Raw genomic sequence first — 57,671 nt, forward strand, 5'->3', positions numbered from 1 at the left:
CTGGGTGCCGCGGAGATTTTGCGCGGTTTGTCCAATGCCGACAGGCTGCTGCTGATGTGCCAGTTAAGCCAGGGGGAAGCGAGCGTTGCGCAACTTGAAGAGGCGGTGGGGATCCACCAGCCTACGTTGTCCCAGCAGCTGGGGGTACTGCGGCGCTTAAAGCTGGTGGAGACCCGGCGCACAGGCAAACAGATTTTTTACCGGATTGAGGATCCGCGGATCTTCACGCTGCTCAACACCTTATATGACCTCTATTGCCCACAGGCAGGAGTCGACCATGACGATTGATTTCTCTCACTTTACGCCCCTGAGCAGCCTCGGCGGCGGGGTATTAATCGGGCTCGCTGCCATACTGCTGATTCACTTTTGCGGGCGCATTGCCGGGATCAGCGGCATTGTGGTGGGAATGCTGACGAAACAGACCCGAACAGAAGGGTGGCGGATGGCTTTTTTGGCTGGTCTGATTGGCTCGCCGCTGCTGTTCTCCCTGTTTTTCCCCTTACCGGACATTAACGTTCCAACCTCATGGCCGATGATTATTGTTGCCGGCTTGCTGGTCGGCATCGGCTCGCGTCTGGGCTCCGGGTGTACCAGTGGGCATGGCGTCTGCGGCCTGTCGCGTTTTTCTAAGCGCTCTCTGGCCGCCACGCTGACCTTTATGGCTGTCGGCATTGCTACCGCAACGCTGACCGGATTCTGGCTGGGTTAGGGGGACTGATAATGATAATTAGCGCATTTCTGTGTGGCCTGATTTTTGGCGTGGGTCTGCTGATAAGCGGCATGGCAAACCCGGAAAAGGTGCTGGGGTTTCTTGACCTTTCTCAGGCCTGGGATCCCTCTCTTGCCTTCGTGATGCTAGGGGCGATTGCGGTGGGGATAGTTGGTTTTGCGCTGGTCAAAGGCAGAGAAAGGGCGTTTTGCGGAGTGCCCATCCTGCTGCCGAAGAATAACGCCGTAGACCGCGCGCTGCTGGTGGGGGCGATCCTGTTTGGTCTGGGCTGGGGGCTGGCGGGCATTTGTCCCGGGCCGTCCCTGATATTGTTGGGGGCGGGCGTCGGGAAGGGGCTGCTGTTTGTTTTGGCTATGCTGGCGGGGATGTGGATAGTTAACCGCGTTCGCCCCTCATAAACGTTCCTTCAGCGATATCGGACGATCAGATCGGCTTCAGTGTGTTGTTTATTTAACCACTGGACGTACGCTTCACCCCGATTGCCTGGCAAAGCAAATTCAGCATTTGAAGGAGAGTGTGACGCGAGAGTAATACGTTGCTTATGCGGGGATTTCCCGCATAACATTTGCACGCTTTTACCCTGTTGATCGATTAAACACCCCACCATAAAAACACGTCCGGAAAAAGTAATTTTAGCGGATGATGAGGCATGACTGATTGCGGGCAGAATGAGTAATGCGAGTAGTTCAACAATAATGGCGATATGACGCATGGACATTTTCCTCTCTCCTTGAGCGATCGACATGCAGGTATAACCCTTAACCATCAGACGTCCTGTCTGAATGACAGATTACTGCAAAATAGTTTCCTGGTAAACTATTTCCCATGGATTAGTTAATACCTGGTTGATTTTCCATCTTCTTCAGAAAATATATCTTTGATCTGCGTAGAGGAAATTATTGTAATTTTGCTGTTGCGTTAGTGTTGCAATACACGGAATATCTATAAAGTTTACAAATCAGAACATCTTGTTGATTTTGCCAATCAGTTTTATTTTTTATACTCCTCAGCCACTTGCGCATGCCTAAGAATCTTCTTAGCTGTCACGCATTAATTGAATGCAATTTGCATTGTTTATTTGGCAGTAATTTAATCTGTCTTTTTACAGGCTACAAAAATGAATTCTAAGACTAAAATTTTATTTTCGGGCGCTATCCTGACCTTATGTTTTACCGGTATCCCGGCTCACGCTCATACCGTTAATTTTTCCGGTAAAATCATTAGTGAAACTTGTCAGATCGCCGATAATTCCGGCAATGTTGATGTGAATTTCGGTAGCGTTAACATGGATACACTGAAATCACATGAGCAAACCACGGCACAAACGCCGTTTCAAATCCATCTGACGGGGTGCCCGACGGCACAAAACGTCAGCATCGGTCTGGAGGGGACGCCTGATACCCACGCCCACGGCAAAGCTGATGGAGTACTTGCTATGAACGCAGGTGAGGGTGTGGCGCAAGGCGTTGGAATAGAAGTGTATTCCAGCAATGATGGCTCGACACAGGGTACACAGCTCACCTTTGATCATCAGGTAAAAACCACCGCCAAACAGGCTGATGGGAATGGGGATATTACTTTTGGTTTCCTGGCCGATCTGAAGAGTGATTCCGACGTTGATGTCACCGCCGGTAATATTAACGCAACAGCTAGTATTGATATTAATTACGAATAGTTATTATTAAATGAGTTGTGTTTTATAAAGGGCAGAGAAATTCTGCTCTTTTGTTTTTGTAAGCATCTTAAAGAAGCATTCAATGAAAGTGAAAAATCTGATCTTATTATCCGTTCTGGTACTATTATCCTCCCCGGTACTGGCGGACGGGGTTTCAATCGGAGGAACCCGTTTAATTTATCTTTCAAGCGAAAATGAAGCTGATATCTCTGTTGAGAACACGAATTCAGACGCTCCCGTTCTGATCCAAAGTTGGGTAAGCGACATTGGGGATCGGAATAAATCCCCCTTCATTGTTACACCGCCATTGTTTCGCCTTGACCCGGGAAATACTAACGCCTTACGGGTGATCCAGACCTCCGGTCATCTTGCCGAAAATAAAGAGTCGCTATTTATGCTCAATATCAAGGTGATTCCGGAAAATACAAGCAAGTCGAACGAAAATATCTTGCAGTTTGCGATTAAGAATCAACTGAAGCTGATTTATCGTCCTGTTGGCTTATCGGGCTCGTCGCTGGAAGCAGCCAAAAATCTGCACTGGAGCAAAAGTGGCAATCAGCTCCAGGCTGTTAACCCATCGCCTTATTATGTCACCGTAACGTCATTTACGATTGGCAGCCAGGATGTCAAAACCTCCGTTGACCATAGCATACTGGCACCGGGAGGACATGAGGATTATACGGTTCCTGCAGGAAGTCCTGCGCATAATATTTCCTGGAACACGCTGGATGATTTTGGCGCGCCTCAGCATTTCAGCGCCTCCCTCGCTGCACGTTAATCGCTTGCCATGAACCGCTGGAATATCGCCCTGTATCCTTATGGCTATCTGTTAATAGCGGTTTGGGGATATTGCCAGCCAACTCTGGCGCAGCCAGCGTTTAATATGGATCTGTTGGAAAAAAACGAGAATTTACCTCCGGTTGATTTAAGCAGTTTCAACGCTCCCCATGCCCAACCGGAAGGCCACTATCTGGTCAACTGGATGGTGAATGATGTCAGCATCGAATCACCCAAAGATGTCGCGTTTCATCATGATAGCCATGGAACGCTGGTTCCCTGTCTGACCTCAGCGGATCTGCGCAAGGCGGGTGTTAACCCTGCTGTTCTGGCGCAGAACATGGATACCGATAAGCCTGCTGCCTGTCTCGACCTGACGAAGATGTTGCCAGACAGTCGAACCACATTTGACTTTCAGCAGCAAAAGCTGGAGCTCTCAATCCCTCAGGCGCTGATGAGCCAACGTGCTCGCGGTGATGTCCTCGTTACCCAATGGGACGAGGGGATTAATGCGGTTGAGCTTAACTATCGTTATTCCGGAGCCAGCCAGCGGGATCGGCAGGGCGGAAAGGAAAATGACAACTATTTGCTGATGAAGAATGGCGCTAACCTGGGAGCATGGCGCCTGCGTTCGGATGGGAGTCTGACCAGTAATAGCGATGAAAAAACGCACTGGAGCAGTTCGGCGACCTGGCTGGAGCGCGATATTGTGCGCTGGAAAAGCGAGTTAACGCTGGGCGATGCCTTTACCTCTGGTGACGTTTTCGAACCGATACAGGTGCAGGGGGTGGGCCTCGCCTCTGATGATGAGATGTTGCCTGACTCCCAAAAAGGCTTTGCGCCCACCATTCACGGCATTGCTAAAAGTAATGCCCGGGTCACCGTTCGGCAAAATGGCTACGTTCTGTATCAAACGTATGTTACTCCGGGCGCCTTTGTGATCAACGATCTCTATCCCATGGCTAACAGCGGCGATCTTGAGGTATCGGTTAAAGAATCCAGCGGTGAGGTACGCCGCTTTTACCAGCCTTATTCTTCGGTAAACCAGATGCAGCGCGAAGGATATCTGAAATATACGCTGATCGCCGGGCGCTATGCCGCCAGCGGCAATACCCGTCAGCCGCTGATGACGCAGTTTTCGCTGATGCGCGGCTTTGGCCACGCGGTCACCGGGTTTGGCGGCTTTCAGGCGGCAGAACAGTATCGCAATCTTTCGCTAGGGATGGGGAAAGGACTGGGGGAATGGGGGGCGTTATCGCTGCAATTATCCACATCGGATGCCAGTACTCGCGAGGCGCAGGGCGCAGGGCGCCGGGCGGGCGTGGCAGGTGCAATACACTAAGGGGCTTGAACAGCTCGGTACGCTGGTCAGGGTCAATGCCTGGCGCTACTCCCACGCTCGCTATGCTTCACTGGCAGATGTCTCTGGGGATGACAGCGATGATTCGGATGAGGAGAACAAAAAATCGACGCTTCAGGTGACGTTAAACCAGACAATCGCCTCAAGCTTGTCGTTATATCTCAGCCTGAATCAGGACAGCTACTGGTCAACACAGGGAGCGCAACGCACGGCGAACATGGGGATCAGCAGTGAATTTTACGGCGTCTCATGGTCCCTCGGTTACAGTGATACTCACTCTTCAGAGCAGGAAGATAACGACAAAGTGTTGTCACTGTCACTTTCGATTCCGTTGGCGAAATTCCTCCCGGACAGCTATGTCAGCTACAACACCTCCTCATCGCAAAAGAAAGGAGCCACCCAGACGCTGGGTATTAATGGCGCGTTATTGGACGACCGTTCTCTGAGCTATTCCGTGGAGCAAAGTACGGATAGCCAGCAAGGGCAAAGCGGTGATGTATCGCTGGGATACACCGGCAGTCAGGGCGCGCTTAATGCCAGCTTTAGCGAAGATAGCCAGATGAAACGGGTCAGTTACGGTGCCAGCGGCGGCGTGCTGCTGCATCGGCATGGGCTGGTGCTCTCTCAGGAAATGGATGGCCCGGTGATATTAGTGAATGCGAATGGTGCGGGTGATGTGCCGCTGGAAAATCAGAAGACTATCAGGACAAACGCCTCCGGATATGCCGTACTGCCTTTTGCCACGGCCTACCATCGCAATACGGTTTCACTGGATAGCCATGCGTTGCCTGCCAACGTTGATTTATCCAACAGTTCGGTGACGGCGGTTCCCACAAAAGATGCCATTGTGATGGCGTATTTCAGCGCCCGTGTGGGTTATAAAGCGTTATTTATTTTACAAAAAAATAGCCAGCCGCTGCCGTTTGGCACTCAGGTAACAGCCCTTGATAATGATATGTCTAAGGGGATTGTCGCGAACGACGGGCAGGTTTATTTAGCGGGTCTTCGAAAAGCAGGGCGTCTCAAAGCAAAGTGGGGAGCCGCCGCTAATCAGCAATGTATTGCCCGGTACGATTTATCACCCGTACTGACGTCTTCTTCACCTCTTATTTTACAGCAGAGTCTTTCATGTGCGTCTTAACCCTCGCCAGCCGGTTAAAAGGGTGGTTATTCCTTGTTTTGCTTCATACCGCACCGGCCATGGCATGCACCCCTTTTTTAGCGCAGGGAAAAGCCTCTACCCTGCGAGTGGACGTTGGCAACATGGTGGTTCACGCTAATGCCCTGCCCGGGACGCCGGTCTACAGCAAGACGTTTTCATGGAATGAGATCAGTGATGGCGGTGAGCAGTGGATAGCCTGTAATAACGGACATTCTGATGATCGTGATTTTGATTTTAACGCTTTTATGTCGGGCCTGGCGCAATCCCCTGAAATTTACCATACAAACCTGAATGGGGTGGGCGTCAGAATATCGTTACGAGCCATCAGCGGCTTTGGCGGTTTTCCGGCACGGATGACGACCGTGCCTTTTACCGCAAGGGTTCGCACCCGTGCGGGACAATCTGATGATTCCTTTCGGACGGGAACGTTGCGGGTAAAAGTCGAACTCGTGAAAACGGCGGCCGCAGTGGCTTCTGGTAATCTGGATTATCTTGATAACCATTTTCTGTTCGCTGGCGATACTTCTGTGGCAGCCATCGACATTAAAGGAAAAATCAAAGTGGGGGCCTGTACCCTGAGCGCATCCACGCCTACCACGGTCCAACTCCCCCCGACCAACCTGAATAAATTTGAGCGAGTAGGCGATACCGCAGGTGATATGCCGTTTGCTTTACAGCTCGACTGCAATAGCGCTGTGGGAGTGAAGCTGCGCCTGGAGGGTAATGAATCCGCATCCATCAAAGACAAGGGCGTGCTAAAAAACGATGCCCGTCATAATCAGGCGCGCGGTATTGGGGTTCAGCTGCTTTACCAGAATGCGCCGGTAATGTTCCACAAAGAAATGGATATGGGAACCGCAGCAGAGGGACAATATGCGATCCCTCTGCTGGCACGTTATTACCAGACGCAACGCCGCGTAGAGGCCGGGGAGGTTAACGCGGTGGCGACTTATACGCTGACGTATTATTAGTGATACGTGTTTCAGTGACAGAGGCCACTCACTCTACTTCTGGCAGAATAAGTGAATTGAGCACATGGTCCTGCCAGACCCCGTTTATTTTGAGATAGGAGTGCGCATATCCCTCCTTCACAAACCCGAGCCTGGCCAGAGTCTTACTGCTGCGGGCGTTATCAGGAAGATGGTTTGCCATAATCCGATGAAAACCATAATTCGCCTGCACATAGTTCAGCGATGCCTTCAGCGCCTCGTGCATTAGTCCTTTTCCCTGATAAGCAGGATCGAGCGAGAATCCGAGATAGCACGCCTGGAAAACGCCAAAGATGAAGTTAGTGAAATTGATACTGCCGATGATCTTATGTTCGTCTTTTAAAGTGAAAACCAATTGCAGACATTTTCTCGCGTCGTAATCGCTCTGCGCACTTTCAATTCTTTGAGTAATACTGTTTAGCGTGAAATAGTCCTCATTACGCAATGGCTCAAAGGGCGCGAAATACGCCCGGTTCTCCAGCAGGAAAAGCTGGAGGTTGTCAGCCAGATCCGTAGTCAGCAGCAACACATCCGTACGCGCGGTGGAAAATAACTTCATATCTAAATCTCATTAACAATATTGTCACAAGGATTGTACTGATTATGAAGTTGATTTCCAGCAGGCTTCTGACATTAACCTACTAAAGTTAGGCTGGAAAACGTGACTCTGTTTGCCAGATGCTATGGTATGAGTCATCCCGTTATTGAACTGTTCTGAAAAGAGAGTGCCATGAAACTATATGTGTATGAGCATTGCCCGTTCTGTATCCGTGCGCGAATGATCTTTGGTCTTAAAAAGGTGCCTGTCGAGCTGGGTGTGATTATGGAAGGCGACGCCGAAACGCCAACCCGCATGGTGGGTAGAAAGGTGGTGCCGATCCTGCAGAAAGAAGAGGGCGTCTACATGCCGGAAAGCATGGATATCGTTCATTACGTTGACCAGCTTGACGGCGCTCCGGTTATTGAAGGGGAATGCGACCCGGCGATTGAAGCCTGGTGCAAAGAGAATACCCGCGCCGTATTTAACCTTGCGATCCCGCGTTTCACCCGCGCCGATTTTAAAGAACTCGCCACGCCAGCCGCGCGAGAAGCCTATACCCAGCGCGAGATTAAGGCGTTTGGCGATTTGGATGCGTTAATGGCCAATAGCCAGACGTACATCGATACGCTGTCCGGGGCGCTCAGTAACATCGAGGCGTATATGAGCGCCCGAAATCCTGTCAGCATCACGGATTTTTATCTCTTCCCGGTTCTCAATTCGCTGACGATTGTGAAAGGTTTTCCGTATACAGAGGCGCTGCGCGGCTATTTGGATCATATTTCCACATCCTGCAACGTACCGCTGTTTACCGATAAGGCATTGTAACGATCAGGGGGCCTGGGCCCCTTAATAGTGCACGGGGGAGGGATTGCACGTAAAGAATGGCTTATTGAACATGAACGAAAACAGCGTTCACTTTTTTGTCCTGCGGAATGAAAAATACGGTAATGTATTTGTTAAATAATCAAATTCAGAACGCAATCCATGACTTCTTTGTTATTCCATAAATATCACGGACTCGGTAATGATTACCTGGTGTGCCATCGTTCTGTCGCAGAGCAGTTGAGCATCGAGCAGGTTCGTCTCATATGCCATCGCCACTATGGGTTAGGATCTGACGGTCTGCTTGTTGACAGTGGCGATCGGCACGATCCCACATTGCGAATTATCAATCCCGATGGTTCAGAAGCCGAAAAAAGCGGTAACGGTCTCCGCATCTATGCCCGTTATCTTTTTGATATCAGCCGCGTCGGACACGCGCCATTTTTAGTGCACACCGCGGGCGGGGACGTACATTGCAGGGTCCATGAAGATCCCCATCAAATCACGGTGGAGATGGGACGGGCTAACTTCAGTCCGGCGGCATTGCCGGCCCTGATTGAACAACCCGAAGCGCTGAATTATCCCCTGAAGCTGGCGGACGAAACCCTTCTGGTCTCGCTGGTCTCCATGGGCAATCCTCACTGTGTTGTGCTGGTGGATAAGCTCGATCTGGCGCTGGTTCACCGTTTAGGGCCGCAGATTGAAAATCATCCCTTGTTTCCCAAACGCACCAATGTTCAGCTGGTGGAGGTTGTTGATCGCAATACGCTGCGTATTGGCATCCGGTAGCAGCAGCTGCGCGGCGGCCAGCGTCATGCGCAAATTAGGTCGGGTTGATAACGCTGTCAGCGTGAATATGCCGGGTGGGCAACTGCAAATCACCTTCGGTGATGAGTTTCAGGTCAGCATGTGTGGCCCGGTGCATAAAATAGGTAGCCTGATGCTGGACGAAGACTGTTTTGCTGGTGGGGACGACGCCAACAGATTTTAAAGCTTCTCAGACCGGCAGCCTGCAACGAGCTGCCGGTGATTTTAGTATTAACTTTCGCATTATGTCTCCTCAATCCTTCTTTCCCTTATATTTCTCTGCGACAAATAGCCCTCACGTCATAAGCTGGTAAATTAAACATTTATTTAACATTTGCGTTGCGGTTGTCGTCAAAAAATCATATTAATATTTAGTCACTTATAGTGCATAGCGATTTTATATGTTAATAAATATAATCATTAGGATGACTTATGACGATAAAACCCGCCGCTGAAGTTAGTGCGGCACCGGGTCTATTTCAGACGCTTAAAACCTTCCCGGCGACTGTTCATGCGCTGCTCTTTTTTACCTTCGTTATCCGCTTCAGCTATTTTATGGCATGGCCCTTTATCGCCGTAATCATGACGCAGAATTATCATATGTCGCCGATTGCTATTGGCGTGGCGATGACCAGCAGCGCGCTGTTGTCGGTGGTACTCGGTATGTATGGCGGGCAGATTTCGGACCGGCTGGGACGCCGGATAATTCTTTTGCTGGGCTGTGGTTTTTCCGCCGTGGGTTATATCACGCTGGCGCAGGCTACCGGGATGGGGCTGTTTATTACCGGCCTGATGATCATCGGCGTTTGCTTTGCATGGGTTGATCCTCCTGTGCGTGCACTCATGAGTGATTTGCTGGGCGATCGCCGCCGCCGCGCGCTTGCGCTCCAGATGCGCTACTACCTGATCAACGTTGCGGCAGTGTTTGGCCCGCTGGTGGGGTTAGTCTTTGGTCTGACATCTCAGAAGGGCACGTTTCTGATCACCGGACTGACCTATCTGCCGTTTTTTGTCTACGTGCTGCTGTTTATCCCGGCGGGAAAACTGCTGGGCGAACAGCAGGGCGGTGACGTGCCGGCGGTTAAACTGCACCAGGTGATGGGAATTATCGCCAGGGACAGAATCTACATTGCGGTACTGCTGTGCAGCATATTGTGCAGCATTGTTTTCATCCATTACGAAGCCGTATCACCCCAGTACCTGATGTTACTGGATAGCAATGCGGCGGTTAAGCTGATTACCCTGATACTGGTTACCAATGCCTGTACCGTGCTGGTGTTCCAGAGCTTTATTATGCGGTTTCTGGCGCAGATCGGCCTGCCGGGACGCATTCTTATAGGGGGATTAATTTTCGCTTTGTCGCAGCTCTGCATGTTTGCCACCCGTTCGACGGAAGTTTGGGCCTGGCTGACGGTGACCGCCGTGTTCAGCATGGGGGAGGCGATTCTGATGCCGAACCTGAACATTCTGCTCGATCAGTTGGCACCGGCAGAGCATCGCGGTGCCTATCTGGGGGCCTCGACCTTGACGACGCTAGGGATCGCTGCCGGGCCGTTGATCGGTGGCGTGATGCTGGCCATGACCGGAGCGGGGGTATTTATCTGCACCGCATTACTGAGTCTGCTGTTGTGCGCGATTATTTATGCCTGCCGGATCAGGATGTTGGCACGCTTGCAGGATTCATAATAACCGTGCGGCCGGGAGTCGCGCCATGCTGTCATACGTGAGCACATTTTGGCTGCAACACTCATCCGAAACTGCTATACTGTATATAATTACAGTATAGGGGGCATATGATGGCTGTTGAAACAAAATTTGTTGTCGTAAGAAAAGGTGAAGAGAAAATGACATTTGCCAGTAAGAAAGAGGCTGACGCTCACGACAAACTGCTCGACATGGCAGAAGCGTTCACCGACTGGCTGTTGCAAAGCGAAATGCAGATGGATGAAACGCAGGCTGAGAATCTTGGGCTGTTTCTTGCCGAGCAGAAAGAGGCCGTGCAGCATATTCTGCGTACCAGCAAGGTCCCTGATCTTAATGCCGCAACTGCAACAGATAAAGCAGAGTCAGATGCAGATGGCAGTAAAAAAATCAGAGCAGTTAAGGCTGCCTGATTGCCATAACAGGTTATCACCGATCCTGTCGCCGTAAGCGGGAAGCTGCTTACGGCTTTTTATTGTTCAGTGTCGCTGGCAATTCCTGTCTAACGTGAGGCGTGTCCACGTCGGCTGTATAGCCATACGAAGATCAACGTCAGTAATGGGATGCCATGAAAAATAATAATGACCAACGAGGGGGCTAACCAGATATAAAAGGGGGCGACTATCAGCATTCCAACACCGAAACCTGTCATCTGTAACAGAGTCATCAAACTAAAAACAGGTAGCCGTAAAGATTCAACTTCACTTTGAATTCGTGAAATCAGACTCACATCCGCAAGTCCATCTCCAATACCCGCAAAGAAAATAAAAAATAATGCCAGGGAAACGGTATTTTGTTGGAAAGTTAAAATAAATCCCAGGGACATTAAGGCCACACCATAAAAAAATAGACGCTCAGCTGGTATCCCTCGCTTAAGCAGAAAATAATTCGACGATCTTGCACCTGCAAATTTCCCACCGGCCCAGACCGCCAGCAGAAGACCCATGGTTTTGCCTGGAGATGCCGACGTCAGAAGCTCTGAAATGACTGGAAAGCCGACGTTATGGGCAGCACTACCGAGAGTATCAGCCATTGTTATCAGCAACATTCCAGCCATCAGCGGTGCCGCCCGTAGCCCCTTAAAAAGATCACGCCACTCTTTACGCTGATTTTTTATCTCGGCTCCCGCCGGGATAATCAGAAAGCGTAAAGGCAGAATACATAAACCGGCCAGGAGATAAGTGACAATATTGGTGACGAATACCAGATCATAACCGTTTGTAGCCAGCAATATACCTGACACCATACTGCCCGTCACAGCACCTGTCGCAGAGGCCGACGTCAACCAGGCATTCGTTGCAACCCGGCGGGAATCATCTACCCAAGAGGGCAACTGGCTGTTTAACCCAATTGCGAACATGGAATTACCTATACCAATTCCCAGAGCGATAAAAGGTAAAAGATAAAGTTGTACGGAAGAAGGGAAAATTAACAATAATGCCAGCAGCGCAGCGCGAAGAATATCCAGTATTACCAGGGGCAAGCGCCCGGTAAAGCGTCTGAAGTAAGGGACGCCAAACAGGCTTGCTAAGATTCCCCCGGTGACGCGACAGGCCAGAAAAATACTTACTTGCGTCACGCTTTGGCTTAGCAAGTAAACATAGGTGGATAACGCCACCATGTTTAGAAAAGCGCCGAAGTCAGAGATAAAATGGGCGGAAATGATCAACCAGCTATTTCTGGCGGAGCGGTTAATCATTGCGCCATCCTGATGTGCATCAGTCATTTGGAGGTTTTCCGTATTTATAAGAGAAGGCCACATCCAGAAATCAAAGTATTCAACGTAGCTTCACGCTGCCTGCAAAAGCAATCTTTTTCCTTTGGTGATGAATGAGTGGCGCCAGAACGCGATGTCTTTCGAGAGTCTTGTGGCTTAGATGAGTTCAGGCCGATGACCGTCATTCACCGTTAAAAATCCGCGGCATGTGTCGTTATCAGAATCCCACAAGGATGAGGTCTAGCCCGAACTAAATCTGATAATTGTGCTGTTACTACATTAGTGCGCATAATGTATATTATGTTAAATGCAATATATAGACCTACACCATCCTGTTCCTTATCCTTATGCAGATAACCCAATACGCGTGCACCACAACCTTCCCTTTCCTATCCAGCCATTTATCACAGAGGAGTTTTCATTCTCGTGTTGTTCACCAACGAAGTTGAAGCAAGTGTGTGGCAATTCCCCATCTGACATCAGTACATTTCCCGTTTATCAGATCGAACACGGAGTAACTCGCGTTGGGTTGTGCATATCGTGGGAAATAATCGATTACCCCATCTTTAAGAATCGCCAGAACGCCCTGACTGACATGCCCGTGTGTCACAATACAAATTGTTTGATGCTGTGACGTTGATTCCATGTGATGTAAAAAATGCATAACCCGCTGAGAAGCCTGCGCGAGAGATTCACCACCTGGTGTGCAATACGCTGCATCAAGTTCGAATAATGCACGGGCATCGTTTGGATAGTTTTGGATGAGCAGCTCTGATGACACTCCTTCAAACTGACCAAAGGCTTGTTCTTTAAGAGCTGGTTCTGCTGTCAATGGGCAGCGAAAGCCCTTAGCCAGGCTCTGGCCCATTTGCCATGCACGGCCAAGCGGAGATGCGTAAACACCTTCGATACGGTAATCACTTGCTGCAAGCGCGGCCAGTAAGGCCGATGTTTCATGCAATCCCCGACGGGTCAACGCACTATCACTGTGCCCCTGAATAATTCCCCGCACATTCCACTCTGTTTCCGCGTGCCGCACCAGTATCACTTTCATTCAGTCCACCCTGCCCCAATTTTAGGTATACGCCTTCAAAACCGTCTCAAGCCACTGCGTAAAGACCCGCACTTTCGGGGAAATATGCCGGTGCGGATAAAGCACGGACAACTGTCGCGCCGGAACCGGATGACCAGGCAACACTTCTACCAGACGTCCGTCATTGATGTACGGGCGTAAAAAGAAATCCATGCCCTGCAATAACCCAAGCCCGGCCAGACCCGCCGCAATATAGACTTCTGAATTATCCAGCACCAATTTGCCTGCCAGATTAAGTTCCTCAATGCCAGACGGCGACTGAAACACCCACGGCATAATTTGTCGGCTGTTAATGTTAAACCAGTTCACGCCCTGGTGATTCTGCAGATCGTCCAGCGTTTCAGGCACGCCATACTCCGCAAGGTATGCCGGGCTGGCACAGGTGACCAGTTTAATCTTACCCAGCGAGCGAGCCACATAGTCACCGTCTTCCAGCGGACCGACACGGACGATGCAGTCCAGGCCGTCACGCAGCATATCTTTACGCCTGTCGGAGCTGCTGAGCACCACTTCAATTCCGGGATAATGGCGATAGAAATCCGGCAACCTGGGTACAACCAGCATTGCGGCAATCGATACGGGCATATCCACACGCAGCTGCCCGCATAATGAACGGCCCGCGACAAAAGAGCCTAATAAAGCATCGGTTTGTTCCAGCAAGGGCTTACTGCTGCGGTAAAACTCTTCCCCTTCGGGTGTCAGCGTGATTCGCCGGGTTGTACGGTGCAGCAAACGCACCCCCGTGTGCTGCTCCAGCTGTTTGATCGCTTTGGTCACTGCGGGCCGGTGAATTTGCAGGTTTTCTGACGTCTGGGAAAAACTGCCCGACTCGACGATCTCAATAAAGATCCGCATCAGTTCGTACACGTTGATTTGCATAGCACGCCTTCATCCCGAAATAGATAACGCGTCCATTGTTACTGATTTTGTAAAAGTGATGAAGGATATTCGCTATTTTTCAGAACAAAAGCGGCGAGTAGACTCAGGCTATACCGGTCTACGAACCGTCTTAGTTAAAGGAAATGTCTCATGCAAAATCAGAGTGTTAGTTATATTCTGGGTATCGAAAAAAATGTCATTCAGGGGCCTCTGTCATGGCTCACCGATGCCCGTCTGGTGGCGGCGGTCAGTAACGCCGGAGGTCTCGGAGTACTCGGACCCAATGCCGGATTAACGGCCGAAACAGCGGTCTCAACGCCGGAAGCGACAGCCGAGAAAATGCGCGAAGAGATCCGCAAAACCAAAATGCTCACCGAGAAACCTTTTGGCGTCAATCTGATCCCGACGGCAGAAAATGACATCTGGACACCGTCCATCCTCAACGTCATCAAAGAGGAAGCTGTGCATGCAGTGGTTTACACCGGCTACGGCGAAGGTTCCATTATCCCTGCCCTGTTTGATGAGCTGAAAACCGCAGGGATCAAAATCATCTTCCGGGATATCAACCCTTCTCCGGAAAACACCCGACTCGCGGAAGCCGCCGGGGCCGATATTATTGTGGCGACGGGGTTTGATGAAGGCGGCACCTTGCCCGGCGTCACATTGGGCACTTTCTCCATTGTGCCGCTGATCGCCGACGCGGTGAAAAATGTCCCGGTTATGGCTGCGGGCGGGATAACCGACAACCGAACCGCCAGAGCCGCACATGCCCTGGGCGCACAGGGTGTGTTTGCCGGCTCGGTATTTATCAGCACGCTTGAAAGCCGCGTACCGCAATCAGTAAAAGACAAAATTATCGCCGCGAACGGGCTGGATATGCGCCTGTTCCGCACCCTTCCCGATTACTACCGTTCGTTGCCGGGTAAGCTCGCCGATAAACTGGTTGCGTTGGATAAAGAGGGTGCCAGTAAGGAAGAGCTGGCGAAGGTGATGGGCGGATTACGCGGTCTGCGCCTGGGAATGCTTGAAGGCAATACTGACGAGGGCTATATCTCTCTCGGCACAGGCATCGGCAGCATTCGCCGCGTGAAAAGCGTTGCCGAGGTCGTCGCAGAACTGCACGTATAAAGGATAGCGCTCCGGATTGCCTGGTTGCCATTCGGAGCGCAGTTTCACCCACCCGCCGTCTGACACACCGCTTTAATCTTCTCTCTCAGCCAGCGATGGCCGGGATCCTTTTCCATTCTGGGATGCCACATCTGCGATACCGTTATGGTCCGGGTTTTAAATGGCAGTTCAAAAACGTGCAACTGCTCTGTCATCTGCTGATTAATTAAATAGAGCGCCGGCACCATGGCGATAAGATCGGATGCCAGCGCTACGGATAACGCCGTTGGAAAGCCAGGCACCACGCTTGCCACCTTACGTTTCATGCCTGACTCTGCCAGCGCATCATCAACAAACCCGTGTAACGATCCGTCTGGCGCGGCCACCACATGGCCCCAGGCGACATATTCATTGATGCCGATTTCCGGTAACGTCGCCAGCGGATGCGTCTTGCGAACCGCACCCACAAATCTGTCCTGGAAGAGTCGCTGAAGGCGAATTTCAGGGCCCATGTTGCTCTGTACGCCAATCTCCAGGTCGACCAGGCCCTCACGCAGATAGCGAGACGTTTTTTCAGGCTTCGGCGCAAAGCGGATACACACGTCAGGAGCGGCCTCAGCTACGGCGGCAATCAGCGCCGGGCCGAACGCGACAACAAATCCATCGTTGGCTCTGATGGTGAAAAGCCGCGCCAGATTTTCCACCTTGAGCGTCTCCAGTGAGGGTTGCAGTACCGCCCTCGCCTCATGCACCGCGTTCCGGGCGCGGTCCCGGGACGCTTCAGCCCAGGGCGTCAGCACCATGTTGCGTCCGGCCCGCACCAGGATCGGATCGCCCGTTACTTCCCGTAGCCTGCTGAGCGTTCGGCTCATGGCTGATGTACTCAGGTTTAAGCGTCGCGCGGCCCCTGCAACGCTGGCCTCTGCCAGCAGGATGTCCAGCGCGACAAGCAAGTTAAAATCAGGGTCAGACATGATTAACCTCAAGGCGAAATCAGATAAGGCGTTCGGTGCAATGATTCAGTGTGGACGATGCGCCTTCCGCACTCTATGCCCCATGATTATAGTTTCTTCATCAAAACACCATCCCCAGGAGTCAGGATGAATACATTATTTTCAAACCAACCCGGTGACGAAGGGCTGCCAGGCCAGGAACGCGCCAGGGTTATGATCGCAGTGATGATCACCACGCTGATGGGGGTATTCGATGGCACCATGATCAACATTGCCCTGCCCTCCATGGCGCAAGCGATGCGGGTGCCCGCCAATATTGCTGTCTGGTTCGCCAACGGCTATCTGCTTTCGGCTGCCATGACGTTACTGATCTTCGCCTCACTCGCGGCCCGATACGGAACGCGCCCCATTTTTCTGGGAGGACTGGCTACGTTTACGCTGACATCCCTGGGCTGCGCGCTGGCAAAAACGCCGGAGATGCTGATCGGAATGCGTATTTTGCAGGGGATCGGCGGCGCGGCCACATTGAGTATTGCCCCGGCGATCCTGCGATCCGTTTTCCCGGGACGACTGCTCGGGCGCGTTCTGGGACTGCATGCCCTGCTGATTGCTTCCAGTACGGCTATTGCTCCCGTACTGGGCGGTACAATTCTGGACACTTTCAGCTGGCAATGGCTGTTTGCCATTAACCTGATTCCGGGAACGCTCGCACTGGTGCTGGCTGGCAAGGCATTACCCGGAAAACCAACCTCCGGCAACGCTGCGTTCGACACGCTCGGGGCGGTGCTGTCGGCGACGCTGTTAGGTTCAACCATCATGGCGGCGAATAGCCTTTCCAGCCATCAGACTGCGAGCCACCACGAGACCGTCAGCTGGGGGCTCCTCGCCATCATCAGCATTATGATGTTTATCTGGCATATCCGCCGTGTCCGGGCCCCCTTACTGCCGCCTGCCATTTTCAAAAATGGGCGTTTTACCCTGGCAGCCTTAACCTCGCTGGCCTCTTTTATCAGCCAGGGCATTACCTTTATTGCGTTGCCTTTCCTTTTTCAGAGCGTGTATGGCTATAGCCCTGTCGTGTCCGCCCTGCTGTTTATTCCCTGGCCGATTGGCATTGTACTGATTGCGCCCCATGCCGGCCGTTGGGCCGATACCCTTTCTGCGCCGCTGATCTCCACCATTGGGCTGGCTATTTTTGTTGTGGGATTGATTCTGCTGGCGATGCTGCCCGCCACGCCTGCGGTGTGGGATATCTGCCTGCGCAGCCTGGTGTGCGGCATCGGGTTTGGCTGCTTCCAGAGCCCCAACAACCGGGAGATGCTGTCTAATGTTTCTCGTGAGTACGCCAGCTATGGCTCCGGGATCTTGTCTATCGCACGGACGTTTGGGCAATGCCTGGGCGCCGCCGTGGTGGGTATCCTGCTTTCCGTCATGTCGACTGAATCCGGCCAGACGTTCAATGAACATGCCGTCCATATTGCCCTGTGGGTCGCCGTCGCAGCCTCTGTCGCGTCGATGCTGTTTAGCCTGAGCCGGCTGCGCAAAACGGTTACGTTCTCTTTTGGAGGCAGCCGTTAATTATCTCAACTAGACTTCTAAGCGGCTGTACATCGTCACCTATTGATAGACTGGCCCCCTGAATCTCCAGACAGTTGGTATCACTTAAGTTAGTGATAGTCTTAATACTAGTTTTTAGACTAGTCGTTGGAGTCCGAATGATTGATGTTTTAGGTCCAGAGAAGCGCAGACGGCGAAGTGTTCAGGAAAAAATCGCCATTGTTCAGCAGAGTTTTGAGCCCGGAATGACCGTGTCGCTGGTCGCCCGTCGGCATGGCGTTGCTGCCAGTCAGCTGTTCCTGTGGCGTAAGCAGTATCAGGAAGGCAGCCTTACAGCCGTTGCCGCAGGAGAACAGGTTGTGCCCGCGTCGGAGCTGGCATCTGCGATGAAGCAAATTAAAGAGCTGCAGCGCCTGTTGGGCAAGAAAACCATGGAAAACGAGCTGCTAAAAGAAGCCGTTGAATATGGCCGACAAAAAAAGTGGATAGCGCACGTGCCCTTGTTGCCGGAGGATGGCGAATAAGCCTTGTCAGTCGTTGCCTCCGGGTGTCACGTGCGCAACTGCATGCCATGGCCCGTCGGTCGAAGGACTGGCAGGATCGTCGGTGCAAGCGCAAGCCTGATGATACTGACGCGCTGGCCCGTATCCATACCGTTATCGGCGATCTGCCCACCTATGGTTATCGTCGGGTATGGGCACTGCTGCGCAGACAATCAGAAACTGACGACATGGCGGTGATCAATGCCAAACGCGTATACCGCATCATGCGTCAGAATGCGCTGCTGCTTGAGCGTAAACCGGAAATACCGCCATCGAAGCGGGCGCATACAGGGAAAGTGGCCGTTGGAGAAAGTAACCAGCGGTGGTGCTCTGACGGCTTCGAGTTCAGCTGTGATAACGGTGAAAAAAACTGCGGGTCACGTTCGCTCTGGACTGTTGCGATCGCGAGGCACTTTACTGGGCGGCCAGTAACGGTGGATATGACAGTGAAACCGTGCAGGACGTCATGCTGGGTGCCGTGGAGCGTCGCTTCGGTGACAGCCTGCCGACATCCCCCGTTGAGTGGCTGACAGACAACGGTTCAGCCTACCGTTCTTATCAGACGCGTCAGTTCGCCAGAATGGTAGGACTGGAGCCTAAACATACGGCGGTACGTAGCCCGGAAAGCAACGGGATGGCAGAGAGCTTCGTGAAAACGATGAAGCGCGATTACATCAGCATCATGCCGAAACCCGACGGGTTAACAGCGGTAAAGAACCTTGCGGAGGCCTTCGAACATTACAACGAATGGCATCCGCATAGTGCACTGGGGTATCGTTCGCCACGGGAATATCTGCGGCGGCGAACCAGTAATGGGTTAAGTGATAAAAAGTGTATGGAAATATAGGGGCCAATCCAATTGACTCACTCATCTCACTCAGGTTCTTTCACTCCCCGAGAGGTTCACCATGTCATTTGTCACCACAAAAGATAATGTCAGTATCTTCTATAAAGACTGGGGTCCCAAAGATGCACAACCTATATTCTTCCATCACGGCTGGCCATTAAGCGCGGATGACTGGGATAACCAGTTACTGTTCTTTTTAGCGGAAGGTTTCCGTGTCATTGCCTCGGACCGTCGTGGTCACGGCCGCTCCGATCAGGTCAGCGACGGCCATGATATGGACCACTACGCCGCCGATGTCTCCGCCATCGTTGAACATCTGGATCTGCACAATGTGGTGCATGTCGGCCACTCCACCGGCGGTGGCCAGGTGGCGCGTTACGTGGCGCAATACGGACAACCGCAGGGTCGCGTGGCGAAAGCCGTGTTGATCAGCGCCGTACCGCCTTTGATGGTGAAAACGCCCGACAATCCAGGCGGTACACCAATAGACGTGTTTGATGGATTCCGGAAAGCGCTGGCCGCAAACCGGGCTCAGTTCTATCTCGACGTGGCGACCAGTCCGTTCTACGGCTTTAACCGTGACGGGGCTGAAATTTCGCAGGGCACCATCCAGAACTGGTGGCGACAAGGGATGATTGGCAGCGCGAAGGCGCACTATGAAGGCATTAAGGCGTTTTCAGAAACGGACCAGACCGCCGATCTGAAAGCGATCACCCTGCCGGTGCTTATTTTGCAGGGCGATGACGATCAGGTTGTGCCTTACAAAAACGCCAGCCTGCTCCAGGATGAACTTCTCAGCAACAGCACCCTGAAAGTCTATCCGGGGTATCCTCACGGGATGCACACCACTCACCCTGATACCATCAACAAAGATTTACTGGAATTTATTCGCAGCTGATAACTAAAAACGGGTGGCTTGTGCCACCCGTTCCGGGAACTTACAGCGAGGCTTTTAACCGCGCCACCGCTTCTTTCAGGTTCTCATCCGTGACGCTGACGTACGACATGCGCAGCGTGGCATGATCCGGCTCGTTGCAGTAGAAGAACTCCCCAGGCACATAGACTACGCCGTTGCTGAGCGTCTTTTTCAACCACGCCGTGGTATTCATCTCGTATTTAAATTTGGCCCACAGGAACATGCCGCCCATCGGTTTATGGAAGGTCAAATGTTCGCTCAGTTCGTTTTCCACGTGCTGGCACAGGATCTGGCACTTGTGTTTATAGGCTTCGCGGATCAGGTCGATTTGCCCGGCCAGGCGGCCGCTCTCCAGGTAGTGATACGTCAGCGACTGCGATAACGAGCTGGTGTGCAGATCGGTCGCCTGCTTGAGGATCACCACCTGACGCTTTATCCAGTCCGGCAGTACTAACCAGCCAACCCTTGCGCCCGGCGCGAGGATTTTGGAAAAGGTGGAGGTATAAATCACGTTATCGCCACAGCCCATTTCTGCCGCCCAGGCCTTGAGTGGCGTGAAGGTTTGGTCGGTGAAGTTGATTTCGCCATAGGGATCGTCCTCGATGATGACGAAATCGTAGCGCTGGGATAAGGCCACTAACTGCTTGCGGCGCTGCTCTGCCAGGGTAACGCCGCCCGGGTTGCCGAACGTCGGTACAATATAGACGGCTTTCACCGGCGTGGTCTTAACCAGGGCTTCCAGCTCATCGATGATCATCCCGTCGCCGTCGGTACCCACCGACATCAGGTTAGCCTCCGCTAACTGCAGAACCTGCAGCGCAGCGAGATAGGTCGGACGTTCGACGACCACGATGTCGCCCGGGTTAATCAGCGCCCGCGCCAGAATATCCAGCGACTGCTGGGAGCCGGAGGTCACCACCACGTCATCCACGCCGCAGGTAATCCCCCTGCCGCTCAGCAGCTGACAGATGGCCCCGCGCAGCTCCGGGCTGCCCTCGCTCAGACCGTACTGAAACGCCTCTTTCCAGGTGCTGGAAAGCACCTTCTCCATAGCCAGCTCCAGCCCTTCGCGATCGAAAAGATCCGGGTTGGGAATGCCCCCGCCAAGTGAAATCACCCCTTCCATCTTGCTGTGTTTTAATAATTCTCTGATCGCGGATGACTGGAGGTTTTGTACTTTGTGGGCAATTTTGTTCTGCGACATCTTTTATTATCCTGGTTTGTTGTATCCCAGTTTAAGTATCACAAGTAGAACGTTTTAACCAGCCGAAGAGACCGGAGCCCGCAGGCCCCGGCAGAGATATCAGAACTCGATACGGGCGCCAAAGTTATAGCGGCGACCTTCCAGCATTGAAGACTGGTTGTAAGAGGTGCGGTAGATCGGGTTGGCATCGAACAGGTTATAGATGCCGGTCATCAGCGTCACGTTCTTGTTCAGATGATAACGCGCGCCCAGGTCGACCAGGGCATAGGCTTCCGTTTCGCTGGATTTACCAATGTCCGGCGACGTGCTGCGCCAGCTGGCTTTGGTCCACAGCTCCAGGTCATTTACCGCGTTCCAGGTCAGGGAGACGTTGGCCATGCTTTCCGGGAAATCGCTCAGCGCATACCCTTTATACTCCCCGCTCTGCTGTTCGCTGTGGGTGTACGTATAGTTGGCGTTGGCTCTCAGGGAGGACGTGACCTGCCAGTCGCCGTTCAGCTCCAGACCGTAGATCTCCGCATCGCTGACGTTGGCGTACTGGAAGACGGTATCCGCGACATACCCGTTGTAGGTACACTTCTGCGTGTCCGACGCGGTACAAATGAGATGGTCGCTGATTTTGTCCTTAAATTTGGTGTAGAAGAGGGTTGCATCCAGCGCCAGCGCGTCCTGCTGCCAGTAGATGCCCAGCTCGGTGTTGACGCTCTCTTCAGGCTTCAGATCGTCATTACCGATGCCGATTTCCGAATACGGATAAGCGCCGTACACGCTGGTGAAGCCCTGGTTATTCTGGCGCAGATCCGGCTTCTTATAGCCAGCAGAGACACCGCCCTTCAGCGCCCAGTTTTCATCGATGGTCCAGTTGCCGTAGAGCTTAGGCGTGACGTGGTAACCAAAATAGCTGTCATGATCCAGACGCGCCGAGGTGGTCAGGGTGAAGTCCGGCACGATCATCCAGGCGTCTTCGGCAAACACTGCCCAGCCGTCGCGCGTAATTTCGCTGACCGGCGTGACGCCCGGCGCTTCCTTATCCTTAATGCCGAACTCATCATCCAGCTCGTTGCGCGTAAAGTTCACCCCCAGGGTCAGCTTGTGATCGCCCAGGGTAAAGGTGTTGGCGCTGTTGGCTTCGTAGTTCTTTTGGGTAATAAACTGCGATGACATTCCCGGAACGCGGTACTCGGTTTTGGCTTTTTCGTAGCTGACGAAGTTCTTTACTTCCAGGATGTCGCCATACCAGGCATGTTGCGACAGCGAGGCCGCATCGCGGTCGAAGCCCCAGTACCACTGCTTGTCGTTATGGGTTTTCTCCTGGTTGCCTTTGTTGGCATTCAGATCCCAGAGCTGGGTATCGGTCGGCGACATGGAGATCGTCGCATCCAGATTCCCGGACTGATGCTTAACAAAACGCTCATCGTTGATGCTGTCATCGTCGCGGCGATCGAGATAGTCCGCGGCCAGGCTCACCCCAAGCTTGCCCGGGATCACTGGTCCCATCACAAAGGCATTCGTCTGGTTGGTATTGCCGTACTCGCTCTTCTCCTGCAGGAAGTAGTTATCCTCCAGAACCCCGGTCCACTTCTCCAGGTTATAGGCCTTCTTAGTGATCACGTTGACCACGCCGCCGATGGAATCAGAGCCATACAGGGAGGACATTGGCCCGCGGATCACCTCGATCCGCTCGATGGCGGCAAGCGGCGGCATAAAGGCCGCTTCGGTGCCGATATGGTGTCCATAAGGGCGGGATTCGCGGGTCGCCTGCTTGATGCCGTTTACCATGTACGAGGTATAGGTGGAGTCCATCCCGCGCATCTGCACATCGCCTGTTGCCAGGCTGCCGTGGCCGTTACCGACCAGCACGCCCGGCATCTCGCGCAGGGCTTCGGTAACGTTCTGATTCGAGCGGGTGTTCAGCTCTTTTTCATTCACCACGGAAATCGTCGCCGGTGCTTCACGGCGTTCCTGGCTAAAACCGGTCGCGGTCACTACCAGTTCATCTTCGTTTACGGCGGTGTTTTCTGCGGCGAAAACGGCTACCGGCAGGTTAACCAGGGCGAGCGAAACCGCCACGGCCATGCGTGTTTGCTTAATCACAACGGGATCCTTAGAACTGGTTTAAATCAATCTTGAGCACGTAGTCAGCTGCACTGGCTTTCTCATCCTGCTTGACGCTGGCATAGAGCGTGCTGGCGTCGGCAGAAAGCGCCAGGCTGTTTGGCATCGCCGCGGTTTTAATGGTGTGTTTCAGGCGATTGTTGGTCGCGTCGATCACGCTAATCTGGCGATCGTTGCGATGGGTGACATAAACTTCTTCACGCGCGGGGTTGTAGAGCACGCCGACGGAATTAGGCGTCGGGACACGGTGCAGGAGTTTGCCGGAATCCAGCTGCACAACCAGCACATCTTTGGTGTTGGTATCCGCGATATAGCCCACCCCTTTCGCGGTGTTGAGCGCGATGTTCAGGAAGTAATGTTCCGGGTCGGCAGGATCGACCTTCACGCGGGTGAGCAGCTGCGAGGTTTTACCCTCCAGAGTGATCAGCTCCCCGGAGCCGGAGACGACGTAAACCTTGTCGCCAGTCTCATCCACGGCAAAACCGACGGGCTCCAGTTTTTCGAGGGTCTGGGCAAGAGCCTGCTTCTGCGTATCCACTACCCACAGCAGGCCTTTACCCTTACGACCAATTCCGGAGACATACAGGCGCTGATGTTTTTTATCCAGCACCACTTCACGGACGTGGGCTTTTTTATTCGGATCTGAATCGTCGCTCAGCTGGATCGTTTTGATGATTTTATTGTTACGCGTGTCGAGCAGTGTGACCGACCCTTCCAGGGCATTACCCAGATAGAGAATGTGCTGCTCCTGATCCAGCGCGACGGCAAAGGTGCGGCGTTCGGTAGGGATCTGGTGCTCAATTTTCAGCGTGGGTGCGGCCAGCTGGAAGACCAGCCCGGCGGTTTTGTCTTTATCAAAAGAGGGCGCAGAGGCTGCATAGAGCGCGTTCTGGTCTTTATCATAGGCCAGCTCATACACGCCATGTCCCAGTGGTTGAACGAGGAAATCCTTCTCGGTAAATTCTTTAGCGAAGAGCGAGCCAGAGTGCATAGCCAGTGAAATAGCGAGGGCACACAGCGTTTTGTTCTTTACAGCAGAGGCGTTGTTCATGTCATTTTTCTTTACAGTTGCTTACGTAAAGAAAAATGATAATGAAAATAAATATCATTTACAAATGCAAATATATCTCAATTACCTACCATTTTTAGTACCTAAAGCAGGTGCCCGGCATGCTGTATTACGGGGTTAACTCATTGAATCGCCCTATCCGCGCCGCCTGGCGGGCTAAACCGCGAAAAATAGCCTCGCTCACCGGCAGCGGAAAATCCGTCGGCAGTTCTGCCCTGACGGTGGCGATAACGTCGTCGGTAACCGCGGCCATCTCCGTCATCAAACGGCGGGCAGCCTCCTGCGAAAATCCCGCAAAGGCGGCGGTGCTGATAAAGTGTCGCGGCTGGATCATCGCGAAATGGTACTGCCGGTTTTTTCCCTGTAGCGCCATCGCCATCTTCGCCTTTTTGACCGGGATCCCCCCGGCGTCGAACAGCGGAAACGCGGAAATCACGTCATACAGCGGGGCCATGCGAAACGAGGAGTCGGCCTCAATAAACAGGCTAAAATTTTTACCGTGGCCATCGATGGCGGCCAGCATCCAGAAAAGGATCTGCGCCTTAAAGAACATCTCGCGATCCTGCCCCGCCAGGCGAGAACCAAGCAGCAGCTTCATGGCGTCTGCAATCCCGGGGCCACCGTGAGACTCATATTTCAGCGCTGGCGACACGCCCAGCGCCTGGCAAAAGTCCTCCTGCGGCAAGCGCATCAGCCAGCCGCTGCGGGCCCATCGACGATCGAAACGCTCGATAATCAGCACCTTTTTCCGGCCAAACTGTGCCATGTCGGCATGCGCGACCGGGAAACCAAAGGCTTTGGCGATACGCAAACAGAGCCATTCGTTTTCGCAGCTTTCGCTCAGGTCAATGTTATTCTGCTCTATTCTACCTATCGGCAGCTTGAAGATATGGCTGGTTGGGGTGCTGCCCTGGGGCCGTTGCCAGCGATCCTGATACCACAGCAGCGCCGTTTTCTCCTGCGCCCCGGCCAGCGAAATGCGAAAATCGGCGCCCTCCTCTGTCATCCCCAGCGGCGCCATCTGGTAGCCCTCGAGCAGCGCGGCAATCTGATCGTCATCCAGCGGTTCGGCCACGATATCCGTTACCGGGGGGATCTCCTGCCCCGGCGGATAGAGCTGAATGGCGCCGACGCAGTCACGCCCAACGCTGGCGAGCAGATCGAAAGGATGCGTGGTTTCCACTTGAAAACGGGCCTGCATGCGGGCAATAATCGCCTCGGAGTCAGGCAGCAGATTGCTGAAGAAATTGAAGACCGGCGCGCCGCTAATCCTGCCGTGTTGCAGCGGCAGAGAGAGCGAGATCGCTCGCGAACCCGGCTCTGCCAGCCACGCTGGGGCATACTGAAAGGACATCGCCCCGCTGCCATCACGATGCAGCGTGCCTATCACATCGCCATTCATCGCGACAGTCAGACGTTTTGCGCGCATCGCTTACCACTCCTTCGTCCAGGCGTTATTGTCCGGCAGCGTGGCACCGCGTTTTACCACGTGCAGTTCCAGGTCCAGCGCCGCAAGGATTTTGAACAAGGTGTCCAGCTTGGTAGAGCCCGGTTTGTTCTCGAAATCCGATACGGTGGTTTGTTTAATACCTACCTGTTCAGCCGTCGCCGTTTGGGTTAACTTATTGACCTTACGCTGATCCCGGACGGCCTGCGCCAGTGCGTCTGCCGATGTCACCTTCATGATTATTCCCCATAGCGAATATTTTGAGAAAATCCCCTGTAGGGGATAAAATGAGAATAACCCCTCTAGGGGATAAGTGCAAATTATCCCCTGAAAAGGATAAGAATGTTCAAACCCCCCTTTCGAACTGCAAGGCTTTGTTACCGAGCACTATGCTGAGGTATAGGGTTAAAGAAGAGTACTGTATGTTGTAACTACATATAATATGTATTATCCGGAGTTATTTATTCATTATTAAATGTGCCGTAATTTATATTTACTCCGCGTGAGATCGTCAAATAAGAAATGTATTAAATATAGGGCGCGTACCGGTTCGTTAATTACAGCCAGCAAACCCTGCATATGCAAAAAACTAACGTAGCGGCCCCGGGGGCTTTATGCAGCCTATAAAAAATAATTTCGCTTAACCGAAGCGTTAACTGTAAAAAAAGCACTCCTGTCTCACGATGATTTTAATCATCTTTTCTAATAACGAAGCAGAGCGTCGATGAAAAGACCCTGCTCCTCATCAGTGTTCCCGTCTATCATTTAAAGATAAGACAGCGGTAAAGCTGGTTCGCGCTTATTTCTGCAAGGGATGTTGAAACAAACCTGGTACTTCCGGGTGGTTTATTTTTGACTCTGTTCCGCCTTTAATAAAATACGTGGAGGGGATAAGCATGCATGATTGTGACGTAAATATGAGTGAGGACCTGATTATTCTGCCGTATTGTGATCCGTAAAAAGGGATTATTTATTTCCCCATTTTAATACCATGCCGGTTTGTTTTTTTATTGATAAACACTATCCATCGGGAGCAGTGAGATGCCTATTTTTAGTTCATTCTGGCAGGCGGGGTTTGAAGGTGCAGATTTTGTTACGCGGCAAGGGCATGCCCTTTCAATGGATCACGAAACGGGTCATGACAGCAGACATTACGATGATTACAGGGCACTCCGCCCTTTTCACATCGCCACGGTGAGGGAGAGCGTCGGCTGGCGACTTACCGATACATCAGAGGGTTACGACTTTACCGCCGTCGCGGCCAAAATGGCATCGGCAAAGGAGAACGGTATCCAGATCTGCTGGACGATTTGCCATTACGGCTGGCCAGACGATGTCGATTTTTTCTCTGAGGCATTTGTGACGCGTTTCGCCCGGCTGTGCGGCGCGCTGGCCGCCTTTTTGCGCCCCTGGTATCAGGAGCCGCCGGTCTACTCCCCGGTCAACGAGATCTCCTTTACCGCCTGGGGGATTACCGTGGGCCTGTTTCCCGCCGCCCTTGCGGAAGAGATGGAAAGCATGCAGATCAAGCGGCAGCTGGTTCGCGCCACGATAGCTGCCTGCGACGCCATCCGGGCTGCCGATCCCCGGGCCAGAATTCTGCATTGTGACCCTCTGATTCATCTGATTTCTCCCGACGACGACCCCACGACCGAACAGGAAACCGAGGCGTTGCGCACGGCGCAGTACCAGGCGTGGGACATGCTAGCGGGACGGCATGAGCCCGAGCTCGGCGGTAACCCACGCTACCTGGATCTGATCGGGGCCAATTACTACCACGACAACCAGTGGATGATGGGAAACAACCAGCGCCTCGCCTGGCATCTTGGCGACCGGCGACGACGACGATTACACGAAATGTTGCAGGAACTCTATGAACGCTATCACCGCCCTATTCTGCTTGCCGAAACAAGCCATGTCGGCAGTGGGCGTGGAGCCTGGATTAACGATGTCGCCTCTGAGGTTGCTCAGGCACAGCTGGCGGGCGTTGAGCTCTCAGGGATCTGCCTTTACCCCATTATTGACCGCCCCGACTGGGAAAACTGTGCTGTCTGGCATCACTGCGGTTTGTGGGACATTACGCCCGATAAAGAGCGACATCTTAATACCCTTTACGCACGCGCGCTTGAGCAAACCCAGCTCCGGCTGAAACGTTTTCAACAGCCATCAGGCGCCTTTACCTGCACCGGCACAGAGGTATCAGATATGAAAAAAATATATGTTTTTAGTCACCTGCGCTGGGACTTTGTCTTTCAGCGTCCACAGCATCTGATGACACGTCTTGCCCAGCACTATCACATTGTCTTTATTGAGGAGCCGCTCTATTCAGCGGAGAAACCGGAGCTGAAGCTCTCCCGGCCCGCCCCAAACGTCACCGTGGTTCAGCCGCATACCCCGTCAACGGCGGCCGGGTTCCACGACGAGCAAATTGCCTTTCTGGAAACGCTCCTGACGGAGCTACGGGAGCCGGACGAAACCCCGGTGGTCTGGTTCTATACGCCGATGGCGCTTCCGCTGTTGAAGATCTTTACTCCGGCGATCGTGGTCTATGACTGCATGGATGAACTTGCCGCCTTTGAGAAAGCCCCTCGCCAGCTGTTGCAACGTGAGTCAGCTCTGCTGAGCCGGGCGGATATTGTCTTTACCGGTGGCCCCAGCCTGTATGAAGCGAGGAAAGGCCGCCACCCGAATATTCACTGTTTTGCCAGCAGCGTCGATGCGGTGCATTTCGAACAGGCGCTGGATCGGGCGAATCATCACCCGCTGCAGGACGAGATCCCCCATCCACGGCTCGGGTATTACGGCGTTATTGATGAACGTATGGATTTATCTTTGATTGCGGCTCTCGCGGATTCACATCCGGAGTGGCAGATCGTGATGGTCGGCCCGGTGGTGAAGATCGATCCCGCTACCCTGCCCAGACGCAGCAACATTCATTATCCCGGCATGCAGCCTTATCAGGCCCTGCCACAGTTCCTTGCCGGCTGGGATGTGTGCCTGATGCCGTTCGCGCTGAATGAATCCACGCGGTTCATTAGCCCGACAAAAGTGCTCGAGTACATGGCCGCGCAGCTGCCGGTGGTCAGTACCGCCATTGCCGATGTTGAAAAACCCTATAGCCACGTTGTGGCTGTTGCCCACGACCAGGCAGCCTTTATTGCCGCCTGCGAACAGGCGCTGGCGCTGCCGGAAGAGACCCGAAAAGCGCAGCAGCAGACGATGCAGCGTATTGTCGCCAGCACCTCCTGGGATAAAACCGTGCAGAGCATGCACGCGTTGATTGAGAACGCATTTTTACGCTATCTGGATGCCTCGGCTGCGACGGTCAGCACAGCGGATAGCAGCTCCGACGAATCCGCTTCCGAGCCGGTTTTACGGCTGATCCCACAGAAGGCGGCCCGCACAGAAGCACAGAAATGTTTAATCCTCGGGGCCGGGCCAACCGGGCTGAGCGCGGCCTATCACTATGGCGAAGGGGCAACGTTGCTTGAGCGCAATGCCACGGTCGGCGGGCTCTGTCGCTCCATTCAGGACAAAGGTTTTACCTTCGATTATGCGGGCCACATTATGTTTTCCGCTGACGAAGAGGTGCTGGCGCTGTACAAAACGTTACTGGGGGACAATATCCACTGGCAGATCCGTGAAGCCTGGGTCTATACCGACGGCGTTTATACCCGCTACCCCTTCCAGGGATCCCTTTACGGGTTGCCCGCCACGGTGGTTAAAGAGTGCATTCTGGGTGCCATCGAGGCGCGATACGGAACGGGTTCGGGTGTGCAAAGCATGACGACCTGCAGCGAGAAAAGCGGCCAGGGAAAACAGCACCACGACTGCTGCGCCGATGGCGCGGTGCCGGACTACATCAGCGCCGATCCAGCGGAGAAAACGCCACGAAAAGGCAGCTTTGAAGCCTTTATCTATGAGACATGGGGCAAGGGGATCGCCCGGCATTTTGCTATTCCCTATAATAAAAAGCTATGGACGGTGCCGCTGTCGGAAATGGAGACATCCTGGCTGGGTGGCCGCGTTCCCCTGCCCGACCTGGAACAAATTATCGACGGCGCCCTGAACGAGACCTCAAAGCCGATGGGGCCCAATGCGCGCTTTGGTTATCCGCTGCAGGGCGGTTTCCAGGCGCTGATGAACGGTTTTCTGCCGCACATTAAAGGCCGGATAGAGACCGGGGCCGAGGTCAGTAAAATCTATGCCAATCAGCATATCGTTGCGCTGTCAGACGGACGGCAGTATCGCTATGAACATATGATCAGCACTCTGGTACTGCCGGAGCTGATTCGCCTGATGGGCGACGAAGTGCCGCCTGACGTACGTAAAGCAGCGAAAGGCCTGCGCCACGTCTCCGTTCGCTGCGTCAATCTGGGGGTTGGCCGTGACAATCTGACCGACAAACACTGGATTTACTTTGCCGGTAAGACAATATTTCACCGCATTTTTGTTCAGGGGAACGCCAGCCCCTTCTGCAGCCCGGCGGGCAGCTGCGGCCTGACCTGTGAAATCAGTTACTCACCGGATAAACCGTTGCCGGTTGACGGCCAGGCGCTGATCGACCGCTGCATTAAGGAGTGCATCGAAGCCGGAATTATTTCAGCAGAGGATGAGATTATCACCGCCAACCAAATCGATATCCCCTACGCCTACGTGATCTACGATCAGAGCCGCAAGGAGAACGTGGAGACGATCCGCAAATGGCTGTTGCTGCACGGCATCACCCTGGCCGGACGCTACAGCGAATGGGAATACTACAATTCGGACCATGCGTTTATCGCCGGGAAAGTAGCCGTTGAGAAAGTTCGGGGATCGGCTTACCGGCATTCTGTTTCCTGAGATATAAATCATTAATCTGTTCAGCCGTCGCCGTTTGCGCTAACGTATTGTTCGCAAACGGCGCAGAGCGGACTCCCGCATGCTGTAAAGCGAAGATAAACGGGCACGATGTTGACGTGTCTTAGTGTAATAAGTTTATTGTATGTTGTAACTACAGGTAATTATGGCGCTGCGCCCGACCTGTTCTACACTCACTGACACAAACCCACAGGGAGAACATCAGGAATGGAGATCCCGTTAACCTCCAGTGAGCTTCGTCTGTTCTCGCACATCCTGTGGCAACTCGGTTCGGGCCAGGGCAGCCGAGCCCTGCGTCAGGAGACGCTGGAAAATGTCTGCGCCCTGTTGCAGGCCGATTTTGCGGCATCCTGCATCTGGTCCTCTGCCTCCAGGACCTCGCGCCACGGCGTCAGCTGGAACATTGCTGAAAAAGCAATGCGTGAGCATGCCAGTACCTGGCAATACATCGATCCCATCACCCCGCTTCTGCGCGCAAAACAGCATCCAACCCTGGTGGATGAGGTGATGCCTGCCCGCGAGTTGTTCAAAACGCCCTTTTACCATGAGTTCCTGAAACCCTGCGGCATGCACCACGGCGTTAATGTCTATTTTTTACGTGATGGTGACGACGTGGGCGATCTGCGCATCTGGCGGGCCAAAGACGCCCCGCCGTTCGGGCAGCGCGAAATCGCACTGTTGCAGTTGCTGGAACCCTGGTTTGCCAGAGCCTTACCGAAAAATGAAAAGTCCCCGCAGTTAACCGCCCGGGAGCAGGAGGTGGTCAGCCTGGTCTGCAAAGGTCTGGGCGATAAAGAGGTCGCCCGCCTGCTGAACATCAGCTTCACCACCGTCCGCACCCATCTGAATCACGCCCTGAAAAAGCTCGACTGCGCCAACCGCACGGAGCTGGCCTCGCGGCTCAGGCATTAACGCCTCCTCAATCCTGAGGATGGCGCGCGTAGGGTTGATTTGCCTAAATGTTGCGGATACCCACTGTCCGGAAACAGCCCATGAAAACAATAACACCCGCAAACCCTGCACAACTGGATACCCTCACCGCCGCCGACGCGGCACAGCTCATCAGTGAACGAAAAGTGTCGAGCGAAGCGCTGGTTCGTGCCTGCTTAGCCCGCATCGACGCCCAGGATCACCTCAACGCCTTTATTACGGTGAATGCCGAACAGGCGCTGGCGCAGGCAAAGGCCTGGGATAAACATCTCGCCGGCGGCGGTGCCCCCTTGCCGCTGGGCGGTGTTCCCGTCGCGGTGAAAGACAATACTCACGTCGCCGGTTTGCCTAATACGGCCGGGACGCCAGCCCTGAAAAATTTTGTACCCAAAACGACCGCCCCGGTGATCCAACGTCTTATCGATGCGGGCGCCATTATTATTGGCAAATGCAACATGCATGAGCTGGCCTTTGGCGTCACCGGCTATAACGCGGCGTATCACACGCCTGCGATAAAGGGCGTGCGCAACGCCCATGACGTCAGCCGTATTGCGGGCGGGTCTTCGTCGGGCAGCGCGGTAGCCGTTGCCGCCGGAATGGCACCGGTAGCCATCGGCACCGATACCGGGGCGTCGGTGCGCCAGCCCTGCGCCCTGAATGGCTGCGTCGGTTTTCGTCCCACCACCGGGCGCTATTCCCAGGCGGGGATCACCCCCCTCTCCCACACCCGGGATACCGCGGGCCCGATGGCCCGCAACGTGGCGGATATTGCCCTGCTCGACAGCCTGATGGCCGGTGGCGAGGTGTTACTCCCTAAACCCGCCCGGACCATTCGTCTTGGAATTGCGCCCTGGTTCTGGCAGGCGTTGGATGAAGAGGTCAGCCAGCAGGCCCACGCCGCGCTCGCCAGGCTGCGCGATGCGGGAGTCACGCTGGTTGCCGTCGAGATGCCCGGGCTTGAAGAGGCCAATGCCGCCGTCTCCTTCCCGGTGGTGATGCATGAAGGCAAGCACGATCTGATTGATTATCTCCAGGCGCATGACACCCGGCTGACCCTGCAGGATATCGTGCAGCACATCGCCAGCCCGGATGTGCGCGCCATCTTTGAGCACGTCATTGTCCCGGGGGGGATCCCGGATAATGACGGCAATCTGGTTCCGCTGACGCCACTATACCAACAGGCAGTTTCGCTGGGGATCGGGCGTCTGATCGCCCTCTATGAACGGACCTTCCACGACCACCAGCTCGACGGGTTGATCTTCCCCACTTCGCCGGTCGTCGCCCCGCTGGCGAATGATGAGGTGAGTTCCGCGGAAAACTTTGCCCGCTTGATCCGCAATGTGGATCCGGGAAGCAATGCCCGCCTGCCGGGGCTGACCCTGCCGGTCGGGGTGGGCGCCACCAGCCGGTTGCCGGTAGGGCTGGAGATAGACGGTTTGCCGGGGAGTGATGCGCAAATTCTGGCGATAGGTGCCACGCTGGAGCAGATCCTGGCGCAGTAACGATTAGCGAATTTTCCCGCTAAACAGCCTGAACCCCCAGGTGTTGTACAGCAGCGTCACCGGCGCCAGCAGCGCAAAGCTTATCAGCAGAAAACGTTGGGTCTCCGGTGGCGCGGCCGCCTGATGAAGGGTTATCGACGCCGGGACTATCCACGGATACAGCGTAAACACCAGCGCGCCGAAGCCGCTACTCACCAGCACCAGGATCCCGGCCAACGGCAGAAAATGATACCCGCCCTTTAGGCCGAACCACACCAGTCCCCCGCCCGCCAGCACCGCCCCGGCAAACGGCAGCCAGATCGTGAAATTCTGCAGATGCAGACGCCAGGTCTCCTGTAATTGCATGGTCCAGAACAGTAGCCCGGCCATCAGCAACAGCGCGATCGTCGCCAGCCAGGGGAGCGCCCGCCTCGCCCGATGCAACAGTATCCCGGTACCCCGCCAGATCAGCCATCCCTCGCCCATCAGGCAATAAAACACCACCAGCGACAGTGCGCAAAAGAGCGGAAACGGGCTAAACCACTCCCAGCCGGTACCGGTAAACTGCTGACCGTTGTTGGGGATCGTCTGGATCAGACTCCCGACAATCACCCCCTGGGCCAGCGTAGCCAGCAGTGACCCCGCCACCAGCAGCGTATCAAACAGACGTGGGGCATAATGCCGAAACTCAATCGCCATTCCACGCACTACCAGTGCCAGCACCAGGATAAAGACCGGCACATACAGGGCGCTCAGAATAATGGCGTACGCAAGGGGAAACAGCCCGAAGAGGCTTCCCGCCGCCAGCACCAGCCAGGTCTCGTTCCCATCCCAGATGGGGAGTAATGAAATAGTGATCTTATGCCGGGAGGCCTCGTCGCGCTGAAAGGCGCAGAGTATTCCGGCGCCGAGGTCCGTTCCGTCCAGCAGAACGTAGATCCACAGGCTTACCACCAGCGATGCCGCTGACAGGATTTGTAACAGCGGTAATCCCATCAACTCATGCATCGGTTTCTCCTTTCCCGGTCCGCCGGGCAACATCGGGCTCAGCCCCTTCTTCGTCCTCCGTGGGCGGCCTGGCGAGCAGGCGCAGCAAAAACCACAGCCCCAGCCCGAACAGCGCCAGGTAAATCGTGACGATCAGAATTAATGAGCCGAGTACAAAATGCGGAGCCACGGGCGAAATACTCTCTGAGGTACGAACCAGACCGTAGACCGTCCAGGGTTGCCGCCCGGCTTCGGTCACCATCCACCCCGCCAGCATGGCAAAAAAGCCGGCGGGTGCCATGACTACCATCAGACGCTGGAGCCGCCGCGCCTGCCATAATCGCCCGCGCAGACGCGCAACGAGTCCGGCGATAGCGGTAAACACCATCAGCAGACCCAGTCCCACCATGATGCGAAAGGCCCAGAACACCAGCGGCACCCAGGGCAGTTCATCAGGAGGATACTGATTAAGACTGTGGATCGTCCCTTGCAGGTTATGCCGCAGGTAAAGGGAGCCGATATCAGGAATGGCCAGCTCATAATGATTGCGACGCTCTGCCATATCCGGCAGCGCAAAGAGCCGCATCGGCTCGCCATGTCCGGGCGGAGGGGGATCCCAGCTACCTTCCATGGCGGCCAGCTTCACCGGCTGACGATCCCGGGTATTCTCTCCATGCAGGTCCCCCAACACCACCTGCAGCGGCGCCATTATCAGCAGGATCCACATCGCAATAGAAAACATATGCCGGGCCGCCGGATGCCGGGCATCGCGCAGCAGATGCCATGCGCCACAGGCCCCGACCAGACAGGCGGTACCGAGAATGGCGGCCACAACCATATGCGCCATCCGCCACGGGAAGGAGGGATTGATAATCACCGCCCACCAGTCAACGGGCCGGAAGCGACCATCGGCACCAATCAGATACCCGTCCGGGGTTTGCATCCAGGAGTTAGCGGCGAGGATCCAGAAAGCGCTAAACACAGAACCGAGCGCCACAATGCAGGTCGCCATAAAGTGGATCCACGGCCGCACCTTATTCATCCCGAACAGCATCACCCCCATGAAGCCCGCTTCCAGAAAGAAGGCCACCAGCACTTCCATATAGAGCATCGGCCCCAGCACCGCGCCGGTACGACTCGCCAGCCCGCTCCAGTTGGTACCGAACGAGAACTCCATCACTACCCCGGTCACGATCCCTACCGTCACGTTCAGGGCGAACACCTTACTCCAGTAGCGCCAGAGACCGAGCCAGACGGGCTGCTTACGCCACAGCCAGAGCCCCTCCAGCACCATCAAGAGTTGCGCCAGCCCGAGGGTAAACGCCGCCAGCACAATATGAAAGCTGATGGTAAAGGCGAACTGACTGCGCGCCAGCAGAAGTGTGGTCTCCGGACTCAATGTCGCCCCACAAGGATGCCCAGTAAGCCGGTCAACAGGATCCAGAGATGAGATGCTGTCTGTCGCATAGCCCCTCTTGTGTAGATTTATCTCGATAAAGTGTAAGCAATCGATGGGAAGGCGTACGAAAAAAGTGGGGAATGACAATCATTGTTAAGAATTGACTTACCCATGAATAGAACGACAATAAATGTTCCCGGCGAAACACTGTAGAAATGGAGTCTATCATCGCCTGCTCACGTCCTTCTCAGCTTGCCACCCACCTTAAACGCTCTGGTGCCCTTATCGCCTGGGCGCTGTTACTGGTCAGTTGCAGCTCTACACCACCTAAATCGCTGATCACTCCGCTACCGCCGGTGGCTAAACATCCGCTGCCGGATAAAGGTGCACGCCATGAGCCGGTGCGCGGCGTCTGGCTGGCGACCGTCTCTCGTCTCGACTGGCCGCCACAGGCGTCGGTTAACGGTCGCCCTGCTGCATCGCGGATCGCCATGCAGCAAAAGGCCCTGACCGATAAGCTGGATAACCTGAAAAGTCTCGGGATCAACACCGTGTTTTTCCAGGTCAAACCGGACGGCACCGCCCTGTGGCCATCAAAGATATTGCCGTGGTCGGATATGCTGACCGGCAAAATCGGGGAAGATCCCGGCTACGACCCGCTGCAGTTTATGCTCGATGAAGCACACAAGCGCGGGATGAAGGTTCACGCCTGGTTTAACCCTTACCGCGTCTCAACCAACACCCGGCCCGGCACGGTCGCGGAGCTGAACCGTACCCTGTCGCTCCATCCGCCGAGCGTGTTTGTTCTGCATCGGGAGTGGATCCGCACCGCGGGAGATCGCTATGTCCTCGACCCCGGCATTCCGGAAGCCCGGGACTGGATCACCAGCATCGTGGCCGAAGTGGTGTCGCGCTATCCGGTGGACGGCGTGCAGTTCGATGACTACTTCTATGCCGAGTCCGCAGGCTCGGCGCTGAACGACAGCCAGACGTACCGCCAGTACGGTCAGGGATTTGACTCGAAAGCCGACTGGCGGCGCGACAATACCCAGCAGCTGATTACGCAGGTGTCACGCACCATCAAGCAGATCAACCCCAACGTCGAGTTTGGCGTGAGTCCGGCTGGCGTCTGGCGTAACCGCTCCCACGATCCGGCCGGGTCCGACACCCGGGGTGCGGCGGCCTATGACGAATCCTTTGCCGATACCCGTCGCTGGGTGCAACAGGGGCTGCTGGACTACATCGCCCCGCAGATCTACTGGCCATTTTCCCGGGATGCGGCGCGCTATGACGTGCTGGCGAAATGGTGGGCTCAGGTGGTGAAACCTACCCATACCCGGCTCTATATTGGCGTCGCCTTGTATAAGGTGGGCGAGCCCTCAAGCAAAGAGCCCGACTGGACGGTACAAGGCGGCGTGCCGGAGCTGAAAAAACAGCTGGATCTGAACGAATCCGAGCCGCAGATTGACGGTACGATCCTGTTCCGTGAGAACAACCTCAATCAGCCCCAGGCGCAGGAGGCGGTGCGGTATCTGCGAACGCGTTGGGGGTCGTAGCCTTTGCCCCCAGCTGAAAACCATTAAGAGGGTCAGCTGTGACCAGGGCGAAACAGTAAGTTCAGTGGGATAAACACCGCGCAAAAGCTGAACGCACCTCTTCGTAGAGCGTGTCTGACAGCATTAAATTTTGCCAGATAGAATTATGCCCGGCGCCAGGAATGGTGAGCAGCTGCTTCTGGCGGCAGCCAGCTGCTGAGGACAACAGTCTTTCCGGTATTTCTGCGGGAATGATTGCGTCATTTTCGGCGGCAATAATCAGCAGATTGCCGGTAAATTCTGCTGCGATATCCCAGGCATCAGTTTGCGCCCAGCTTCTCTCTTTGCGAATGATGGCAGAAAATTCAGGACCAAAGTTAATCTTATAGGCTGGCGTTGAGTAGACGCCGGGAACCATGAGAATGAGGGATTGAAACCGGATCGTTTTACTCAGCTGGAGTGCGTTATAGGCCCCCATACTTACGCCTATACACCCCGTGAGAGCCAGCCCCTGAAACGCAATCACAGCCTCTGCCTGTGCCGTGCGGCTGAAAAGAGAGGACGCGCGCATATCTCCCCCCGTCTCACCATGACCTATAAAGTCAAAGAGCGTCGTTCCAATGCCTGACCTATCCAGAAGCGCACGGTATTTATAGAACACCGTGCGATCCTTACCGCCCCCATGAAGCATCAGCACATGGCCATTGCGCCCGAATGTGCTTTCGGCATAGATGAATTTGCCCTGAAACGGCACCTGGAAAGCGTGACTGGAAATCATCTGCGTATTCATCATCGAATGAATCATTTTCCTCGTTTTATCAAACCAGAAGGAACCGTCGGGGGCGCTGCGCTTGCCCGGCCTACGAGCTGCGTTCCCCGGACATTGTGTGCGATGTCATCTCAGAACCACTCTCGAGCCGCCTGATAGCCGGCACCAGGCTCGCCCCCGCCGTGGCAATCACCACCGCAACGGCGGATACCAGCAGCACGTTGCTGGTGCCATACTCAATCGCCAACGGGCCTGCGATAAGCTCGCCGAAGGGGATGGCGACGAAAGACCCCACCGCATCATAAGCATAGACCCGGGCCAGCTTGTCCTGCGGGATATGGGTTTGCAGCGACTGGGCCCAGGCGACACCGAACAGGCCAAAGGTCACGCCAGCAATAAAAAACGCGGCCATCAGCCAGGGTGTGGCCGCAAGCTGGCTCAGCATGAACGGGGGTAAGGCGCAAAACGACACCAGCAGCACCCCGATAAAGAGGTCGCGGCGCGGGCGCCAGCGCAGCGCGAGGGAAGATCCCACAATCAGCCCCACGCTCTGGGCTGCTATAATCATCCCCCAATGTGCACGTCCAAAGGAGGCATCGGCAATCACTGGCCCGAGCACCATCATCACGCCGCTGAAGGCCGCATTAATAATGGTGAACTGCACGACGATAGCCCACACCCAGGCCCGGCTGGCGAACTCTTTCCATCCCTCTTTCAGGTCCTGCAGAATATTGCTTTGGGTTGAACCGGCTTCACGTGGCGAGACGCGGATTAAATAATAGAGCGGCGCAGCCGCGGCGAAGCCCAGCGCATCAATGGCCAGCCCCCAGCCGGGTCCGACGGCGCTTATCAGAATGCCCCCCAGTGAAGCGCCGATCACCGTTCCACCGTAAATACCGGCCTGCAAAAAGGCATTGGCTTCACGCAGATTGCGGGCGGGAACCGTCTGAGGAATGAGCGCGGAAGAGGCCGGTAAGGCGATCCCGGCGGCGGCCCCATTCAGGGCACCGAGCAAGGCCAGTCCGATCGCCGTGGCGGAACCGTCCAGCACCGACCAGGCCACAACCGCCTGCGAAATGGCCGCGACCAGGGAAGATGAAACTAACACCCGACTGCGGGAATAGCGGTCCGCTAACACTCCGCCCAGCAGCAGGAACAGCACGTTGAAAATCGACCGGGAGGCGACAACGATACCCAAATCAGAGACCGATCCGCCGATATCCAGGACCGCAAAAGCCAGTGCGATGGGGGCAATACCATTGCCCAGCACGGTGAGAAAACGGGCGGCAAACAGATAGCGAAAAGCGGAAAAGTGAAAGGCACGAACGTTTTTATCAGGCGTTGTCATGGATTCAATGGCGTCGGGATCGGGAGCGACAGTATAACGGAACGGCGTTTCAAAAACATCCATTCCCGGAATCGTAGACCCGTGCAAGCGCAGCGCCGCCGGGCATAAACCCGGGTGCGATCTGTCGTGCCGGGTGGCGGCTATGCCTTACCCGGCCTACAAAATTTACAAAACCGGTGACCGCCTGAGCGCTTGCTGGCCCCCTGCTTTTCTTGTACCCTTCCCCGCTTTCAACCCCTTGCCAGATAATAAAAGGATGCCTGTGACTGCTCACCCTTCGAAAGATCCTTTGCACGGCGTCACGCTCGAGATGCAGGTCAATGCCCTGGTGGCGCGTTACGGCTGGGCGCAGCTGGGAAAGCTGATTAAAATTAACTGCTTTAACAGCGATCCCAGCGTCAAATCCAGCCTCAAGTTTTTACGGCGTACCCCGTGGGCCCGTGCCGAAGTCGAAGCCCTCTATCTGGACTCGCTGGAGGATCCCGCGCCAGCAAAAGCTGACGACGAGACCACCAGCCCGTGGGACAGAGCGCGGGCTAACAAGTAACGCCCCGCGTTATGGCCGCCGTAACAGCACGATACTGCGGCCTGGCAGCGGAAAATCGGTATCCGGGATCACCGCCTGCCCCAGATGCTCATCCCCTGCCGTACTCAGCTCCAGGACCCAACCCTCTTTACCGCATTTCGGGATACGGAACGGCACCGCCCCTTCATACGGATTGATCAGCAGCAGCACCTCCTGCCAGATCCCCTTTTGCCCGTGCAGATCGGCCCGGGTGAGGTACAGCCCCAGCGTGGTGCCCTCGTCCCAGTGCTCCGGCAGCTGCGGCCCGCCGCCGGCATTGAACCAGGTGATCTCCATCCCGTCACGCCAGCTCTCGCGGTGCAACAGCGGCTGGCTGGCGCGCAGCTTGATCAAATGCCGGGTAAAGTTGCGCAGCGTCTCGGCGCTTTCCGGGAGATTCTCCCAGTGTACCCAGCTGATTTCGCTGTCCTGACAGTAGCCGTTGTTATTACCCAGCTGGCTGCGGCCAAACTCATCCCCGGCCAGCAGCATCGGCGTGCCGTGGGAGAAGAGCAGCGTGGTGAGGAAGTTGCGCTTCTGCTGTTCACGCAGGGCATTAATCTGCTCGTCGTCGGTCGGGCCTTCAACGCCATAATTCGATGACCGGTTATCATTGTGGCCGTCGTTGTTGTCTTCCCCGTTGGCCTCGTTGTGCTTCTCGTTGAAGGAGACGAGGTCGTTCAGGGTGAAACCGTCGTGGGCGGTGATAAAGTTAATGCTGGCCCACGGGCGACGCCCACGCTGGTCATACAGATCCCCGGAACCGAGCAGCCGCGCGGCGAAATCGGACGAGACGTTATCCCCGCGCCAGTACTCACGCACGGTATCGCGATACTTGTCATTCCACTCGCCCCAGCCTGGAGGGAAGCCCCCTACCTGATAACCGCCGGGGCCGATATCCCACGGCTCGCCTATCAGTTTCAGCCGCGAGAGGAGCGGATCCTGCATCATGGCATCGAAAAAGCCGCCACGCTGATCGAACCCTTCCGGCTCGCGCCCGAGGATGGTGCCGAGGTCGAAGCGGAAGCCGTCGATATGCATCGACTCCGCCCAGTAACGCAGGGAATCCATCACCATCTGCAGCACACGAGGGTGCGAGGTATTCACCGTATTACCAGTGCCGGTATCGTTCACGTAGTAGCGGTGCTGACCGGCAATGGTGCGGTAGTAAGAGAAATTGTCGATCCCCTTAAACGACAGCGTCGGGCCCAGCTCGTTACCCTCGGCGGTGTGGTTATAGACTACATCGAGGATCACCTCGATACCGGCATCGTGGAAGGCGCGCACCATGTCGCGGAACCCCTGAATGCCGTTCGGGCCGCCGTAGCGCGATGCCGGAGAGAAGAAGTTAAGGGTGTTATAGCCCCAGAAGTTTTTCAGCCCCCGCTCAAGCAGATGCTGATCGTCCGGGAACGCATGTACCGGCAGCAGCTCAACGGAGGTCACGCCGAGGCTTTTGATGTAATCCACCGTGGCTTTATGCCCCATCCCCTCGAAGGTGCCGCGCAGTTCGGGCGGGATCGCCGGGTTGAGCTGGGTAAAGCCTTTCACGTGGGTTTCATACAGAATCGTACTGGACCACGGCACCGCCGGGCGATGTGGATCCTGCCCGTCGAACACCCGTGGGTCGATGACCCGGCATTTTGGCGTATAGGGTGCGCTGTCCCGGGTATCAAAGCTCAGATCGAGTTCGTCATGCCCCAGTTCATAGCCAAAGTGCGAGGGGTTCCAGATAAGTTCCCCGGTTAAGGCTCTCGCATAAGGGTCAATCAGCAGCTTATGCGGGTTAAAACGGTGCCCGTTTTCCGGATCGTAAGGGCCATACACGCGGTAGCCGTACAGTGCGCCCGGTTTCAGATCCGGGACATAACCATGCCAGACTTCGTCGGTGTATTCCGGTAACTCCAGACGGGCGATTTCAGATTTACCACTCGGGTCAAACAGACACAGCTCAACGCGTTCGGCGCAGGCCGAAAAGAGGGCAAAATTCACCCCTTTGTCATCGTAATTCGCCCCCAGCGGGTAACTCTGCCCCGGCTGGATTTCATAAATTTTGTCATATGCCATAACGTCTTTCCTTCGAACAGTAATAATCATTAGCCGCAGGCCAGTAACACCCGCCAGCAATCCTGTGCATCACTCAATTGCAGACTTTCACCCAACACCAGGGTTTCGCCGCTGAAACAGTCCTTATAGCTGCGTCCCGCGAGATCGGGAGGAAGAACCACCTCGGTCGCTCCCCACAGAGCCGCCCCGGTGACGGGAAACGCCCGGGTGGCATTCGCCAGCGCCAGCCGCGGTGCCACCACAATCAGCACGTCGTCGTCGTCCACGCGGGCAAAGGCAATCGCCTTATCCGCCCGCTCGCCGCGGGTGAGCAGGGCAACATAGCTGCCCAGACGGAACAGCGCCGGTTTGCGCTGGCGCAAGTGCAGCAGCGTGCGGGTGACAGACAGCTTCAGCTGCCCGTCCTGCCAGCTCGCCTCGCGGGTGGCAATCTGCCGATCCGCCGACGCCAGCTGCTGGCGGAGCTGGTCAAAATCGGGCTCGCGACGGTTATCGGGATCGACGAGGCTAAAGTTGAGCCCCTCGCTGCCCTGATAAACATCCGGCACGCCCGGGGCGGTGAGTTTGATCACCGTCTGGCTCAGGCTGTTTACCAGCCCGGAGCGGATAAACGGACGCAGCGAGGTGCTGAAGTCTTGCAGGAAATCCTGATTCTCCGGCGACAGCAGATGGCGGGCATACTCCAGCACCACCGTTTCATAGGCTTCGTTACTGTCCACCCAGTCGGTGCGCAGCTTGGCCTCCCGCAGCGCCTTTTCAACAAAGGCCAGGAAGCGCTCTTCCAGCGCCTTCAGCCCCTCTGCATCCTGCGGATCCAGCTGTGGCGGCCAGACCCCCGCCAGCGCCTGATAGAGCATCCAGGTGTCGGCGGCTCTGGGGGCCGTACCATCATTGAGAAAACGCACGTGGGTCTGGTTCAGCTGCTGCCAGCGGGCCACGCACTCTGCCCAGACCTCCGGGGCTTCGGTCAGGGTGTAAAGCCGGGCGCGGGCATCTTCCCCGCGCTTGGTGTCGTGGGTTGAGGTGCCGGAGAGCGCATCCGGCTGACGCTCACGCCGCGCGGTCATCTCGGTGTGAAAACGCGTCAGTGAAAAGGCGCACGGCACCGGCTCGGCCCCCACTTCGTTGAGGGCCAGATCCATGTGCTGACGGAAGAACAGCGTGTCCTCCACCGACTTCGCCATCAGCGGCCCGGTCAGCTGCTGGAAACGGGTGCGGAAATTCGTGGCGGTATCGCGGGCCTCCTCAGAGACCTCGCCGGTCAGAATACGCATCAGCAGCGCAATGGCGTCGGGATCGGCGCTGATGGTCGACACCACATGGTTCAGCAGCCGCACATCCGCGGCGGACATCCCCTGCGCCGTGCCGTAGGTGCGGTATACCGGAAAGGCCACCAGCAGCTCGCGCAGCGCCAGCCGCAGTGGCTCCTCTTCGATGTTGACGCCTTCGGTCTGCGCCAGGGTTTTCGCCAGCGTCAGCAAGGTAGAAAACTCGCCGGCGAAGTTTCTGTCCACCATCAGCAGACGCGCGTCGCGCAGTTCGTCGTGCATATCCACCGGGCGGCCCATGACTCTGTCATAGGCCTGGCGCAGGCCATCGATTTTGTCGTCATCTATCAGCACTTCCGATAGCGAGGCGATAAATTCATAGCCGGTGGTACCGGAGATCGGCCAGTCATTGGGCAGGTTCTCGCCTTTGCTGAGGATCTTCTCCACCGTGATATAGCAGTCGGGGCCCGCCTCCTGACGCAGACGCTGGAGATAGGCGCGCGGGTCGGCGAGCCCGTCCACGTGATCGATGCGCAGCCCGTCCACTGCACCCGAGCGCACCAGGGCCAGGATCAGGGCATGGCTGTCATCAAACACCGCGTCGTCCTCAACCCGCACGCCCACCAGGCCGGTGATCTCGAAGAAGCGACGCCAGGAGAGGTCGCGCGGGGCATCGCGCCAGCTGGTAAGCCGCCACGGCTGCTGGTCATGCAGCCGGGTGATGGCCGCCGGATCGCTAAGGCGAAGAACCTCGTCTTCGCGCCCTTCCCAGCTGTCAGGCGTCAGCGGGTAAAAGTTGTCGAAATACGCCAACGCCGGTTTGCCGGTGTCAGGGTCGCGCTGAACGCTGATTTCGCCGTTCGCCAGCACCACATCAAAGTCATCACCCAGAAACGGCAGGGTCAGCCGACGCGACCAGTCGATATCAAAATGGCGGGCGTAGCGGCTCTTCTCTCCGTGTTCAATCACATCGCGCCACCAGGCGTTTTCCAGCGAGGTGGACATGTGGTTCGGCACAATATCCAGGATCAACCCCAGCCCGGCCGCCTTCAGGGCGCTGACCAGCCGCTCAAATCCGGCGCGGCCTCCAATAGACGGGTCAATCTCGTTGGCATCGGTGACGTCATAACCGTGCGTCGAATCCCGGGCGGCGGTAAATATTGGCGAAGCATACAGATGGCTGATGCCGAGCTGTTGCAGGTACGGCACCAGACTGGCGGCACGGTCGAAAGTCATGCCGTTGCGAAACTGAATACGCCAGGTCGCTGTGGGGATCATCAGGTCGGTTCTCCTTGTGCAAAACGTACAATAACGGTGTTCGCGAGCAGTTCCGTGCGGCCTTCAGGCCAGGCAAACAGCGTTTCACCCGCTATATCGGGCATCATTTGATCCTGTTCGCCAATATTGAGCGCCAGCGTCAACGTGCCCTGTATAAATGTCCAGCTCACGACCACGCAGCCCGGGGCCGTTTTCAGCACCCTGCCGCTACCGCCCTGTGCTCCGGCCAGCAGCGGCACAATCGCCCGCTGGCGCAGCTGCAACAGCTGTTGGGTAAAGCGCAGCCAGGTCTGTCCGCCGGGTTGGTTGAGTTTGTTCCAGTCGAGTTTCGAACGGGCAAAGGTCTCGGGTGCATTGGGATCCGGCACCGTCTCGTCGTGATCGCTGAACTCTTTCGCGCGCCCTTCCCGCACCGCGCGCGCCAGATCCCCGTGGAAATCGGTAAAGAACAGGAACGGCTGGGTTTCCCCAAATTCCTCGCCCATAAACATCAGCGGGATATGCGGGGACAGCAGCAGCGCGGCCATCAGCACCCGGGTACGTTCCTCCCCAATCAGGCTTAACAGGCGATCCCCCTGAGCACGATTGCCTACCTGATCGTGATTCTGGATGAAATCGACGAAGGCCACTGGCGGTTGAGCGATACTTTTCACTCCCCGGGGCTCACCGGTTTGCGGGGAACGTTCCCCCTGATAAGAGAAGCCTTCCGCCAGCGCTCTCGCCACCCATTGCTCCGGTTTTTCAGCAAAATCCTGGTACCAGGCATGGGTTTCCCCGCTGGCCATCACGTGGACGGCATTGTGCAGATCGTCGTTCCACTCCCCGGTAAACAGCGGCACGCTGCCGTCGTCTTCACGCGGATGGAGAAACACCACGTTGCGGCTGTCTTCGGTGGTCAGATGCACCGGCCGATCGGTGATGGCTGCGCGGATGCGGGTGGCGATCTCGATTAGCACGTGGGGGTCGGAGGTATCTTCGATCTGGTCGATGGCGTCAAAGCGCAGGCCATCGAAGTGGAACTCCGTCAGCCAGTACAGCGGCGCATCGACAATAAACTGACGCACCGGCGCAAGGTCATACGCGATACCGTTCCCCCACGGGGTCATGCGTTCCGGGTGGAAAAAGTCCGGTGCCAGTTTCGGCAGGTAATTGCCTTCCGGCCCGAAATGGTTAAGCACGATATCCAGCACCACCGACAGGCCGAGGCCGTGGGCGGTATCGACAAAGGCCTTCAGCTCATCCGGCGTGCCGTAGGCGCTGTGCGGGGCATACAGCAGCACGCCATCGTAGCCCCAGCCACGACTGCCTCCCGCCTGGGAGACCGGCATCAGCTCAATCATGGTGACGCCGAGCGAGGCCAGATACGACAGTTTGTCGGTGGCCGCGCGGAAAGTGCCCTCCGGGGTAAAGGTCCCGATATGGAGCTCGTAGACCACGCTCTCTTCCCAGGGCCGGCCCTGCCAGTGGGTATTGCGCCAGACATAGCTGTGAGGATCGCACACCAGCGACGGGCCGTTGACATCACCTTGCTGGGCGCGGGAGGCCGGATCGGGCACCGCGGTGCCGTCAGGCAGGATAAAGCTGTAGGCTGAACCGGGGGCAACATCGTTGACCGTCAGTTCAAATCCGCCGTCACCGGTCGGGTGCATCGGCAGTGTTTCGTCGTTCAGGCGCAGGGCGATATGCTGCTGACCGCTGGCCCACAGATGAAAGCGAACGCTGTTCGCATCGCTATATTCACAACCCCAATACCTAATAGATTTAGCTGTCATTCCACCACCTCGTTTGACCCATGATCCTCGGGTTGCCTGGCGTTAATCGCTAAGCAGAGGGAAAAAGAGAAAATGCGCTGGCGTGATACCGCGCATGAACATCAAGCATAGACCAGGAAAATTAATGTGAGATGGGTCACTGCGAAGGGTGCGAACTGTATTGCCGGGTAGCGGCTACGCCTTACCCGGCCTACGAAAGGCTGCGATGTGTCTTGCCGGGTAGCGGCTGCGCTTTACACGGCCTACAGAAACGTAGGCCCGTGCAAGCGCAGCGCCGCCGGGCATTAGGAATTATGCCGGTTCCGGCAGTCTGAAGCTGGCGATGCTCTGGGTCAGGTGTTTCGCCTGCTCTTCCAGCGAGGCGGCCGCGGCCGCGGACTCCTGCACCAGGGCGGCGTTTTGCTGGGTGACGCCGTCCATCTCGGTCACCGCCTGACCGACCTGGCCGATGCCACGGCTCTGCTCTTCCGACGCCACCGAGATCTGCTCCATCAGCGCGTTCACCTTATTGACCGAATTGATAATGGCATGGATCACCTCCCCCGAGCGATTCACCAGCTGAGAACCGTTTTTCACGCTGGAGACCGACTGGGCGATCAGGTTTTCGATATCCTTCGCCGCCACGGCGCTCTTCTGCGCCAGGGTACGGACTTCCGTTGCCACCACCGCAAATCCCCGTCCCTGGGTGCCGGCGCGGGCGGCTTCAACCGCGGCGTTCAACGCCAGAATATTGGTCTGGAAGGCGATGCTGTTAATCACGCTGGTAATATCTTCGATACGCTGGGAGTTAGCGGCGATGGTGTTCATGGTCTCGATCACCTCGCGGGTCACGGCCTCCCCCGTGCGGGCGTTATTCACCGCATCCTGCACCAGCTTCCCGGCCTGATGCACATTGTCGGTATTATTGGCGACGGTAGCGCTCAGCTGCTCCATGCTGGCGGCGGTTTCCGTCAGGGCTGACGCCTGCTGCTCGGTACGCGAGGCCAGATCGATGTTGCCGGAGGCAATCTCCTGCGAAGCATAATTGACGGTACGGCAGGCTTCACGCACCTGAGAGATAGTCTCCAGCAGGGCCAGACGCATCTGCTCCATCGAGCCCATCAGCAGATCGATTTCGTTGTTCGAGCCCGCTTTTTGCGGCACCGCTTCCGTTAGCTGACCGGCAGCGATCTGGCTGCAGTGCGCCCGCGCCAGGTTAATCGGGGCAAAGACAAACCGCTTCATCAGGACGCTCACGCCGATAATCACCACCACAAACAGCGCAGCAAAGGCGGCAATAATGGTTAAGCCGGAGGCAAAGTGGGATCGCGCATCGTCATTCAGCTGTTTCGCGTATTTCTGGTGCACGGAGAGCACCTGGTCGAGGACGATTTCGTACTGGCGGTCGAGACGGGAGATCTGCGGGATCAGGGCGTCGAATTTTGCCGCGTCATGCGCCGAGGCCGCATCAATCAGCGGTGCCAGCCCCTGATTACGGTAGGCGAGCCAGGCGTCGTCGTAATCTTTCACTAACGGAGCTTCATCCGCCAGACGCGGCGCGGCATTAAAGGCGGCAAACGCGCCATCGGCCTTGGTCAGCGCCAGCTTCACCGAGTCCAGCTTCTCCGCAAGACCGGCGGTATCCCCGCTCTCCGCCTGCTTCATGTACTCCATGACCCGCACGCGCAGGGTACGGCTGTGGTTAATGGGATCGATAATGGATAACACTACCTGAATCTCTTTATTCACGTTATCCAGTGAATCATTGCTTTTAATGGCCAGCCAGACATTGGTTGCGGCACTGGCAACAAAGAAAAACAGCAAAGCGAGCAGAATGGCAAGGGACGACTTTTTCAACGACATAACTACCTCAGATATAAAACGGTCTGAGGTGTTATCGGCATCCGACCCTTAATATTGAATTAAAGTTATTTATTCATAAGAATATCAACAGGGTCGCTAGGTAATGACTCCAACTTATTGATAGTGTTTTATGTTCAGATAATGCCCGATGACTTTGTCATGCAGCTCCACCGATTTTGAGAACGACAGCGACTTCCGTCCCAGCCGTGCCAGGTGCTGCCTCAGATTCAGGTTATGCCGCTCAATTCGCTGCGTATATCGCTTGCTGATTACGTGCAGCTTTCCCTTCAGGCGGGATTCATACAGCGGCCAGCCATCCGTCATCCATATCACCACGTCAAAGGGTGACAGCAGGCTCATAAGACGCCCCAGCGTCGCCATAGTGCGTTCACCGAATACGTGCGCAACAACCGTCTTCCGGAGCCTGTCATACGCGTAAAACAGCCAGCGCTGGCGCGATTTAGCCCCGACGTATCCCCACTGTTCGTCCATTTCCGCGCAGACGATGACGTCACTGCCCGGCTGTATGCGCGAGGTTACCGACTGCGGCCTGAGTTTTTTAAATGGCGGAAAATCGTGTTGAGGCCAACGCCCATAATGCGGGCGGTTGCCCGGCATCCAACGCCATTCATGGCCATATCAATGATTTTCTGGTGCGTACCGGGTTGAGAAGCGGTGTAAGTGAACTGCAGTTGCCATGTTTTACGGCAGTGAGAGCAGAGATAGCGCTGATGTCCGGCGGTGCTTTTGCCGTTACGCACCACCCCGTCAGTAGCTGAACAGGAGGGACAGCTGATAGAAACAGAAGCCACTGGAGCACCTCAAAAACACCATCATACACTAAATCAGTAAGTTGGCAGCATCACCCAGAAACTCGACACCGTCAAACAGCAAAATGCCCGTGACGTCCAGCGCGGTATTACTGTGTTTGGCCTTTTCAACAAGTGAGAGGAGGGATAAAGATTTACAGGACGGATTTAACTGGCTTTTGTAAATGAGTGTAGTCAGTACAGCCATTGTTCCCGATAGATTGTTAGGCCTTTTAAGCTATTGTGTAACATAAATTACGATCGCCGACTAATAGTATTAAAAGGATATATCAGGAAACAGGCGATTCGGCTCAAAAATAATCAACGTGAATGTTTAATTCTGGCGGAGGCGAATGTGAAATGTACCTTGCGACTGTTGCTCTGTTTACCGGTATACGCTCTGGCCGCTCCGCTGGTGCCTCCTGCCGGTTTTACCCGGCCGCTGCCCCATACCGCGTCGGGCGGCTGCGTAGCCCTGCCCGCGCCCTTTACCGCCCCGCTGACGTTACGCAGTAAATATGAGGGATCGGACAGCGCCCGCGCCACCCTTAATCCGCAGGCCGAGCAGGCGTTTCGCGCCGCGTCTAAACCCATCGTCGGCTTTGAACGCGGGATCTCGGAGATGGTCTGGCGCTATAAGCAGAGCGGAGATCCGCATACCCTGCGCTGTATTCTGGACGGTTACGCGACATGGGCCGATGCGGGGGCCTTGCTCTCAGAAGAGACCAGCCACACCGGGCGCGCCATGCGCAAATGGGCCCTGGCAACGCTTGCCAGCAGCTGGCTGGAGCTGAAGTTTACCCCCGGGACGTCGCTTGCCGGACAGCAGGCCACCGAGCGCTGGCTGGGCCAGCTGGCGAATCGGGTGGTACAGGAGTGGGACGACCTGCCGCTGGAGAGCACCAATAATCACAGCTACTGGGCAGCATGGGCGGTCATGGCTAGCGCCGTGGCGCTCGACCGGCGGGATTTATTCACCTGGTCATTAAAAGAGTACCGCATCGCCGCCGGGCAGATTGCCGCCGACGGCACGCTGGCAAACGAACTGCGTCGCCGCGAGCGGGCGCAGGCCTATCACAATTACGCTCTGCAGCCGCTGGTGATGATCGCCAGTTTTGCCAGAGCCAATCAGGTAGATGTCATTCAGGAGAACAAGGGCGCGCTGGCGCGGCTGGCGGGGTATGTTTTGCGGCAGGACGAGTCTCATCCCGAATGGCTGGAGCCCTGGTGCGCCATGCAGCACTGCACATCAGTGACACTGTCACGCCTGGACGCCAGCCGTCCGTTGCAGGATCGCCGCCTCGGCGGCAATCTCACACTACTCTATCAGCGTTAAATCTGCGCCATCCCGCCATCCACGAACAGCTCGGTGGCGTTGATAAAGCTGGCGGCATCGGAAGCGAGAAACGCCACCGCTTTAGCCACCTCTTCCGGTTCGCCAATGCGTCCCAACGGTACCGTCGACGCTAACGCATCGAACAGCCCCTGGCGCCGATCTTCCGGTACCAGCTCGCCCAGCCCCGGGGTTTTAATCGGGCCCGGGCTGACCACGTTGACGCGGATCCCGCGCCCCTGTAAATCCAGCGCCCAGGAGCGGGCAAAGTTTCTCACTGCCGCCTTGCTGGCGCTGTAAACGCTGAAGTTGGCGGTACCTTTAACGGAGACGGTCGAGCCGGTGAGGATCACCGAGGAACCGGAAACCAGCAGCGGCAGCGCCTTCTGCACGGTGAAGAGCACGCCGCGCACGTTGGTGGCGAAGATGCGGTCGAAGTGTTCTTCGGTGATGGCCCCCAGCGGCAGCATATCCCCGCCGCCAGCGTTGGCAAACAGCACGTCCAGCCGCCCGGCCTGTTCAGCGATTTGCGCATACACCGTATCGAGATCGTCAAGGCGCGAGGCATCGGCGCGAATACCGATCGCCTGCCCGCCCAGGCTGGCGACGGCATTGTCCAGTTCTGCCTGACGACGACCGGTGATGTACACCTTCGCCCCCTGAGCGGCCAGCTCTTTTGCCGTTGCCAGACCGATACCGCTGGTACCACCGGTGACGAGTGCGACTTTACCTGTTAATGCTGAGTTCATGTGATTTACCTTCTGTGTTGTTGGTGTGGATGCACTCTACCGCTTGCGTGATTAGGGAAAAATCAGCAAAAATGGAAATCACTTCTTCCCTACGGGAATAATCCCCCGTTTTGATGAGCGCCGCTCTATGGATCAGTTAATGGCAATGCGCGCCTTTACGCGCGTGGTAGAAACCGGCAGCTTTACCCGGGCGGCAGACTCGCTGAACATGCCCATCGCCACCCTCAGCAAACTGGTAAAAGCGCTGGAGGCGCACCTTGGCGTGCGTTTGTTGCAACGTACCACCCGACGGGTAACGCCGACGCCGGAGGGGCAGGACTATTATGAAAAAGCCCGACGGGTGCTGATTGATATCGAAGATATCGACACCTCGTTCAACGCGGTGAAACAGCAGCCGCAGGGGCATTTACGTATTGATGTAGGGGGCTCGACGGCGCGGGACGTGCTGATCCCGGTGCTGCCGGATTTTATGCGCCGTTATCCCGACATCCGCATCGACCTGGGCGTGGCGGACCGGCCGGTGGATTTAATCAGCGGCAATGTGGACTGCGTGATCCGCGGCGGCGCGCTGGGGGACTCTTCCCTTATTGCCCGGCATATCGGCAATGCAGAGATGGTCACCTGCGCCACGCCGGGCTATCTGAAACAGCACGGGATCCCCGCCTACCCGGAGGAGTTGCGGAACGGTCATAAGCTGGTGAGCTATCTCTCGCCGGCTAACGGTCGCGCGGTGCCGTTTCGCTTTACGCACGAAGATGAGGTTCGCGAAATCAACCTGCGGCACCATATTGGCGTCAACGAGAGCAACGCTCACCTGGCGGCGGCGGTTGCCGGAATGGGGATCATCCAGACCTTTCGGTATTCGGTAGGCGCGATGCTGGAGGCAGGCACGCTGGTGGAAATTCTGGTGAAATGGCGGCCGCCGGACTACCCGTTTTACGTGGTATATCCGCAAAACCGGCATGTGACGCAGCGGTTAAGGGTGTTTATCGCCTGGCTGGCAGAAGTCTTTCCTGAGGCGGTGAAGGGATAGCCGGGCGCAAGGCCCGGCGGAAGGATCAGTTCAGGGTATAGTCGAGGGTGATTTCAGCTTTCAGCACCTGCGACACCGGACACCCGGCTTTGGCCTTCTGAATGATGCCGTCAAACTGCTGCGGGTCAATGCCCGGCACGGTCACTTTGCTCTGCAACGCAATTTTGCTGATCGCAAAGCCGCTGTCGGTTTTATCCAGCGACACATCCGCGGTAGTGTCGATGGAATCGGCGGTATAGCCCGCCTCGCCCAGCATCAATGAAAGCGCCATTGAGAAGCAGGCCGCATGCGCTGCGCCAATCAGCTCTTCCGGGTTGGTGCCCTTTTCCCCTTCGAAGCGGGTATTAAAGCCGTAAGGTTGCTGATTAAGGACGCCGCTTTCGGTGGAAACTGTCCCTTTACCGCGTTTAATATCGCCAGACCAGTGCGCCGAACCGTGCTTGTGAATCGTCATAAATTGTTCTCCTTTTGGCATACAAGGAGTTAAGTATAGAAGAGAGATCGAGCTTTGCGGCAAAGACGGAACAGTCTCACCCCATTGTGCAAATATTCACCCGCTGTCAGCCTGCTATATTTTAATATTTGCTAAGGAGAGAAGAATGAATTTACCCGTCAGAGGCATCGATCACATCGGTATTACCGTACCGGACATTATTCAGGCCACGCTATTTTTTGAACAGGCGTTTAACGCAAAAGAAATATATCGTTCCGTAGAACCCGGAGACGGTAATATTGATCCCGACGCCCAGCAAAAGACGTTGCGATTATTCCCGGGTACGGAAGTGCGCGCTATTCGAATGCTGGCCATGCCCCACGGGCCCGGGATTGAGCTGTTCGAAATGCACGGCCCGGAGCAGCAGTCCCCGGCCAGAGCAAGCGACTTCGGTCTTCAGCACTTTGCCGTCTATGTCGATGATTTTTCACAGGCGATAGAAAGCTTTACCGCGGCGGGTGGCGAGATGTTTACCGAGCCAAAAGCGCTCTCGTTCCCGGCAGAACAGGGAGATGGCAATGCCTTTTGCTACGGCAAAACGCCTTGGGGCAGCGTCATTGAATTGATATCCTGGCCCTCCCCCATGCCTTATGAAAAATACACGCCTCTGCGTCGCTGGAAGCCGTGATATATCCATGAAAGTGCTGTGATTATGATATTTTTATTTCCAGGACGAGTCTTAGACACAGCGCTAAAAAAGTTTGCCATTCTGAATGTGCATTACGTTATTGATGTAGCCCCCTGAAACACCAGACAGTAGCTGTATCTCCAGATAAGAGATAGGCGGTAATGACTCCAACTTATTGATAGTGTTTTATGTTCAGATAATGCCCGATGACTTTGTCATGCAGCTCCACCGATTTTGAGAACGACAGCGACTTCCGTCCCAGCCGTGCCAGGTGCTGCCTCAGATTCAGGTTATGCCGCTCAATTCGCTGCGTATATCGCTTGCTGATTACGTGCAGCTTTCCCTTCAGGCGGGATTCATACAGCGGCCAGCCATCCGTCATCCATATCACCACGTCAAAGGGTGACAGCAGGCTCATAAGACGCCCCAGCGTCGCCATAGTGCGTTCACCGAATACGTGCGCAACAACCGTCTTCCGGAGCCTGTCATACGCGTAAAACAGCCAGCGCTGGCGCGATTTAGCCCCGACGTATCCCCACTGTTCGTCCATTTCCGCGCAGACGATGACGTCACTGCCCGGCTGTATGCGCGAGGTTACCGACTGCGGCCTGAGTTTTTTAAATGGCGGAAAATCGTGTTGAGGCCAACGCCCATAATGCGGGCGGTTGCCCGGCATCCAACGCCATTCATGGCCATATCAATGATTTTCTGGTGCGTACCGGGTTGAGAAGCGGTGTAAGTGAACTGCAGTTGCCATGTTTTACGGCAGTGAGAGCAGAGATAGCGCTGATGTCCGGCAGTGCTTTTGCCGTTACGCACCACCCCGTCAGTAGCTGAACAGGAGGGACAGCTGATAGAAACAGAAGCCACTGGAGCACCTCAAAAACACCATCATACACTAAATCAGTAAGTTGGCAGCATCACCGAGATAGGCTTGAATATATGTCTAACACTAACGCCAATTTTGAGATGACCGGGATCCTGTTAGGACAAGAAGTCCGTAAACGTAAAACTCCTCAGGAGAAGATCGCCATTATCCAGCAGACGATGGAGCCGGGCATGAATGTCTCCCATGTCGCCCGCCTGCATGGCATCCAGCCCAGCCTGCTGTTTAAGTGGAAGAAGCAATATCAGGAAGGCAGCCTCACCGCCGTTGCGGCCGGAGAAGAAGTTGTTCCAGCTTCTGAGCTTACTGCTGCTCTGAAGCAGGTCCGGGAGCTTCAGCGCCTGCTGGGCAAGAAGACGATGGAAGTTGAGATCCTGAAAGAAGCCGTGGAGTACGCTCAGTCGCGAAAATGGATAGCGCACGCGCCCTTGTTGCCAAAGGACGGGAATAGCCCTGGTCAGCCGCACCATGGGCGTGTCGCGTGCGCAGCTGTCACTGCGAATTAACCGTTCTGCCGACTGGCAGGACAGGCGCTGTAACCGGCGTGATGACGAAGCAGACGCTGAAATACTGTCAGAGATCCTCGATATCATCAGCGATATGCCCAGTTACGGCTATCGCCGTGTGTGGGGCATCCTGCGTACGCAACGTCGTACAGAGGGACTGCCCCCCGTGAACGCCAAACGGCTTTACCGGCTTATGAGCGAGCATAATCTGCTGTTACTGCATGACAAACCAGAGCGGTCGAAGCGTGAACATAAGGGCAAAATCGCGGTGGCAGAAAGCGATATGCGCTGGTGTTCAGATGGCTTCGAGTTCGGCTGCGACAACGGTGAGAAGCTGCGGGTCACGTTCGCGCTGGACTGCTGCGACAGAGAAGCCATAGACTGGGCAGCGAGCACAGGAGGCTACGACAGTTCGACGGTGCAGGATGTGATGCTGAGGTCGGTGGAAAAGCGCTTCGGCGACGGGCTGCCGACCACACCGGTTCAATGGCTGACGGATAACGGTTCAGCATATACCGCGCATGAAACGCGGAGGTTCGCCAGAGAGCTGAATCTGGAGCCGTGTACAACAGCGGTGAGCAGCCCGCAGAGCAATGGCATGGCCGAACGGTTCGTGAAGACGATGAAGGAAGACTATATCGCGTTCATGGCAAAACCAGATGTGAGAACAGCCCTGCGAAACCTTGCAGCAGCGTTCACACATTACAATGAAAACCACCCGCACAGCGCGCTGGGATATCACTCCCCGAGGGAATATCGGCGGCAGCGGACATCGTTAACTTAAGATACAAAAGCTGTCCGGAGATGGCGGGTCAAGATCAAAAAATGGGGATTGATAGAAACAGTAACTTTTGCAAAAGTAAAAGCTACGCCTAAGGAAAGCACTGCAAAAATTTTAGTTTAAGTACAACACGGCAAGCCATAAAAACAATAGAAATATGAAGTCGATGGTTTCGTTATTATTTCACTCCACTTTTGAAGAGGTGCGCCATGGCTACCTGCCCAACCTGTCACAGAACTATTACTAATCACTATTGCCCTGACTGTGGAGAAAATGAGCGCAGCAAGACCCGGCACCATACTTCCAGCTACAACAACTCCTACGTATCTTCATCTGACAACGCGAATTCAGGGAACTATAGCGGTGGGACTGGCTATGGTGGGAAGAAGCTGCCAGCCACCACTGGTGAAATAATTTTCAATGTCATTGCTGCGATTGTAATTATCAGTATTGGCCTGTTTGTTACTTACCAAATAATGATTTCAAAGTAAAAATTGCGGGTTCGCAATATCGGTTAATTCAATTTCGTTACAACTACACATATCGGCAGGACCATCGCCCCGGAGCTACAGGCGGCGCACTACGCACGCCGATTCATGCCCTCCTGTATTAAGCGAGCCGCAGGTACTCCATAAAAAACCTGCCAGCAAACATCCGGAATTACCGGCAGGTTTTTCGTTACTCGCGCTGCACGTTAGCGAGGATTTTCGCCATCCACACGCGGTCAATTGCCCCCGTATCATAATGAGCGAGGGTAAAGACTTTGGCCTGACTCATCATTAGCGCCAGTTCGGGGGTGATATTGAAACTTGCCGCAACTTCATGGCGCTCAAGTTCAGGCCGGCGCTTACGACGCTCAATACGAAAGCGCAGCTGGTTGTATTTTGCCCAGGCGATCAGCGCCAGACTTATAAGACAGGCCACCAGCAGGTAGATACTCAACGTACTGAGCGTGGTGTAGAACGGTCTGGTCCCCATAAAAGGATTGTGTTCAATCGCGGTTATCAGACCACTGTAAATCAGCCAGCCAAACCCCAGCCAGGCAACGATGGTTAACAGGGAATCCAGCGCGCGTGGAAACAGCCGTTGTTCAGTAAAAATTAAAGGTTGGATCATGGTTTTAATCTCCCAATACCGCGATCGGGACTCACCCAACGAGCTCTGCTGCGTTTGCGGCGCAGCATGACTTTAGGGAAAGCCACAAGCGTAGTGAACAGGCTCAACATCCAGTACACCACCGGAAACCAGATAATCCAGAACAGTGACGCCGCAATACCTTTCTCGTAGCGTCTTTCAATAAACAGACTGACCGTGAACTGCAACAGACAGACCACGCCCAGCATCAGGCCAGTAAAAGCCGGTGGGAAAAGGTGCTGAACATATAAAGAATCGGGCATCGGAATAAGCAGCCCGAAGATAAACAACAGAATGCTGACGATATAGGCAAAGGCCCATGCGGTTGACATGCAAAACTCAAAAAACAGAGGCCACATGCGCCGGTACTCCCAGTTCCACAAGCGTCGCATATTGACAATAAACACCTCCGCGCCCCCCTGCGCCCAGCGCAGACGCTGCTTCCAGAGCCCTTTCAGCGTCTCGGGCATCAAAATCCAGCACAGCGCACGAGGTTCGAAGAAAATTGACCAGTGGCGCAGTTGTAACTTCCAACTGATATCAATATCTTCCGTGATCATATCCGGGCTCCAGTACCCAACCTCCGCCAGAGCGCGACGGCGAAAAGCGGCAATGACACCGGAAACGGTAAAGACCTGACCATAGACGCGCTGGGTACGCTTGATAAGGCCGATGATAGATGTAAATTCCCCCACCTGGACTCGCCCAACCAGCGTTGAACGCGTACGGATACGCGGATTACCGGTCACGGCCCCCACGCGAGGGTGATTGAGCAGCGGTGCGACCATATACACCGCCGCATCTTTATCCAGCAGCGCATCACCATCAATACACACCAGAAAATCACTGCGCGCCGCCGCGGCACCCGCCTGCAGGGCTACCGCTTTACCCTGATTTTCCGCCAGATGAATTACCCGCAGCCGCGTATACTCACTCGCTAACTTGTCCAGTACGGCAGCGGTGCTGTCGATAGAACCGTCATTGATAGCAATCACTTCTATATTTTCATAACGTTGTGCCAGCGCCGCTTCGATAGTCTCACGTGCATTCAGCCCTTCGTTAAAGCACGGCACAAGAATGGAGATCAGCGGATTGCCTTCGAGTACAGGTGGCGGTGTGCCCGGCCCCCATGGCCAGTGGCGCTCGCGGTGAAACCAGAAGTAAAGCCCACCGCTTATCCAGAGGGCCGACATAAACAGCGGCCAGAA

Annotated in this window: 48 protein-coding genes and 3 pseudogenes (2 of these 51 only partly in view); 25 read left to right on the plus strand and 26 right to left on the minus strand. The window is 55.4% G+C overall.

What is annotated here, in order from left to right:
• The 3 genes in view from LRS40_RS19010 to LRS40_RS19020 are tightly spaced (at most 8 nt apart) and all read left to right on the plus strand, a layout consistent with a single transcriptional unit that may run on beyond the window.
• Window positions 1-288, plus strand: partial view of a metalloregulator ArsR/SmtB family transcription factor gene (locus LRS40_RS19010; protein WP_142489423.1) — the 3' portion only. Its footprint begins 51 nt before the window's first position; only the last 288 of its 339 coding nucleotides appear in the window; its start codon lies off the left edge, out of view; the stop codon is at window positions 286-288.
• Window positions 278-709: a YeeE/YedE family protein gene (locus LRS40_RS19015; protein WP_231312366.1), complete on the plus strand. Its 432-nt coding sequence runs from the start codon at window positions 278-280 to the stop codon at window positions 707-709. The genes LRS40_RS19010 and LRS40_RS19015 overlap by 11 nt, the downstream gene beginning before the upstream one ends.
• Window positions 710-717: 8 nt before the next feature.
• Window positions 718-1,128: a DUF6691 family protein gene (locus LRS40_RS19020; RefSeq protein WP_231313916.1), complete on the plus strand. Its 411-nt coding sequence runs from the start codon at window positions 718-720 to the stop codon at window positions 1,126-1,128.
• A gap of 8 nt (window positions 1,129-1,136) precedes the next feature.
• On the opposite strand, the gene LRS40_RS19025 is transcribed toward LRS40_RS19020, so the two are convergent.
• Complete coding sequence (locus LRS40_RS19025; RefSeq protein WP_231312367.1) at window positions 1,137-1,442, minus strand: hypothetical protein; 306 nt, start codon at window positions 1,440-1,442, stop codon at window positions 1,137-1,139.
• 405 nt (window positions 1,443-1,847) lie between these two features.
• Between LRS40_RS19025 and LRS40_RS19030 the strand changes: the two genes are divergently transcribed.
• From LRS40_RS19030 to LRS40_RS19050, 5 genes are all read left to right on the plus strand, one after another.
• Window positions 1,848-2,405, plus strand: a complete 558-nt coding sequence (locus LRS40_RS19030; RefSeq protein ID WP_231312368.1) for a fimbrial protein — start codon at window positions 1,848-1,850, stop codon at window positions 2,403-2,405.
• An 82-nt stretch (window positions 2,406-2,487) separates the two neighbouring features.
• Complete coding sequence (locus tag LRS40_RS19035) at window positions 2,488-3,183, plus strand: molecular chaperone (RefSeq protein WP_231312369.1); 696 nt, start codon at window positions 2,488-2,490, stop codon at window positions 3,181-3,183.
• Window positions 3,184-3,288: 105 nt separating this feature from the next.
• Window positions 3,289-4,524 carry a fimbria/pilus outer membrane usher protein gene (locus LRS40_RS24695; protein WP_255673246.1) on the plus strand — a complete coding sequence of 412 codons (1,236 nt, stop codon included), beginning with the start codon at window positions 3,289-3,291 and terminating at the stop codon, window positions 4,522-4,524.
• On the plus strand, window positions 4,511-5,683 hold the full coding sequence (locus LRS40_RS24700; RefSeq protein WP_255673247.1) for a fimbria/pilus outer membrane usher protein: 1,173 nt from the start codon (window positions 4,511-4,513) through the stop codon (window positions 5,681-5,683). Before LRS40_RS24695 ends, LRS40_RS24700 begins: the two co-directional genes overlap by 14 nt.
• Entirely contained in the window at window positions 5,671-6,675 is a 1,005-nt protein-coding gene (locus LRS40_RS19050; protein WP_185902354.1) for a fimbrial protein, read from the plus strand. The genes LRS40_RS24700 and LRS40_RS19050 overlap by 13 nt, the downstream gene beginning before the upstream one ends.
• Window positions 6,676-6,703: 28 nt before the next feature.
• Here LRS40_RS19050 and LRS40_RS19055 read toward each other — a convergent pair whose 3' ends face one another.
• A complete protein-coding gene (locus tag LRS40_RS19055) occupies window positions 6,704-7,252 on the minus strand; it encodes a GNAT family N-acetyltransferase (RefSeq protein WP_231312370.1) in 549 nt (182 codons plus the stop codon).
• Window positions 7,253-7,423: 171 nt separating this feature from the next.
• On the opposite strand from LRS40_RS19055, the gene grxB reads away from it, so the two are divergent.
• From grxB to LRS40_RS19075, 4 genes and pseudogenes are all read left to right on the plus strand, one after another.
• Complete coding sequence (grxB, locus tag LRS40_RS19060) at window positions 7,424-8,059, plus strand: glutaredoxin 2 (protein WP_142489432.1); 636 nt, start codon at window positions 7,424-7,426, stop codon at window positions 8,057-8,059.
• A 159-nt stretch (window positions 8,060-8,218) separates the two neighbouring features.
• Window positions 8,219-9,047: pseudogene (gene dapF, locus LRS40_RS19065) on the plus strand (diaminopimelate epimerase).
• Window positions 9,048-9,295: 248 nt separating this feature from the next.
• Window positions 9,296-10,549, plus strand: coding sequence for an MFS transporter (locus tag LRS40_RS19070; protein ID WP_231312371.1), 1,254 nt, complete (start codon window positions 9,296-9,298; stop codon window positions 10,547-10,549).
• Window positions 10,550-10,659: 110 nt separating this feature from the next.
• Window positions 10,660-10,977 carry a YebG family protein gene (locus LRS40_RS19075; protein WP_142489437.1) on the plus strand — a complete coding sequence of 106 codons (318 nt, stop codon included), beginning with the start codon at window positions 10,660-10,662 and terminating at the stop codon, window positions 10,975-10,977.
• Between the two features lie 89 nt (window positions 10,978-11,066).
• On the opposite strand, the gene LRS40_RS19080 is transcribed toward LRS40_RS19075, so the two are convergent.
• The 3 genes from LRS40_RS19080 to LRS40_RS19090 all read right to left on the minus strand — a co-directional run bounded on the left by LRS40_RS19080 (window position 11,067) and on the right by LRS40_RS19090 (window position 14,253).
• Entirely contained in the window at window positions 11,067-12,290 is a 1,224-nt protein-coding gene (locus LRS40_RS19080; protein WP_231312372.1) for an MFS transporter, read from the minus strand.
• Between the two features lie 424 nt (window positions 12,291-12,714).
• The gene (locus LRS40_RS19085) at window positions 12,715-13,335 is read right to left on the minus strand and encodes a histidine phosphatase family protein (RefSeq protein ID WP_231312373.1); all 621 of its coding nucleotides are present in this window, start codon (window positions 13,333-13,335) and stop codon (window positions 12,715-12,717) included.
• 21 nt (window positions 13,336-13,356) lie between these two features.
• The gene (locus tag LRS40_RS19090; protein ID WP_231312374.1) at window positions 13,357-14,253 is read right to left on the minus strand and encodes a LysR family transcriptional regulator; all 897 of its coding nucleotides are present in this window, start codon (window positions 14,251-14,253) and stop codon (window positions 13,357-13,359) included.
• A 150-nt stretch (window positions 14,254-14,403) separates the two neighbouring features.
• Here LRS40_RS19090 and LRS40_RS19095 point away from each other — a divergent pair, with 150 nt between their 5' ends.
• Window positions 14,404-15,381, plus strand: coding sequence for a nitronate monooxygenase family protein (locus LRS40_RS19095; protein ID WP_231312375.1), 978 nt, complete (start codon window positions 14,404-14,406; stop codon window positions 15,379-15,381).
• A 44-nt stretch (window positions 15,382-15,425) separates the two neighbouring features.
• On the opposite strand, the gene LRS40_RS19100 is transcribed toward LRS40_RS19095, so the two are convergent.
• Complete coding sequence (locus tag LRS40_RS19100) at window positions 15,426-16,334, minus strand: LysR family transcriptional regulator (RefSeq protein WP_231312376.1); 909 nt, start codon at window positions 16,332-16,334, stop codon at window positions 15,426-15,428.
• A 126-nt stretch (window positions 16,335-16,460) separates the two neighbouring features.
• Between LRS40_RS19100 and LRS40_RS19105 the strand changes: the two genes are divergently transcribed.
• From LRS40_RS19105 to LRS40_RS19115, 3 genes and pseudogenes are all read left to right on the plus strand, one after another.
• Window positions 16,461-17,891: an MFS transporter gene (locus LRS40_RS19105; protein WP_231312377.1), complete on the plus strand. Its 1,431-nt coding sequence runs from the start codon at window positions 16,461-16,463 to the stop codon at window positions 17,889-17,891.
• A 137-nt stretch (window positions 17,892-18,028) separates the two neighbouring features.
• A pseudogene (locus LRS40_RS19110) lies at window positions 18,029-19,259 on the plus strand (IS3-like element ISEc36 family transposase).
• A 61-nt stretch (window positions 19,260-19,320) separates the two neighbouring features.
• Window positions 19,321-20,157, plus strand: coding sequence for an alpha/beta fold hydrolase (locus LRS40_RS19115; RefSeq protein ID WP_231312378.1), 837 nt, complete (start codon window positions 19,321-19,323; stop codon window positions 20,155-20,157).
• Window positions 20,158-20,197: 40 nt separating this feature from the next.
• Here LRS40_RS19115 and LRS40_RS19120 read toward each other — a convergent pair whose 3' ends face one another.
• The 5 genes from LRS40_RS19120 to LRS40_RS19140 form a co-directional block, all read right to left on the minus strand.
• A complete protein-coding gene (locus LRS40_RS19120) occupies window positions 20,198-21,379 on the minus strand; it encodes a PLP-dependent aminotransferase family protein (protein WP_142489444.1) in 1,182 nt (393 codons plus the stop codon).
• 99 nt (window positions 21,380-21,478) lie between these two features.
• Window positions 21,479-23,473, minus strand: coding sequence for a TonB-dependent receptor domain-containing protein (locus LRS40_RS19125; RefSeq protein WP_231312379.1), 1,995 nt, complete (start codon window positions 23,471-23,473; stop codon window positions 21,479-21,481).
• A gap of 10 nt (window positions 23,474-23,483) precedes the next feature.
• Complete coding sequence (locus LRS40_RS19130; protein ID WP_231312380.1) at window positions 23,484-24,545, minus strand: YncE family protein; 1,062 nt, start codon at window positions 24,543-24,545, stop codon at window positions 23,484-23,486.
• A gap of 127 nt (window positions 24,546-24,672) precedes the next feature.
• Window positions 24,673-25,992 (minus strand): type II toxin-antitoxin system HipA family toxin, encoded by a 1,320-nt coding sequence (locus tag LRS40_RS19135; RefSeq protein ID WP_231312381.1) that lies wholly within the window; start codon window positions 25,990-25,992, stop codon window positions 24,673-24,675.
• A 3-nt stretch (window positions 25,993-25,995) separates the two neighbouring features.
• Window positions 25,996-26,247 carry a helix-turn-helix domain-containing protein gene (locus LRS40_RS19140; RefSeq protein WP_142489448.1) on the minus strand — a complete coding sequence of 84 codons (252 nt, stop codon included), beginning with the start codon at window positions 26,245-26,247 and terminating at the stop codon, window positions 25,996-25,998.
• Between the two features lie 804 nt (window positions 26,248-27,051).
• Here LRS40_RS19140 and LRS40_RS19145 point away from each other — a divergent pair.
• The 3 genes from LRS40_RS19145 (at window position 27,052) to iaaH (ending at window position 33,302) form a co-directional block, all read left to right on the plus strand.
• A complete protein-coding gene (locus LRS40_RS19145) occupies window positions 27,052-30,852 on the plus strand; it encodes an NAD(P)-binding protein (protein ID WP_231312382.1) in 3,801 nt (1,266 codons plus the stop codon).
• A 225-nt stretch (window positions 30,853-31,077) separates the two neighbouring features.
• Complete coding sequence (locus LRS40_RS19150) at window positions 31,078-31,782, plus strand: LuxR C-terminal-related transcriptional regulator (protein ID WP_231312383.1); 705 nt, start codon at window positions 31,078-31,080, stop codon at window positions 31,780-31,782.
• An 80-nt stretch (window positions 31,783-31,862) separates the two neighbouring features.
• Window positions 31,863-33,302: an indoleacetamide hydrolase gene (iaaH, locus tag LRS40_RS19155; protein ID WP_231312384.1), complete on the plus strand. Its 1,440-nt coding sequence runs from the start codon at window positions 31,863-31,865 to the stop codon at window positions 33,300-33,302.
• A 3-nt stretch (window positions 33,303-33,305) separates the two neighbouring features.
• On the opposite strand, the gene LRS40_RS19160 is transcribed toward iaaH, so the two are convergent.
• Entirely contained in the window at window positions 33,306-34,289 is a 984-nt protein-coding gene (locus tag LRS40_RS19160) for a cytochrome d ubiquinol oxidase subunit II (RefSeq protein WP_231312385.1), read from the minus strand.
• A complete protein-coding gene (locus LRS40_RS19165) occupies window positions 34,282-35,667 on the minus strand; it encodes a cytochrome ubiquinol oxidase subunit I (protein WP_231312386.1) in 1,386 nt (461 codons plus the stop codon). The genes LRS40_RS19160 and LRS40_RS19165 overlap by 8 nt, the downstream gene beginning before the upstream one ends.
• Before the next feature lie 215 nt (window positions 35,668-35,882).
• Between LRS40_RS19165 and LRS40_RS19170 the strand changes: the two genes are divergently transcribed.
• On the plus strand, window positions 35,883-37,223 hold the full coding sequence (locus LRS40_RS19170) for a glycoside hydrolase family 10 protein (RefSeq protein WP_231312387.1): 1,341 nt from the start codon (window positions 35,883-35,885) through the stop codon (window positions 37,221-37,223).
• 61 nt (window positions 37,224-37,284) lie between these two features.
• Here LRS40_RS19170 and LRS40_RS19175 read toward each other — a convergent pair whose 3' ends face one another.
• On the minus strand, window positions 37,285-37,995 hold the full coding sequence (locus tag LRS40_RS19175) for an alpha/beta fold hydrolase (RefSeq protein WP_231312388.1): 711 nt from the start codon (window positions 37,993-37,995) through the stop codon (window positions 37,285-37,287).
• 67 nt (window positions 37,996-38,062) lie between these two features.
• Window positions 38,063-39,319 carry an MFS transporter gene (locus LRS40_RS19180; RefSeq protein ID WP_231313918.1) on the minus strand — a complete coding sequence of 419 codons (1,257 nt, stop codon included), beginning with the start codon at window positions 39,317-39,319 and terminating at the stop codon, window positions 38,063-38,065.
• 262 nt (window positions 39,320-39,581) lie between these two features.
• Here LRS40_RS19180 and LRS40_RS19185 point away from each other — a divergent pair, with 262 nt between their 5' ends.
• Window positions 39,582-39,866 (plus strand): VF530 family DNA-binding protein, encoded by a 285-nt coding sequence (locus LRS40_RS19185; protein ID WP_142489456.1) that lies wholly within the window; start codon window positions 39,582-39,584, stop codon window positions 39,864-39,866.
• 9 nt (window positions 39,867-39,875) lie between these two features.
• Here the strand turns inward: LRS40_RS19185 and glgX are convergent, their stop codons facing one another.
• From glgX to LRS40_RS19215, 6 genes are all read right to left on the minus strand, one after another.
• Window positions 39,876-41,951 carry a glycogen debranching protein GlgX gene (glgX, locus tag LRS40_RS19190; RefSeq protein WP_231312389.1) on the minus strand — a complete coding sequence of 692 codons (2,076 nt, stop codon included), beginning with the start codon at window positions 41,949-41,951 and terminating at the stop codon, window positions 39,876-39,878.
• Window positions 41,952-41,980: 29 nt separating this feature from the next.
• Complete coding sequence (treY, locus tag LRS40_RS19195) at window positions 41,981-44,497, minus strand: malto-oligosyltrehalose synthase (protein ID WP_231312390.1); 2,517 nt, start codon at window positions 44,495-44,497, stop codon at window positions 41,981-41,983.
• Window positions 44,497-46,269 carry a malto-oligosyltrehalose trehalohydrolase gene (gene treZ / locus LRS40_RS19200; RefSeq protein ID WP_231312391.1) on the minus strand — a complete coding sequence of 591 codons (1,773 nt, stop codon included), beginning with the start codon at window positions 46,267-46,269 and terminating at the stop codon, window positions 44,497-44,499. The genes treY and treZ overlap by 1 nt, the downstream gene beginning before the upstream one ends.
• A 291-nt stretch (window positions 46,270-46,560) precedes the next feature.
• Window positions 46,561-48,111, minus strand: coding sequence for a methyl-accepting chemotaxis protein (locus tag LRS40_RS19205; RefSeq protein WP_231312392.1), 1,551 nt, complete (start codon window positions 48,109-48,111; stop codon window positions 46,561-46,563).
• 114 nt (window positions 48,112-48,225) lie between these two features.
• Window positions 48,226-48,923, minus strand: a protein-coding gene (locus tag LRS40_RS19210; protein ID WP_095033700.1) for an IS1-like element IS1B family transposase whose coding sequence is annotated in 2 segments (ribosomal slippage) — window positions 48,226-48,674 and window positions 48,674-48,923 — 699 coding nt in all. Because the reading frame shifts where the segments join, the coding sequence is not laid out codon by codon here.
• A 28-nt stretch (window positions 48,924-48,951) separates the two neighbouring features.
• Complete coding sequence (locus tag LRS40_RS19215) at window positions 48,952-49,128, minus strand: BLUF domain-containing protein (RefSeq protein ID WP_231312393.1); 177 nt, start codon at window positions 49,126-49,128, stop codon at window positions 48,952-48,954.
• 147 nt (window positions 49,129-49,275) lie between these two features.
• Here LRS40_RS19215 and LRS40_RS19220 point away from each other — a divergent pair, with 147 nt between their 5' ends.
• Window positions 49,276-50,256 carry a mannuronate-specific alginate lyase gene (locus LRS40_RS19220; RefSeq protein ID WP_231312394.1) on the plus strand — a complete coding sequence of 327 codons (981 nt, stop codon included), beginning with the start codon at window positions 49,276-49,278 and terminating at the stop codon, window positions 50,254-50,256.
• Here the strand turns inward: LRS40_RS19220 and LRS40_RS19225 are convergent.
• Complete coding sequence (locus tag LRS40_RS19225; protein ID WP_142489462.1) at window positions 50,253-51,002, minus strand: glucose 1-dehydrogenase; 750 nt, start codon at window positions 51,000-51,002, stop codon at window positions 50,253-50,255. The genes LRS40_RS19220 and LRS40_RS19225 overlap by 4 nt on opposite strands.
• Before the next feature lie 127 nt (window positions 51,003-51,129).
• Here LRS40_RS19225 and LRS40_RS19230 point away from each other — a divergent pair, with 127 nt between their 5' ends.
• Window positions 51,130-52,035 carry a LysR family transcriptional regulator gene (locus tag LRS40_RS19230; protein ID WP_231312395.1) on the plus strand — a complete coding sequence of 302 codons (906 nt, stop codon included), beginning with the start codon at window positions 51,130-51,132 and terminating at the stop codon, window positions 52,033-52,035.
• Between the two features lie 25 nt (window positions 52,036-52,060).
• Here the strand turns inward: LRS40_RS19230 and LRS40_RS19235 are convergent, their stop codons facing one another.
• Window positions 52,061-52,489, minus strand: a complete 429-nt coding sequence (locus LRS40_RS19235; protein WP_142489464.1) for an OsmC family protein — start codon at window positions 52,487-52,489, stop codon at window positions 52,061-52,063.
• A gap of 145 nt (window positions 52,490-52,634) precedes the next feature.
• Between LRS40_RS19235 and LRS40_RS19240 the strand changes: the two genes are divergently transcribed.
• Window positions 52,635-53,156: a VOC family protein gene (locus LRS40_RS19240; protein ID WP_231312396.1), complete on the plus strand. Its 522-nt coding sequence runs from the start codon at window positions 52,635-52,637 to the stop codon at window positions 53,154-53,156.
• A gap of 172 nt (window positions 53,157-53,328) precedes the next feature.
• On the opposite strand, the gene LRS40_RS19245 is transcribed toward LRS40_RS19240, so the two are convergent.
• Window positions 53,329-54,026 (minus strand): IS1-like element IS1B family transposase gene (locus tag LRS40_RS19245; protein ID WP_095033700.1). Its coding sequence is split into 2 segments (ribosomal slippage): window positions 53,329-53,777 and window positions 53,777-54,026, totalling 699 coding nucleotides; the frame shifts between segments, so codons are not numbered across the junction.
• 99 nt (window positions 54,027-54,125) lie between these two features.
• On the opposite strand from LRS40_RS19245, the pseudogene LRS40_RS19250 reads away from it, so the two are divergent.
• Window positions 54,126-55,332, plus strand: a pseudogene (locus LRS40_RS19250) (IS3 family transposase).
• Between the two features lie 675 nt (window positions 55,333-56,007).
• On the opposite strand, the gene pgaD reads toward LRS40_RS19250, so the two are convergent.
• Window positions 56,008-56,445, minus strand: a complete 438-nt coding sequence (gene pgaD, locus LRS40_RS19255; RefSeq protein WP_156263705.1) for a poly-beta-1,6-N-acetyl-D-glucosamine biosynthesis protein PgaD — start codon at window positions 56,443-56,445, stop codon at window positions 56,008-56,010.
• Window positions 56,442-57,671: the 3' portion of a poly-beta-1,6-N-acetyl-D-glucosamine synthase gene (pgaC, locus tag LRS40_RS19260; protein ID WP_231312397.1), read on the minus strand. 105 nt of this gene lie beyond the right edge of the window; 1,230 of the gene's 1,335 nt are visible here — the last part of the coding sequence; its start codon lies off the right edge, out of view; it ends in the stop codon at window positions 56,442-56,444. The genes pgaD and pgaC overlap by 4 nt, the downstream gene beginning before the upstream one ends.

Source organism: Leclercia sp. G3L (assembly GCF_021117075.1).
GTDB classification, from domain to species: Bacteria; Pseudomonadota; Gammaproteobacteria; order Enterobacterales; family Enterobacteriaceae; genus Enterobacter; species Enterobacter adecarboxylatus_C.

What these genes read in the sequence shown, in the direction of transcription:
- LRS40_RS19135 (WP_231312381.1), bottom strand. Translation starts at nt 25,992, where the DNA reads ATGCGCGCAAAACGTCTGACTGTCGCGATGAATGGCGATGTGATAGGC.
- LRS40_RS19035 (WP_231312369.1), top strand. Translation starts at nt 2,488, where the DNA reads ATGAAAGTGAAAAATCTGATCTTATTATCCGTTCTGGTACTATTATCC.
- pgaD (WP_156263705.1), bottom strand. Translation starts at nt 56,445, where the DNA reads ATGATCCAACCTTTAATTTTTACTGAACAACGGCTGTTTCCACGCGCG.
- LRS40_RS19025 (WP_231312367.1), bottom strand. Translation starts at nt 1,442, where the DNA reads ATGCGTCATATCGCCATTATTGTTGAACTACTCGCATTACTCATTCTG.
- LRS40_RS19145 (WP_231312382.1), top strand. Translation starts at nt 27,052, where the DNA reads ATGCCTATTTTTAGTTCATTCTGGCAGGCGGGGTTTGAAGGTGCAGAT.
- LRS40_RS19180 (WP_231313918.1), bottom strand. Translation starts at nt 39,319, where the DNA reads ATGACAACGCCTGATAAAAACGTTCGTGCCTTTCACTTTTCCGCTTTT.
- LRS40_RS19105 (WP_231312377.1), top strand. Translation starts at nt 16,461, where the DNA reads ATGAATACATTATTTTCAAACCAACCCGGTGACGAAGGGCTGCCAGGC.
- LRS40_RS19030 (WP_231312368.1), top strand. Translation starts at nt 1,848, where the DNA reads ATGAATTCTAAGACTAAAATTTTATTTTCGGGCGCTATCCTGACCTTA.
- LRS40_RS19130 (WP_231312380.1), bottom strand. Translation starts at nt 24,545, where the DNA reads ATGAACAACGCCTCTGCTGTAAAGAACAAAACGCTGTGTGCCCTCGCT.
- LRS40_RS19170 (WP_231312387.1), top strand. Translation starts at nt 35,883, where the DNA reads ATGGAGTCTATCATCGCCTGCTCACGTCCTTCTCAGCTTGCCACCCAC.
- grxB (WP_142489432.1), top strand. Translation starts at nt 7,424, where the DNA reads ATGAAACTATATGTGTATGAGCATTGCCCGTTCTGTATCCGTGCGCGA.
- treZ (WP_231312391.1), bottom strand. Translation starts at nt 46,269, where the DNA reads ATGACAGCTAAATCTATTAGGTATTGGGGTTGTGAATATAGCGATGCG.
- LRS40_RS19055 (WP_231312370.1), bottom strand. Translation starts at nt 7,252, where the DNA reads ATGAAGTTATTTTCCACCGCGCGTACGGATGTGTTGCTGCTGACTACG.
- LRS40_RS19120 (WP_142489444.1), bottom strand. Translation starts at nt 21,379, where the DNA reads ATGTCGCAGAACAAAATTGCCCACAAAGTACAAAACCTCCAGTCATCC.
- LRS40_RS19225 (WP_142489462.1), bottom strand. Translation starts at nt 51,002, where the DNA reads ATGAACTCAGCATTAACAGGTAAAGTCGCACTCGTCACCGGTGGTACC.
- LRS40_RS19175 (WP_231312388.1), bottom strand. Translation starts at nt 37,995, where the DNA reads ATGATGAATACGCAGATGATTTCCAGTCACGCTTTCCAGGTGCCGTTT.
- LRS40_RS19050 (WP_185902354.1), top strand. Translation starts at nt 5,671, where the DNA reads ATGTGCGTCTTAACCCTCGCCAGCCGGTTAAAAGGGTGGTTATTCCTT.
- LRS40_RS19115 (WP_231312378.1), top strand. Translation starts at nt 19,321, where the DNA reads ATGTCATTTGTCACCACAAAAGATAATGTCAGTATCTTCTATAAAGAC.
- treY (WP_231312390.1), bottom strand. Translation starts at nt 44,497, where the DNA reads ATGATCCCCACAGCGACCTGGCGTATTCAGTTTCGCAACGGCATGACT.
- LRS40_RS19090 (WP_231312374.1), bottom strand. Translation starts at nt 14,253, where the DNA reads ATGCAAATCAACGTGTACGAACTGATGCGGATCTTTATTGAGATCGTC.
- LRS40_RS19215 (WP_231312393.1), bottom strand. Translation starts at nt 49,128, where the DNA reads ATGGCTGTACTGACTACACTCATTTACAAAAGCCAGTTAAATCCGTCC.
- LRS40_RS24695 (WP_255673246.1), top strand. Translation starts at nt 3,289, where the DNA reads ATGGATCTGTTGGAAAAAAACGAGAATTTACCTCCGGTTGATTTAAGC.
- LRS40_RS19095 (WP_231312375.1), top strand. Translation starts at nt 14,404, where the DNA reads ATGCAAAATCAGAGTGTTAGTTATATTCTGGGTATCGAAAAAAATGTC.
- LRS40_RS19160 (WP_231312385.1), bottom strand. Translation starts at nt 34,289, where the DNA reads ATGCATGAGTTGATGGGATTACCGCTGTTACAAATCCTGTCAGCGGCA.
- LRS40_RS19070 (WP_231312371.1), top strand. Translation starts at nt 9,296, where the DNA reads ATGACGATAAAACCCGCCGCTGAAGTTAGTGCGGCACCGGGTCTATTT.
- LRS40_RS19075 (WP_142489437.1), top strand. Translation starts at nt 10,660, where the DNA reads ATGGCTGTTGAAACAAAATTTGTTGTCGTAAGAAAAGGTGAAGAGAAA.
- LRS40_RS19205 (WP_231312392.1), bottom strand. Translation starts at nt 48,111, where the DNA reads ATGTCGTTGAAAAAGTCGTCCCTTGCCATTCTGCTCGCTTTGCTGTTT.
- glgX (WP_231312389.1), bottom strand. Translation starts at nt 41,951, where the DNA reads ATGGCATATGACAAAATTTATGAAATCCAGCCGGGGCAGAGTTACCCG.
- LRS40_RS19085 (WP_231312373.1), bottom strand. Translation starts at nt 13,335, where the DNA reads ATGAAAGTGATACTGGTGCGGCACGCGGAAACAGAGTGGAATGTGCGG.
- LRS40_RS19230 (WP_231312395.1), top strand. Translation starts at nt 51,130, where the DNA reads ATGGATCAGTTAATGGCAATGCGCGCCTTTACGCGCGTGGTAGAAACC.
- LRS40_RS19015 (WP_231312366.1), top strand. Translation starts at nt 278, where the DNA reads ATGACGATTGATTTCTCTCACTTTACGCCCCTGAGCAGCCTCGGCGGC.
- LRS40_RS19100 (WP_231312376.1), bottom strand. Translation starts at nt 16,334, where the DNA reads ATGTCTGACCCTGATTTTAACTTGCTTGTCGCGCTGGACATCCTGCTG.
- LRS40_RS19240 (WP_231312396.1), top strand. Translation starts at nt 52,635, where the DNA reads ATGAATTTACCCGTCAGAGGCATCGATCACATCGGTATTACCGTACCG.
- LRS40_RS19140 (WP_142489448.1), bottom strand. Translation starts at nt 26,247, where the DNA reads ATGAAGGTGACATCGGCAGACGCACTGGCGCAGGCCGTCCGGGATCAG.
- iaaH (WP_231312384.1), top strand. Translation starts at nt 31,863, where the DNA reads ATGAAAACAATAACACCCGCAAACCCTGCACAACTGGATACCCTCACC.
- LRS40_RS19150 (WP_231312383.1), top strand. Translation starts at nt 31,078, where the DNA reads ATGGAGATCCCGTTAACCTCCAGTGAGCTTCGTCTGTTCTCGCACATC.
- LRS40_RS19235 (WP_142489464.1), bottom strand. Translation starts at nt 52,489, where the DNA reads ATGACGATTCACAAGCACGGTTCGGCGCACTGGTCTGGCGATATTAAA.
- LRS40_RS19080 (WP_231312372.1), bottom strand. Translation starts at nt 12,290, where the DNA reads ATGACTGATGCACATCAGGATGGCGCAATGATTAACCGCTCCGCCAGA.